The 54429-nt window shown below is 65.6% G+C and carries 54 protein-coding genes, 1 tRNA gene, 2 pseudogenes and 1 riboswitch (1 of these 58 only partly in view); of the genes and pseudogenes, 28 read left to right on the forward strand and 29 right to left on the reverse strand.

The window, feature by feature from the left end; all coding sequences use genetic code 11:
- On the forward strand, window positions 1-1154 hold a 1154-nt coding region (locus NA2_RS00005; protein WP_008592791.1), incomplete at its 5' end, for a S8 family serine peptidase.
- Window positions 1155-1207: 53 nt separating this feature from the next.
- Here NA2_RS00005 and NA2_RS00010 read toward each other — a convergent pair.
- From NA2_RS00010 to NA2_RS00025, 4 genes are all read right to left on the reverse strand, one after another.
- Window positions 1208-1993, reverse strand: coding sequence for an ABC transporter ATP-binding protein (locus tag NA2_RS00010; protein WP_008592792.1), 786 nt, complete (start codon window positions 1991-1993; stop codon window positions 1208-1210).
- Window positions 1993-2982 carry a FecCD family ABC transporter permease gene (locus NA2_RS00015; protein ID WP_008592793.1) on the reverse strand — a complete coding sequence of 330 codons (990 nt, stop codon included), beginning with the start codon at window positions 2980-2982 and terminating at the stop codon, window positions 1993-1995. Before NA2_RS00015 ends, NA2_RS00010 begins: the two co-directional genes overlap by 1 nt.
- A complete protein-coding gene (locus NA2_RS00020) occupies window positions 2979-3752 on the reverse strand; it encodes an ABC transporter substrate-binding protein (RefSeq protein WP_244423557.1) in 774 nt (257 codons plus the stop codon). The genes NA2_RS00015 and NA2_RS00020 overlap by 4 nt, the downstream gene beginning before the upstream one ends.
- 101 nt (window positions 3753-3853) lie before the next feature.
- Complete coding sequence (locus NA2_RS00025) at window positions 3854-5728, reverse strand: TonB-dependent receptor plug domain-containing protein (protein ID WP_051011476.1); 1875 nt, start codon at window positions 5726-5728, stop codon at window positions 3854-3856.
- Window positions 5729-5862: 134 nt separating this feature from the next.
- Window positions 5863-6070, reverse strand: a riboswitch (cobalamin riboswitch).
- Between the two features lie 278 nt (window positions 6071-6348).
- Here NA2_RS00025 and NA2_RS00030 point away from each other — a divergent pair.
- The 7 genes from NA2_RS00030 (at window position 6349) to preA (ending at window position 16850) form a co-directional block, all read left to right on the forward strand.
- Window positions 6349-8001, forward strand: a complete 1653-nt coding sequence (locus NA2_RS00030) for an ABC transporter substrate-binding protein (protein ID WP_008592799.1) — start codon at window positions 6349-6351, stop codon at window positions 7999-8001.
- 82 nt (window positions 8002-8083) lie between these two features.
- Window positions 8084-9121, forward strand: coding sequence for an ABC transporter permease (locus tag NA2_RS00035; RefSeq protein WP_192814144.1), 1038 nt, complete (start codon window positions 8084-8086; stop codon window positions 9119-9121).
- A gap of 10 nt (window positions 9122-9131) precedes the next feature.
- On the forward strand, window positions 9132-10289 hold the full coding sequence (locus NA2_RS00040; RefSeq protein ID WP_008592803.1) for an ABC transporter permease: 1158 nt from the start codon (window positions 9132-9134) through the stop codon (window positions 10287-10289).
- Window positions 10290-10340: 51 nt separating this feature from the next.
- Window positions 10341-12869 carry a dipeptide ABC transporter ATP-binding protein gene (locus NA2_RS00045; RefSeq protein ID WP_008592805.1) on the forward strand — a complete coding sequence of 843 codons (2529 nt, stop codon included), beginning with the start codon at window positions 10341-10343 and terminating at the stop codon, window positions 12867-12869.
- A 118-nt stretch (window positions 12870-12987) separates the two neighbouring features.
- Window positions 12988-13983, forward strand: a complete 996-nt coding sequence (locus tag NA2_RS21210) for a peptidase inhibitor family I36 protein (RefSeq protein WP_008592807.1) — start codon at window positions 12988-12990, stop codon at window positions 13981-13983.
- A gap of 191 nt (window positions 13984-14174) precedes the next feature.
- Window positions 14175-15527, forward strand: a complete 1353-nt coding sequence (locus tag NA2_RS00055) for an NAD(P)-dependent oxidoreductase (protein ID WP_008592809.1) — start codon at window positions 14175-14177, stop codon at window positions 15525-15527.
- 12 nt (window positions 15528-15539) lie between these two features.
- The gene (gene preA / locus NA2_RS00060; RefSeq protein WP_008592811.1) at window positions 15540-16850 is read left to right on the forward strand and encodes an NAD-dependent dihydropyrimidine dehydrogenase subunit PreA; all 1311 of its coding nucleotides are present in this window, start codon (window positions 15540-15542) and stop codon (window positions 16848-16850) included.
- Window positions 16851-16982: 132 nt separating this feature from the next.
- Here the strand turns inward: preA and NA2_RS00065 are convergent, their stop codons facing one another.
- Window positions 16983-17651 (reverse strand): glutathione S-transferase family protein, encoded by a 669-nt coding sequence (locus tag NA2_RS00065; RefSeq protein ID WP_008592813.1) that lies wholly within the window; start codon window positions 17649-17651, stop codon window positions 16983-16985.
- A gap of 112 nt (window positions 17652-17763) precedes the next feature.
- Here NA2_RS00065 and NA2_RS00070 point away from each other — a divergent pair, with 112 nt between their 5' ends.
- The 4 genes from NA2_RS00070 (at window position 17764) to NA2_RS00085 (ending at window position 19724) form a co-directional block, all read left to right on the forward strand.
- Complete coding sequence (locus NA2_RS00070) at window positions 17764-18198, forward strand: MarR family winged helix-turn-helix transcriptional regulator (protein WP_008592815.1); 435 nt, start codon at window positions 17764-17766, stop codon at window positions 18196-18198.
- A 99-nt stretch (window positions 18199-18297) separates the two neighbouring features.
- Window positions 18298-18795: an RrF2 family transcriptional regulator gene (locus NA2_RS00075; protein ID WP_008592817.1), complete on the forward strand. Its 498-nt coding sequence runs from the start codon at window positions 18298-18300 to the stop codon at window positions 18793-18795.
- A gap of 31 nt (window positions 18796-18826) precedes the next feature.
- On the forward strand, window positions 18827-19291 hold the full coding sequence (locus tag NA2_RS00080) for a carboxymuconolactone decarboxylase family protein (protein ID WP_008592819.1): 465 nt from the start codon (window positions 18827-18829) through the stop codon (window positions 19289-19291).
- Between the two features lie 64 nt (window positions 19292-19355).
- On the forward strand, window positions 19356-19724 hold the full coding sequence (locus NA2_RS00085) for a DoxX family protein (protein WP_244423558.1): 369 nt from the start codon (window positions 19356-19358) through the stop codon (window positions 19722-19724).
- Window positions 19725-19759: 35 nt separating this feature from the next.
- Here the strand turns inward: NA2_RS00085 and NA2_RS00090 are convergent, their stop codons facing one another.
- From NA2_RS00090 to paaI, 4 genes are all read right to left on the reverse strand, one after another.
- Window positions 19760-20641, reverse strand: coding sequence for a PaaX family transcriptional regulator (locus tag NA2_RS00090; RefSeq protein ID WP_008592823.1), 882 nt, complete (start codon window positions 20639-20641; stop codon window positions 19760-19762).
- A 41-nt stretch (window positions 20642-20682) separates the two neighbouring features.
- The gene (locus NA2_RS00095; RefSeq protein WP_008592825.1) at window positions 20683-21279 is read right to left on the reverse strand and encodes a TetR/AcrR family transcriptional regulator; all 597 of its coding nucleotides are present in this window, start codon (window positions 21277-21279) and stop codon (window positions 20683-20685) included.
- A 211-nt stretch (window positions 21280-21490) separates the two neighbouring features.
- Entirely contained in the window at window positions 21491-22801 is a 1311-nt protein-coding gene (paaK, locus tag NA2_RS00100) for a phenylacetate--CoA ligase PaaK (protein ID WP_008592826.1), read from the reverse strand.
- Between the two features lie 27 nt (window positions 22802-22828).
- On the reverse strand, window positions 22829-23266 hold the full coding sequence (paaI, locus tag NA2_RS00105; RefSeq protein ID WP_008592829.1) for a hydroxyphenylacetyl-CoA thioesterase PaaI: 438 nt from the start codon (window positions 23264-23266) through the stop codon (window positions 22829-22831).
- A 123-nt stretch (window positions 23267-23389) separates the two neighbouring features.
- On the opposite strand from paaI, the gene NA2_RS00110 reads away from it, so the two are divergent.
- From NA2_RS00110 to NA2_RS00120, 3 genes are all read left to right on the forward strand, one after another.
- Window positions 23390-24628 carry a cytochrome P450 gene (locus NA2_RS00110; protein ID WP_008592831.1) on the forward strand — a complete coding sequence of 413 codons (1239 nt, stop codon included), beginning with the start codon at window positions 23390-23392 and terminating at the stop codon, window positions 24626-24628.
- Window positions 24629-24644: 16 nt separating this feature from the next.
- A complete protein-coding gene (gene paaZ / locus NA2_RS00115) occupies window positions 24645-26675 on the forward strand; it encodes a phenylacetic acid degradation bifunctional protein PaaZ (RefSeq protein ID WP_008592832.1) in 2031 nt (676 codons plus the stop codon).
- A gap of 139 nt (window positions 26676-26814) precedes the next feature.
- Complete coding sequence (locus NA2_RS00120) at window positions 26815-27081, forward strand: hypothetical protein (protein WP_008592834.1); 267 nt, start codon at window positions 26815-26817, stop codon at window positions 27079-27081.
- Between the two features lie 122 nt (window positions 27082-27203).
- On the opposite strand, the gene NA2_RS00125 is transcribed toward NA2_RS00120, so the two are convergent.
- The 5 genes from NA2_RS00125 to pobA form a co-directional block, all read right to left on the reverse strand.
- Window positions 27204-28268: a 3-carboxy-cis,cis-muconate cycloisomerase gene (locus tag NA2_RS00125; RefSeq protein WP_008592836.1), complete on the reverse strand. Its 1065-nt coding sequence runs from the start codon at window positions 28266-28268 to the stop codon at window positions 27204-27206.
- A gap of 90 nt (window positions 28269-28358) precedes the next feature.
- A complete protein-coding gene (gene pcaG, locus NA2_RS00130) occupies window positions 28359-28973 on the reverse strand; it encodes a protocatechuate 3,4-dioxygenase subunit alpha (protein WP_008592838.1) in 615 nt (204 codons plus the stop codon).
- Window positions 28973-29713: a protocatechuate 3,4-dioxygenase subunit beta gene (gene pcaH, locus NA2_RS00135; protein WP_008592840.1), complete on the reverse strand. Its 741-nt coding sequence runs from the start codon at window positions 29711-29713 to the stop codon at window positions 28973-28975. The genes pcaG and pcaH overlap by 1 nt, the downstream gene beginning before the upstream one ends.
- On the reverse strand, window positions 29710-30114 hold the full coding sequence (pcaC, locus tag NA2_RS00140) for a 4-carboxymuconolactone decarboxylase (protein ID WP_008592842.1): 405 nt from the start codon (window positions 30112-30114) through the stop codon (window positions 29710-29712). Before pcaC ends, pcaH begins: the two co-directional genes overlap by 4 nt.
- Before the next feature lie 10 nt (window positions 30115-30124).
- Window positions 30125-31297, reverse strand: a complete 1173-nt coding sequence (pobA, locus tag NA2_RS00145) for a 4-hydroxybenzoate 3-monooxygenase (RefSeq protein ID WP_008592844.1) — start codon at window positions 31295-31297, stop codon at window positions 30125-30127.
- Window positions 31298-31409: 112 nt separating this feature from the next.
- On the opposite strand from pobA, the gene NA2_RS00150 reads away from it, so the two are divergent.
- A complete protein-coding gene (locus NA2_RS00150; RefSeq protein WP_008592846.1) occupies window positions 31410-32306 on the forward strand; it encodes a helix-turn-helix domain-containing protein in 897 nt (298 codons plus the stop codon).
- Between the two features lie 280 nt (window positions 32307-32586).
- On the opposite strand, the gene NA2_RS00155 is transcribed toward NA2_RS00150, so the two are convergent.
- The 8 genes from NA2_RS00155 to aptA all read right to left on the reverse strand — a co-directional run bounded on the left by NA2_RS00155 (window position 32587) and on the right by aptA (window position 41623).
- On the reverse strand, window positions 32587-33570 hold the full coding sequence (locus NA2_RS00155) for an ABC transporter substrate-binding protein (RefSeq protein ID WP_008592848.1): 984 nt from the start codon (window positions 33568-33570) through the stop codon (window positions 32587-32589).
- 45 nt (window positions 33571-33615) lie between these two features.
- Window positions 33616-34476 (reverse strand): ABC transporter permease, encoded by an 861-nt coding sequence (locus tag NA2_RS00160; RefSeq protein ID WP_008592850.1) that lies wholly within the window; start codon window positions 34474-34476, stop codon window positions 33616-33618.
- On the reverse strand, window positions 34473-35393 hold the full coding sequence (locus tag NA2_RS00165; RefSeq protein WP_008592851.1) for an ABC transporter permease: 921 nt from the start codon (window positions 35391-35393) through the stop codon (window positions 34473-34475). The genes NA2_RS00160 and NA2_RS00165 overlap by 4 nt, the downstream gene beginning before the upstream one ends.
- A gap of 210 nt (window positions 35394-35603) precedes the next feature.
- Window positions 35604-36398, reverse strand: a complete 795-nt coding sequence (locus tag NA2_RS00170; RefSeq protein ID WP_008592854.1) for an ABC transporter ATP-binding protein — start codon at window positions 36396-36398, stop codon at window positions 35604-35606.
- Between the two features lie 46 nt (window positions 36399-36444).
- The gene (gene hydA, locus NA2_RS00175) at window positions 36445-37896 is read right to left on the reverse strand and encodes a dihydropyrimidinase (RefSeq protein ID WP_008592856.1); all 1452 of its coding nucleotides are present in this window, start codon (window positions 37894-37896) and stop codon (window positions 36445-36447) included.
- Window positions 37820-38917, reverse strand: a complete 1098-nt coding sequence (locus NA2_RS00180) for a hypothetical protein (protein WP_008592857.1) — start codon at window positions 38915-38917, stop codon at window positions 37820-37822. The genes hydA and NA2_RS00180 overlap by 77 nt, the downstream gene beginning before the upstream one ends.
- A gap of 50 nt (window positions 38918-38967) precedes the next feature.
- Window positions 38968-40218: a Zn-dependent hydrolase gene (locus tag NA2_RS00185; RefSeq protein ID WP_008592860.1), complete on the reverse strand. Its 1251-nt coding sequence runs from the start codon at window positions 40216-40218 to the stop codon at window positions 38968-38970.
- Window positions 40219-40294: 76 nt separating this feature from the next.
- Entirely contained in the window at window positions 40295-41623 is a 1329-nt protein-coding gene (gene aptA / locus NA2_RS00190; protein WP_008592862.1) for an omega-aminotransferase AptA, read from the reverse strand.
- A gap of 252 nt (window positions 41624-41875) precedes the next feature.
- On the opposite strand from aptA, the gene NA2_RS00195 reads away from it, so the two are divergent.
- The gene (locus NA2_RS00195) at window positions 41876-42490 is read left to right on the forward strand and encodes a TetR family transcriptional regulator C-terminal domain-containing protein (RefSeq protein ID WP_008592863.1); all 615 of its coding nucleotides are present in this window, start codon (window positions 41876-41878) and stop codon (window positions 42488-42490) included.
- 12 nt (window positions 42491-42502) lie between these two features.
- Here NA2_RS00195 and NA2_RS00200 read toward each other — a convergent pair whose 3' ends face one another.
- Window positions 42503-43381 carry a LysR family transcriptional regulator gene (locus NA2_RS00200; RefSeq protein WP_008592865.1) on the reverse strand — a complete coding sequence of 293 codons (879 nt, stop codon included), beginning with the start codon at window positions 43379-43381 and terminating at the stop codon, window positions 42503-42505.
- 87 nt (window positions 43382-43468) lie between these two features.
- Between NA2_RS00200 and NA2_RS00205 the strand changes: the two genes are divergently transcribed.
- From NA2_RS00205 to NA2_RS00220, 4 genes and pseudogenes are all read left to right on the forward strand, one after another.
- Window positions 43469-44116, forward strand: a complete 648-nt coding sequence (locus NA2_RS00205) for a class I SAM-dependent methyltransferase (RefSeq protein WP_040676371.1) — start codon at window positions 43469-43471, stop codon at window positions 44114-44116.
- Window positions 44095-44355: pseudogene (locus NA2_RS00210) on the forward strand (TetR family transcriptional regulator C-terminal domain-containing protein); the annotation flags it as partial. The gene NA2_RS00205 and the pseudogene NA2_RS00210, both read left to right, overlap by 22 nt.
- A gap of 169 nt (window positions 44356-44524) precedes the next feature.
- Window positions 44525-44956, forward strand: coding sequence for a nuclear transport factor 2 family protein (locus NA2_RS00215; protein WP_157188087.1), 432 nt, complete (start codon window positions 44525-44527; stop codon window positions 44954-44956).
- Between the two features lie 174 nt (window positions 44957-45130).
- Window positions 45131-45583: a CreA family protein gene (locus NA2_RS00220; protein WP_244423559.1), complete on the forward strand. Its 453-nt coding sequence runs from the start codon at window positions 45131-45133 to the stop codon at window positions 45581-45583.
- Between the two features lie 25 nt (window positions 45584-45608).
- Here NA2_RS00220 and NA2_RS00225 read toward each other — a convergent pair whose 3' ends face one another.
- The 3 genes from NA2_RS00225 to NA2_RS00235 all read right to left on the reverse strand — a co-directional run bounded on the left by NA2_RS00225 (window position 45609) and on the right by NA2_RS00235 (window position 47397).
- The gene (locus NA2_RS00225) at window positions 45609-46010 is read right to left on the reverse strand and encodes a DUF2019 domain-containing protein (protein WP_008592874.1); all 402 of its coding nucleotides are present in this window, start codon (window positions 46008-46010) and stop codon (window positions 45609-45611) included.
- Window positions 46007-46756, reverse strand: coding sequence for a hypothetical protein (locus tag NA2_RS21820; protein WP_157188088.1), 750 nt, complete (start codon window positions 46754-46756; stop codon window positions 46007-46009). The genes NA2_RS00225 and NA2_RS21820 overlap by 4 nt, the downstream gene beginning before the upstream one ends.
- A 206-nt stretch (window positions 46757-46962) precedes the next feature.
- Window positions 46963-47397: a PaaI family thioesterase gene (locus NA2_RS00235; RefSeq protein WP_008592876.1), complete on the reverse strand. Its 435-nt coding sequence runs from the start codon at window positions 47395-47397 to the stop codon at window positions 46963-46965.
- A gap of 111 nt (window positions 47398-47508) precedes the next feature.
- Between NA2_RS00235 and paaA the strand changes: the two genes are divergently transcribed.
- From paaA to NA2_RS22440, 4 genes and pseudogenes are all read left to right on the forward strand, one after another.
- Window positions 47509-48504: a 1,2-phenylacetyl-CoA epoxidase subunit PaaA gene (gene paaA, locus NA2_RS00240; RefSeq protein ID WP_008592878.1), complete on the forward strand. Its 996-nt coding sequence runs from the start codon at window positions 47509-47511 to the stop codon at window positions 48502-48504.
- A gap of 5 nt (window positions 48505-48509) precedes the next feature.
- Complete coding sequence (gene paaB / locus NA2_RS00245; protein ID WP_008592880.1) at window positions 48510-48797, forward strand: 1,2-phenylacetyl-CoA epoxidase subunit PaaB; 288 nt, start codon at window positions 48510-48512, stop codon at window positions 48795-48797.
- Window positions 48797-49570, forward strand: coding sequence for a 1,2-phenylacetyl-CoA epoxidase subunit PaaC (paaC, locus tag NA2_RS00250; RefSeq protein WP_008592882.1), 774 nt, complete (start codon window positions 48797-48799; stop codon window positions 49568-49570). The genes paaB and paaC overlap by 1 nt, the downstream gene beginning before the upstream one ends.
- Window positions 49571-49590: 20 nt before the next feature.
- A pseudogene (locus NA2_RS22440) lies at window positions 49591-49884 on the forward strand (iron-sulfur cluster assembly protein); the annotation flags it as partial.
- On the opposite strand, the gene NA2_RS21830 reads toward NA2_RS22440, so the two are convergent.
- Window positions 49877-49987 (reverse strand) — tRNA-OTHER (locus tag NA2_RS21830). The pseudogene NA2_RS22440 and the gene NA2_RS21830 sit on opposite strands and share 8 nt — an antisense overlap.
- Before the next feature lie 50 nt (window positions 49988-50037).
- Between NA2_RS21830 and NA2_RS22445 the strand changes: the two genes are divergently transcribed.
- The 3 genes from NA2_RS22445 (at window position 50038) to NA2_RS22215 (ending at window position 51672) form a co-directional block, all read left to right on the forward strand.
- On the forward strand, window positions 50038-50163 hold the full coding sequence (locus NA2_RS22445; RefSeq protein WP_420798683.1) for a PaaD-like zinc ribbon domain-containing protein: 126 nt from the start codon (window positions 50038-50040) through the stop codon (window positions 50161-50163).
- Between the two features lie 7 nt (window positions 50164-50170).
- Complete coding sequence (paaE, locus tag NA2_RS00260; protein ID WP_008592886.1) at window positions 50171-51250, forward strand: 1,2-phenylacetyl-CoA epoxidase subunit PaaE; 1080 nt, start codon at window positions 50171-50173, stop codon at window positions 51248-51250.
- A gap of 281 nt (window positions 51251-51531) precedes the next feature.
- Window positions 51532-51672 carry a hypothetical protein gene (locus tag NA2_RS22215; protein ID WP_008592887.1) on the forward strand — a complete coding sequence of 47 codons (141 nt, stop codon included), beginning with the start codon at window positions 51532-51534 and terminating at the stop codon, window positions 51670-51672.
- 3 nt (window positions 51673-51675) lie between these two features.
- Here NA2_RS22215 and NA2_RS00265 read toward each other — a convergent pair whose 3' ends face one another.
- Together NA2_RS00265 and NA2_RS00270 are read right to left on the reverse strand one after the other, a co-directional pair.
- A complete protein-coding gene (locus tag NA2_RS00265; RefSeq protein WP_008592891.1) occupies window positions 51676-53322 on the reverse strand; it encodes a thiamine pyrophosphate-binding protein in 1647 nt (548 codons plus the stop codon).
- Window positions 53319-54429, reverse strand: partial view of a CaiB/BaiF CoA transferase family protein gene (locus NA2_RS00270; RefSeq protein ID WP_008592893.1) — the 3' portion only. Its footprint extends 65 nt past the window's final position; only the last 1111 of its 1176 coding nucleotides appear in the window; its start codon lies beyond the right edge, outside the window; the stop codon is at window positions 53319-53321. The genes NA2_RS00265 and NA2_RS00270 overlap by 4 nt, the downstream gene beginning before the upstream one ends.

Below are 54429 nucleotides of genomic sequence, written 5' to 3' on the forward strand. Positions count from 1 at the left end.
CCCCCGCCGGTGGACAGCCCGCAACCGGCGGACCGGGCAGCGGCGCGCCTCAGTCCGCGCCGTCGGCCGTTCCGCCGCGACCCGCGACGGCGCCACGCGCGATCTCCGGCGCCTTCGTTCCCGACGAGGTGCTGGTGACGCTCGACGGCGGGGACGGCGTGGCAGCTGCGGTCGCTCAGCAGTTCGGCCTCGAGGTCCGCTCGGCGCGCGTCTCCAATCTTCTCGGCCGCACGGTGGTGCGCTTCGGCATTCCCGACGGCCGGCCGGTCGGCTTCGTGCTGGCGCAGCTTGCCGGCGACGGACGGCTCGCGGCGCGCGTGCCGAACCATGTTTTCCAGCTCCAGCAGGCGTCCGGCGTGGTCGGCTACGCCTTCGAGCGCATCGCGCTCGACGCGGCGGAGGCGAGCGGCGCGAATGTCAGCGTCGCCGTCATCGACACCGCGCTCGATCCGGAGCATCCGGCACTCGCCGGCGCGGTGGCGGCGGAACTCGACGCGCTGCCCGACATGGCGGTGAAGGATCGCGCGCACGGCACCTCCATCTCCGGCCTGATCGTCGGGCACGGGCCTTTCCGGGGGATGGCGCCCGGGGCGCGGCTCCTGCACGCACGGGCCTTCGAAGGCGGGGTTTCCAGCACGGACGTGCTTCTTTCGGCGCTCGACTGGGCGGCGGAGCAAGGCGCCGACATCGTCAATATGAGCTTCGTCGGCCCGGAGAACCCGCTGTTTTCCGCCGCATGCCGCAACGCCATGGAGCGCGGCATCGTGCTGGTGGCGGCTGTCGGCAACAACGGGCCGGGCGCGCCGTTCGGCTATCCAGCCGCCTATGACGGGGTGATCGCGGTCACGGCGACCGATGTCCATGACGCGCTGATGGGCGAGGCCAATCGCGGCCGCTACGTTGATCTGGCGGCACCCGGCGTGAACGTGATGGCGCCCATCCCCGGCGGCATGGATGCCGTCACGGGCACGTCCTTCGCGGCGGCCATCGTTTCGGGAGCCATCGCCAACCTGATGCGCAGCGGCGTCGAGACAGATCCGCTGGCGCTCGCGGCGCTGCTCGCCGAGACCTCGGTCGATCTCGGTCCGCCGGGACGGGACGATGATTTCGGAGACGGGCTGATCAATGCGAAAGCGGCGATGGCGCGCCGCTGAAACGGGGCATCCGGTCGGATGCTCACTCCGCAGCCGGGATCATCCTTCGTACGTCATGGACGCCCATCCCGGCCGACAAGGTCGACCGGGGCGAGGATGAGGCCGCCCGCGTCGTGCGCGCGGTGTGCGGTCACGCCGTAGACGTCCGCGAGCCGCGCATCCGTCAGGATCGTCTCCGGTGGACCGGCCGCCGCGAGAGCACCGTCCATCAACATTGCGATCTCGTCGCACCAGCGCGCTGCCAGGGTCAGGTCGTGCAGGGAGACGAGCACGGTACGGCCTTCATCGGCCAGGCGGCGCAGCGCCTGCATCATGGTGATCTGGTGGGCGGGGTCGAGGCCCGAGGCGGGTTCGTCGGCGACGAGCACCGGCGTCTCCTGGGCGACGGCCCGGGCTGCCAGGACACGGGCCTGCTCGCCGCCCGAAAGTTCCGTCGCGATCCGTTCGGCCAGAGCCGTCACATCCATCATCGCCATCGCGCGGTCGATCGCTGCGCGATCTCCGGCGGAGGCGGGACGGCCGAACGGGCGCCAGGGAAGGCGGCCGAGCGCGACGAGGTCACGCACCTTCAGGCGCCAGCCGATGGTGCGGGTCTGCGGCAGATAGGCGATCAGCCGGGCCCGCTCGGCGGTGCCGACAGTCGCCAGATCCTGCGGGCCGAGCGCCATCCTGCCGATGAACGGCAACTGGCCGGCGAGTGCGCGCATGAGGGTCGACTTGCCGGCGCCGTTCGGGCCGAGAAGGCCGACGACGCGGCCGGGCTCGATGGCGAGCGAGACGCCGCTGACGACCGGCCGCCCGCCGAGCACCACGCCGATGTCGTCGATCGCGAGCCGCATCACAGCATCTCCCGGCGCGCGCGCATGACAAGCCAGAGGAAGAAGGGTGCGCCGATCAGGGCCGTCAGGACGCCGACATTCAGTTCGCCCGCCGGCAGGATCAGGCGTGCGGCGCTGTCGGCTGCGAGAAGCAGGGCCGCGCCGCCGAGACCCGCGGGCAGGAGGAGGCTGCTCGGCAGGCGGTCGGTCAGCGGACGCAGGAGATGCGGGACGACGAGGCCGATGAACCCGATTGTGCCGGCCACCGCCGTTGCCGCGCCGACGGACAGCGCCACGCCCGCGACGATGAGAAACCGGGTCCGCCCCATATGGATGCCGAGGCTTTGCGCCGCGTCCTCACCGAGGGAAAGCGCGTCGATGGCGCGTCCCGACAGGGCGATCAGCAGCCAGCCGAGCGCCATCAGCGGCACGGCGAGCGCGACGTGCTCCATTGAGCGGTCCTTCAGCGAACCGAGCAGCCAGAAGATGATCTCGTAGGCGGCGAAGGGATTGGGCGACAGGTTGAGCACCAGCGAGGTGAGGGCGCCCGACAGGCTGGAGAGCGCCACCCCGGCGAGGATCAGGGTCAGGGTGGAGCCCTGGCGGGACGCGATGGCGAGCAGGATGAGCACGGCCGCAAACGCGCCGGCCAACGCGCCGGCCGGCAGCGTATAGAGCGAAGTGCCGGCAAGGCCGGAGTAGAAGATGGCGACGGCGCCGAGGGCGGCGGTGGCCGAAACGCCGATAATGCCCGGCTCGGCAAGCGGATTGCGCAGGAAGCCCTGCAGCACCGCACCCGCGAGGCCGAGGGAGAAGCCAATGGCGAGGCCGAGGAGGGCGCGCGGCAGGCGGATCTCCCGCATGATGATGCCCGCCGCTTCGCTGCCGCCGGCCAGAAGGCCGGAAACGCTCTCGCCGAGCCGAAGATCGGCCGGACCCACCAGCAGCGACAGGACGAACAGGGACAGGGCGAGCACGCCGAGGGCGCCGTTCAGCGCGAGGGGCCTCATCGGGGCGCTCCGGGTTCGGGACAGGGGGCGATCTCCTCGCGCAGGCGGACGAGCGCCCGCACCGCCTCCATCACCGCGGGGGCGCCGCAGGACCAGGAACCTTCCGGCACGAAAGCGCCGACGCGGGTGTCGGGGAGGGCGGAGATCGCCGGGTGACGGGGGATTTCCGCGCCGAGGGTCGGGGCGCCGGCGGGATCGCGCGTGATGATGACATCGGGCCTGCGCGCGACGATCTGCTCGACCGGGAAGGGCGACATCCCGACGACGCCGAGATCGGCGGCCAGATTGTCGAAGCCCGCAGCGGTGATGACGGAATCGGCAAGCGTTTCGCTGCCCAGCGCAACGCCGTTCTGCTCATAGGCGACGGCGGTCGGGCGCCGGTCGCATTGCCGGCGCTCGATGTCGGCGAGTTCCTTCGCGAAACCGTCGGCAATAGCGCGGGCCTTGTCTTCCTGCCCCAGCAGCGCGCCCATGCGGCGGACCTCGTCCGGTATGGTGTCGAGCGTCTGGACGAAGGAGAATTCCTCGACCGCGAAGCTGAGGCGCCGCAGCAGAGCGGTGGTGTTGTGCAGCGAGTAGGTGCCCGTGACGACAAGGTCCGGCTTCTGAAGGAAGACCTCCTCCGCGAGGCCGCGATTGGCGCCGTAGTTCTTCGCCTCTTCATGCAGCATCGAAAGGCCGGGTTCGCGGGCGAGGAACGAGACGGAGACGAGCTGGCCGGGCGCGGCGAGCGTCATGGCGAGCTGGTCGGTGCAGACGTTGAGCGACATGACGCGGGCCGGCGGGGAGGCGGACGCCGGCCCACAGAGAAGCGCGCCGGCAAGCAAGATGAGGCCGGGCCAGGATCGTCCATGTCTCCGGCCCGTTCCGCTCATGGCCTGAACTTCGCCTTGAAGCCGGCGAACACCGAGAAGCCCGGCGTGTTGAAGCCGCGCGCCGTCTGATAGTCCTGGTCGAGGATGTTTTCAGCGCGCACGTACAGTTCGGTGTCCTCCGTCGGTTTGTAGGCGAGCTTGGCGTTGACGAGGAGGTAGTCGTCAAGCTCGAAATCATTGCCGTCGAGCGTATCGATGTTGGCTTTGGCACTTGCCGATAGCAGCCACTTTTCGGCTGGGCGCGCGCTGGCCCGCAGCGCTATGGTGTGGCGCGGAATGCGGGTCAGGCGGTCGCCATTCTGGTCCAAGGAGCTTGTGTAGGTGTATGCGCCGCCGACTTCCAGCCAATCGTTCACGGCATAGGTGATTGATGTCTCGACACCGCGCTGGCGCGTGGTGCCCGGAAGCTGGGTGTAGCCGCCCGAATAGGTGATCAGATCATCGATCTTCATCTGGAAATAGGTAACATCAGCCACGAGGCGTCCGGCTAGGAGGCGTTGTTCGATCCCGGCGTCGAAGCCGAAGCTGGTTTCGGGCGTCAGGTTTGGATCCGCTCCGAACGGGCCGAACAGTTCGTTGAGGCTTGGCGCTCGGAATCCAGTGCCGAGCGAGGCGTGGAACCGCGTGTGGGTATCGACGAAGAGATAGGAACCGGTCGCGCGATAGGTGGTGTGGCCACCGAACTCGCTGTGTTCATCGTGGCGAATGCCGGCGGTTAGCGTCAGGTTTTCGACCGGGGTTGCAATGGCTTCGCCCCAGAAACCGGCGATATTGAAGTCGGCGTTGATCTCGGGGTTGAAGGCGCCCTCGGGGAACAGGGCCTTCTGCTTCTCGTAGTCGGCACCAGCCTGGATCGTCAACCAGTCGGCGGCATCGTAGGCGCCTTGGTAGTCAATCTTGTAGCGCCTGCCCTGATAGGTTCCATCAAAGATCGTTCCGGCAATCGAACGCGTCAGATCGAAAGTCTGCACTGAAAACGTATTCCGGAAGCGTCCGTCGAGCAGCGCGAGGTTGAAGCCGGCCCGTCCGGCCAGTTGCTTGCTGAGATTGGTGGCCGTCAGATTGTCGGTTGGTGGATTGAAAACCCCGACCGGGAAGAAGTAGCTGTCGTTGTCGAACTCCGCTTCCGCGTCGATGTAGAGCGCCGAGCCGAAGACGGAGAAGACATCCGAGAAGGCGTGCTCGCCATTGATGTCGAAGGTGACGTTCTCGTAGCCGTCCCGCTCGCTCCCCGAGGCGGCGGCCGAAATGCCGTCGGTGCGGAAACCGCTCAGGTTGAGCGCCAGCTTCGATCGCTCGCTCGCCGCCCTGAGGCCGTAGCCACCGCCGAACGTGCCGAAGGATCCGCCTTCGCCATGGACGATGTGGGTGACGCCGGGGTCGATGTCGCCCAGCGTCGACAGGCTGATGACGCCGGCGATGGCGTCGGAACCGTAGAGCGTGCTCTGCGAGCCCTTCAGCAGTTCGATGCTCTCGATCCCGCCGGTCAGCAGATACTGATAGGAGGTCTGCACCTGCGTGTTGGTCGGGTCCGCAATGTCGATGCCGTTGTAGAGCGTCTTGACGTAGCGGCGCGGCGCGCCGCGCACCGACAGGCTGCCCTCGGCGCCAACGCCGCCGGGCGACGATATCGAGACGCCGGGAAGCAGATCGAGATATTCGACAATGAGGGGAAGCGCCTGCGCTTCGATCCCTTGGCGCTCGACAAGCGTAACGCTGGACCCGACCTTGCTGCTTTCGGTCGGCGTTCGATTGGGGGTGACGACGATGGTGTCGAGCACCGTGCTTTGCGCCAGAACGGGCAGGATGCCGGCATTCAGCGCAACGGCGGCGCCGATGAAGGTGGGCAACAAGGGTGTTCGAGAATGCATTCGTGCTCCTCCAGGAAGCGAGAAAGGTTCAACTGCTGCTGGAGGGGCAAAGCGCTCGCGCCCGGTCGCCTTCCGCCAGCGATGACGGCACGTCACCGCTGCGAGAAGCACAGCTCCGGAAGCGTCCCGCATCCGGAAGGTGACGGCTCGAGGCAGGTTTCCTGGCTGACGCTTCAACGGTTTCCCCGCCTTCCCAGGCCTGCGGCCCAGTGGCAATCGGGGAACCTCAGCGCTCACAGTTGCGGGGGCAGCTGCGGCTCGGGCGTTCTGTCGGCGCCGTTCCGCATTCCCTTTTCTCCCGGTGCGATGCACGGCACCGATGGAGCACCTCAAGCGTGATCCCGGCTTAGCAAGGCGGTCCCGGAGCGTCAATCGGCGATGACGTGGCATCGGAGAAGGCCTCCCGGAGTCATCAACTGTCAGGAGGGACGGCATCCGGCTGTTGCAGAATCGGCTTCCGGTATCATTTTTGCGTCAGTCCTGTCGCAAATCCGTCATCGGATGGCGCCAGAACGGAGCAAACTCTTACAGTTCCGGGTGTTCCTGCGTTTTTTTGACAATGGGGTCCGGATGCGAAATGCTAAAAAAGAACCGTTAACGGGAACAATGGGAGTGCGTCGATGACGTTTTTCAAGAGCAATGGCGACAAGGTGCCGGGCCGTATCGAGGCGCTGGCGACCGAGGCGCGGGCCGGAAGGATGGACCGCCGCGAATTTCTCGCCCTGGCGAGCGCCTTCGGCGCTTCCACCGCAGCAGCATACGGCATGCTTGGCCTCGCCGCGCCGACGCCCGCCCTGGCGCAGGAGCCCAAGAAGGGCGGCGTGATCAAGATCGCCATGTTCGTCAAGGACAACAAGGACCCGCGCACCGCCGACTGGTCGGAGATCGCCAACGCGATGCGCCAGACGCTGGAGCCTCTGGTCAAGTACACGCGCGAGTTTACCTTCGAGGGCCGGCTGCTCGAAGGCTGGGAGGTCAATGAAGACGCGACCGAATATGTGCTGAAGGTGCGCCAGGGCGTCACCTGGAACAATGGCGACCCGTTCGGCGCCGACGACGTGATCTACAACATCAACCGCTGGTGCGACCAGACGGCGGAAGGCAATTCGATGCCGAGCCGCCTGGCGTCGATCGTCGACGCCGAGACCAAGAAGGTGCGCGAGGGCGCGGTGGAGCGGGTCGATGACTATACGATCAAGCTGAAGCTGAGCAGCCCCGACATCTCCATCATTCCGGGCCTGGCCGATTACCCGGCCCTGATCGTGCACCCGACCTTCGACGAGACGGGCCGCGACTTCGTCTCCAACCCGATCGGCACCGGGCCGTTCGAGCTGGTGTCCTACGCGGTCGGCGACCGGGTGGTCCTGAAGAAGCGCGAGGACGGCAAGTGGTGGGGCGGCGAGGCCTATCTCGACGGCATCGAGTTCATCGACTACGGCACCGATCCCTCGGCCACCGTCAGCGCCTTCGAGTCGGGCGAGATTCACGCCAATTACGAGACGACGGCCGACTTCATCGACATTCTCGACAGCCTCGACCTGGTCAAGTCCGAGGTGACCACGGCGACGACCATCGTCGCGCGCACCAACGTCAACAACAAGCCGTATGACGACCAGAAGGTGCGCCAGGCGATGCAGCTTGCCGTCGACAACGCGACGGTGCTGGCGCTCGGCTACGACAATGCCGGCGACGTGGCGGAAAACCACCATGTCTGCCCGATCCATCCCGAATATGCCGAGCTGCCGAAGATCGCCCGCGACACGGAGAAGGCCAAGGCGATGATGGAGGAGGCCGGCCAGCTGGACTTCGAGCACGAGCTGATCTCGGTCGACGAGGACTGGCACAAGAACACGGGCGACGCCATCGCCGCGCAGATGCGCGAGGCGGGGCTGAAGGTGAAGCGCACCGTGCTGCCGGGCTCGACCTTCTGGAACGACTGGACGAAGTATCCCTTCTCGATGACGAACTGGAACATGCGGCCGCTCGGCATCCAGGTGGTGGCGCTCGCCTACCGGACGGGCGAGGCGTGGAACGAATCCGCCTATTCCAACCCCGACCTCGACGCCAAGATCGAACAGGCCCTGGCGATCCCGGATCCGGACGAGCGCCGCGGCGTGATGAAGGACATCGAGCAGCACATCCAGGACGCGGGCATCATCATCCAGCCATACTGGCGCAAGCTCTACAATCATTCGGTTCCGGCCGTGAAGAACCACGGCATGCACCAGACCTTCGAGATCGATCTCGATAAGGTCTGGCTGGACGAAGCCTGATCCGAACATAAGAAGGGGCCCTCCGGGCCCCTTTTGCGCAGGCAGCCAATAACAACCTCCGACACAGGAGGAAGGGGAAACCGTGTTAAGCTTCGTTTCAAGGCGTCTCGGCGTCATGGCGCTGACCATGCTGTGTCTGACGCTGGTCGTCTTCTTCCTGGTCAATCTGGAGCCGAACCTGAAGAAGCTGGCCATCAGCCAGCTCGACATGCGCTCCTCCCAGGAGGATCTCGAAAGCTGGCTGCAGAAGAACGGCTACCGGCAGAACTTCTTCGTTCGCTACGGCCAGTGGCTGGGCGTCGTGCAGAAACAGCCGAACATCGATCCGCAGACGGGCGCGTCCGTGCCGCGTTTCGCCTATTGCGACGAACCTGCGGAAGCGCGCTATTCGGGCATCCTCCAGGGCGATTTCGGCTGCTCGACCAAGTTCAAGGTGCCCGTGGCGAAGAAACTGTTCCCGGCGCTGGGGGCGACGGGCATCCTGATGTTCTGGGTGATGGTGGTGATGGTGCCGGTGTCGCTCCTGATTGGCGTGCTGGCAGGCATGCGCGAGGGGAGCCGAACCGACCGCACCCTGTCGGTGGCCTCGATCGCCACCACGGCGACGCCGGAATATGTCTCCGGCGTCATTTTCGCGGTGATCTTCGCCTCCTGGCTCGGCTGGCTGAACGGCTCGGCGGCGACGGCGACGCGCGAGGGCATCAGCTTCTACAATTTCACCCTGCCGGTGATGACCATGGCCGTGTACGGGATCGGCTACATCGCCCGCATGACGCGCGCCTCGATGGTCGAGGTGATGACGCAGCAGTATATCCGCACGGCGCGGCTGAAGGGCCTCGGCTTCGGCGCGGTGGTGGTCAAGCACGCGCTGCGCAACGCGCTGATCGCGCCGTTCACGGTCATCATGCTGCAGTTTCCCTGGCTTCTGACCGGTGTCGTCATCGTCGAGGTGATGTTCCGCTATCAGGGCTTCGGCTTCACGCTGGTGGAGGCGGCGAGCAACAACGACATCGACCTCCTGCTCGGCTGTTCGCTCGTATCGGTGTTCGTGGTGCTGTCGACGCAGCTCATATCGGACGTCGGCTATGCCTATCTCAATCCGCGCATTCGCGTGCAGTAGGGGACAGGCGATGGACATCGAGTATATCGGCGCTTTCGGCATCATCCTCGGCGCACTGGCGCGGTTCTGGCCGGTCTGGACCGCCCTGGCGATCATTCTGGTGCTCAGCCTCCGGTTCAAGAAGAGTCTCGGCCTGTACGGGCAGCTGTTCGACACGGGCGTCGGCGTCGCCGGCGTGATGATCTGCCTGTTCTGGCTGTTCACGGCGATCTTCGCCGGCACCGTCGCGCCCTTCGATCCGCTGGCGCAGTTCCCGGTGATGAAGAGCATTCTGCCCGGCGCCATCGAACCCGGCAGCGGCCAGGCGTTCCTGTTCGGCGGCGACCGGCTGGCGCGCGACGTCTTCTCGCGCATGGTCTATGGCAGCCAGATCGTGCTGATCATCGCGCCGGCGGCGACGCTGTTCGCGCTGATGGTCGGAACGACGCTGGGCCTGCCGGCCGGCTATTACGGCGGGCGGGTGGACAGCATCCTGTCGTTCCTCGCCAATCTGGTGCTGGCCTTCCCGGTAATCCTGCTGTTCTACCTCCTGGTGACGCCGGGCATTCGCGAGACGCCGATCCCGCAATGGATGGCCGGGTTCTTCTTCATCTTTCCGATCGTCTTCTTCTCGCTGCTGTTCTACACGCGCTTCCGCGGCCGGCCGGAGCTTCTGGCCATACAGCTCGCGCTGACGCTGGTCATCGGCGGCTGGGTCTATGCGGGGCTGGTGTTCGACGCCGACCCGCTCGGCATTATCTCGATCAGCTCGAACCAGCTCAACATCTTCGTGGCGGTGGTGTTCGCTTCGAGCCCGGGCGTGTTCCGCATCGTGCGCGGGCTGGTGATGGACATCAAGACGCGCGACTATGTGGCGGCGGCGCAGACGCGCGGCGAGAACCCCTGGTACATCATGCTGTGGGAAGTGCTGCCGAACGCGCGCGGGCCGCTGATCGTCGATGTGTGTCTACGCATCGGCTACACGACCATCCTGCTCGGCACGCTCGGCTATTTCGGCCTCGGGCTGGCGCCGGAGAGCCCCGACTGGGGAACCGGCATCAAGGAATCGAGCCGGCTGCTCAGAGCCAGCGTCCATCCGGCGCTGCCGCCGGTCTTTGCGCTGATGTCGTTCGTGCTGGGGCTGAACCTCCTGGCGGACGCACTGCGCGAGCAATCGTTGAAGGATTAGGGCAGGGCCGCCGTGCCGCGCCACCGAAGGGAATAAACTGAGAGCGACGCCATGAACGAAGCCATCAGCATCACGCGCAGCCAGAAGGCCGGCGCGCCCATTCTCGAGATCGAGAACCTGTCCATCTCCTTCTTCACGCGGGCGGGCGAAATTCCGGCCGTGATGGACTTTTCCTGTCAGGTCATGCCCGGCGAGGCGATGGGCATTGTCGGCGAATCGGGCTGTGGCAAGTCGACGGTCTCGCTCGGCATCATGCGCGACCTGTCGAATGTCGGCCAGATCGTCGGCGGCCGGATCAAGTTCAAGGGTCGCGACATGGCCGAGATGAGCGAGGAAGAGCTCAGGCGCATCCGCGGCAACGAGATCGCGATGATCTACCAGGAGCCGATGGCGAGCCTGAACCCGGCGATGAAGATCGGCCGGCAGCTCATGGAAGTGCCGCTGATCCACGACAAGGTGTCGAAGGAGGAAGCCTGGAAGCGGGCGGTGGAGATGGTCGGCGCGGTGCGGCTGCCCGATCCCGAGCGGATCATGCGCTCCTTCCCGCACCAGCTTTCCGGCGGCCAGCAGCAGCGCATCGTCATCGCCATGGCGCTCCTGTCCAAGCCGGCACTGCTGCTGCTCGACGAGCCGACCACGGCGCTCGACGTGACGGTCGAGGCGGGCATCGTCGAACTGGTCAAGGGGCTCGGCAAGGAGTTCGGCACGTCGATGATCTTCGTGTCGCACAATCTCGGCCTGATCCTGGAGACCTGCGACCGCATCACGGTGATGTATTCGGGCGAAGCGGTGGAGACGGGCCGTATCGAAGACGTGTTCGACCGCATGCGGCATCCCTATACGCAAGGGCTGTTCCGCTCCATCCCGCTGCCCGGTGCCGACAAGAACGCGCGCCCGCTGATCGCCATTCCCGGGCAGCTGCCCCTGCCGCACGAGCGGCCGGAAGGCTGCAATTTCGGCCCGCGCTGTCAGCATTTCAAGGCGGGCGTCTGCGACGTGGCGGAGATCCCGATGCTCGAGGTGTCGGGGCATCAGCGGCATTTCTCGCGCTGCGTGCGCTTCGACGAGATCGACTGGCAGGCGCTGCCGGAAGGCGCGCTCGATGAACGCGAGCCGGTCAAGCCGGGCGGGCCGATGCTGCGCATCGACAATCTGAAGAAATACTACGAGGTGGCCGCGGGCTCGGTGTTCGGCGGCGGCGACGTGCGGACGGTCAAGGCCAACGAGGATGTCAGCTTCGAGGCGCGCGAATCCGAGACGGTGGCGATCGTCGGTGAATCGGGCTGCGGAAAGTCGACGCTGGCGAAGGTGCTGCTCGGGCTCGAGACGGCGACCGAGGGCGAGGTGACCCTCGCCAACGAGCACATCGAGGCGACGCCGGTGGAGGAGCGGGCGACCGATACCGTCGCGGGTATCCAGATGGTGTTCCAGAACCCGTTCGACACGCTCAATCCAAGCCATTCGGTGGGCTCGCAGATCATCCGCACGCTGGAGAAGTTCAAGGTCGGCCGGACGCTTGCCGAGCGCAAGGACCGCATGCTGGAACTGCTCGACCTGGTGAAGCTGCCGCGCGCCTTCGCAAACCGCATGCCGCGCCAGCTTTCGGGCGGGCAGAAGCAGCGCATCGGCGTGGCGCGCGCGTTCGCCGGCAACGCCAAGGTGGTGGTGGCGGACGAGCCGGTGTCGGCGCTTGACGTCTCCGTGCAGGCGGCCGTCACCGAACTCCTGATGGACATCCAGCGCAAGAACAAGACGACGATGCTGTTCATCAGCCACGATCTGTCGGTGGTGCGCTACCTGGCCGACCGGGTGGTGGTGATGTATCTCGGCCATATCGTCGAGCAGGGAACGACGGACCAGATTTTTGCGCCGCCCTATCACCCCTATACGGAGGCGCTTCTCTCGGCGATCCCGATCGCCGACACCTCGGTGCGCAAGAAGCACATCGTTCTGGAGGGCGACATCCCCTCGGCGATGAACCCGCCGTCCGGCTGTCCGTTCCAGACCCGCTGCGGCTACAAGGACCGGGTGCCCGGCGGCAAGTGCGAGCGCGAGGTGCCGCCGCTCAAGGATCTGGGCGAGGGGCACTACAGCCTGTGCTGGCTGGACGATGCGGCGCTGGCGGCGATGGAGCCCGTCATCAGCTTCGACGCGCGGAAGAAGCCCGGCAAGGCGGATGCAGCGAAGGCAAGGACCGGCGGCAAGCGCGCCGGCACGGCAGGACGGGGCGCGGTGAAGCGCGGTTCGGCGGCTGCAAGCCTGGTCTCGGCGCCCACCGCCGGAAAGGCGGCGAAGGCGGGCGAGGCCGGCCGGCCCGCTGGCATGCGCAAACCGAAGACGCCCGACGATCTCAAGCTCATCTCCGGCGTTGGCCCGAAGCTGGAGACGACGCTGAACGGGCTCGGCATCTACACCTATGCGCAGATCGCCGGCTGGAAGAAGGCAGAGCGTGCCTGGGTCGACGCGCATCTGAACTTCAAGGGCCGGATCGAGCGCGAGGACTGGGTGCGCCAGGCCAAGGCGCTGGCGAAGGGCGGTGTGGCCGAATACGTCAAGGTTTTCGGCAGGAAGCCGCGCTGAACGGTGCGGGCCGGCCCCATGCGGCCCGTCCAAACGTCGGTCGTCGGCCTTTTAATGGAGCATTGGTCATTTTTGCGCCATCTTGGCTTTGCCAATCTGCGCAAAACAGGAGAACCAAATGCGCTCGAATTCCGTAAGGCTGTCGCTTCTGGTGTTTCTGGCGATCGGCATGACAGGCCTGTTGGGCCTGCCGGCCAAGGCCAGGGAAGTACAGGCTGTCGCGACGACCGACCTCAACATGCGGCAGGGGCCGGGAACCCGGTACCGGCCGGTGCTGCTGGTTCCGCGGGGGGCGCGGGTTTCCGTTCTGCGCTGCACGAACGGTTATGAATGGTGCGAGATCAACTACGCCGCACGGGCGGGTTGGGTGGCAGCGCGCTATCTGCGCGACACGCGGCCGAACTACGATGACCGGCCTATCTCCGACATGGGCGCGATCCTCGGCCTGGAACTGTTCAATTTCGTGCTGAACGAACTGGCCGAGCGCGACCGGGATCGTGGGCGAGACCGTCCCGGTTATGACGGGGGACGCGATGATTACGATGGCGGGCGGCGCGGACCGGGGTCGCGCGAGGTCTGTTTCTACGAACACGCGAACTTCCGCGGAGAAAGCTTCTGCGCCGGGATCGGCGACGGCACCCGGCTGGTGAGCCAGTTCTGGAACGATCGCATCTCGTCGATCCGTGTCGGACGCCGCGCCTCCGTGCAGGTCTGCGAGCACGAGAATTTCGGCGGCTGGTGCGAAACGCTGCGCGACGACGTGCGTGAGTTCCGCGGCCGGCGCAACGACGCCATCTCGTCCTACCGGGTGCTGAGCGCCGGCAGCGGCGGTGGCGGTGGGGATTGGGGTGGCGGCGAGAGCTTCAGCCGCGCCTGCTTCTACGAGCATGCCGATTTCCAGGGCGCCAGAATCTGCTTCGATCGGGGGGAGGGCACCGCCCGACTGCCGCAGCAGTGGAACGACCGTATCTCGTCGATCCGCCTCGAGGGCGGCGCCCAGGCACGGGTCTGCGAACACGAGAATTTCGGCGGCTGGTGCCAGACCGTGCGGCGCGACATTCGACGGTTCCCCCAGCATTACAACGATCAGATCACCGCGATCGAAGTTTACTGAGACGCGGAGCGCGCAATCCGTGGCAACGCCGGGCCTTTCAGGGCCCGGCGTTTGCATTCTGCGTGGGATTCAAAATACATGAGTTCTAACATCATGTTATTGTTTCAAGATTTCGTTCGGAAAAAATTTGACCGATTGATAAAAAAATAATTCTGCGCTAGCCTTCCCCGCAATAACAAGGGGAATACGGAATGGCTGATGGTCTCTATGCGGACGGCATCGCCGCCGGCCGCCTCCCTGGCGAGGATTACGAGAAGAACTTTGCAGACCTGCATCCGCCGCTCGATGGCCATGAGGCCCGGGTGGAAGCGGATCGTTGCTATTTCTGCTACGACGCGCCGTGCATGACGGCCTGTCCGACATCGATCGACATCCCGATGTTCATCCGGCAGATCGCGACGGGGAATGCGCTGGGTTCGGCCAAGACGATCTTCGACCAGAACATCCTGGGCGGCATGTGCGCCCGGGTCTGCCCGACGGAAACGCTCTGCGAAGAGGCGTGCGTGCGCGAGGAAGCGGAGGGAAAGCCGGTGCAGATCGGCCGGCTGCAGCGTTTCGCTACCGATGCCGCGATGCAGGCGCAGCGGCAGTTCTACCAGCGCGGCGCGGCGAGCGGAAAGACGGTGGCGATCGTCGGTGCAGGGCCGGCCGGCCTTGCCTGCGCGCACAGGCTCGCGATGCATGGCCACGCCGTAACCATCTACGAGGCGCGTGAGAAATCCGGCGGGCTGAACGAGTTCGGCATCGCCGCCTACAAGACACCCGACGGTTTCGCCCAGGCCGAGGTCTACTATGTGACCGCCATCGGCGGCATCACCATCGAGCGCGGCAAGGCGCTCGGCCGCGACATCGCGCTCGCGGAACTGGCGCGGGCGCATGACGCCGTCTTCCTCGGCATGGGGCTGGCGGGGGTCAACGCCCTCAGGGCCGAAGGCGAGGATGTCGACGGGGTCGAGAATGCGGTCGACTACATCGCCATGCTGCGGCAGGCGGACGATCTCGGACGCCTGCCCATCGGGCGCCGCGTGGTGGTGATCGGCGGGGGCATGACGGCCATCGACGCCGCCGTGCAGGCGAGACTGCTCGGAGCGGAGGAGGTGACCATCTGCTACCGCCGCGGACAGGAGCAGATGAACGCCTCGCAATTCGAGCAGGATCTCGCGGCATCGAAGGGCGTCGCCATCCGCCACTGGCTGCAGCCGAAGCGGGTCATCGCCGAGAACGGCAGGGTGACCGGTATCGAGCTTGAATACACGGTGCTGTCGAACGGCCGTCTGGCGGGCACCGGTGAGACGCTGACGCTGAAGGCGGATCAGGTGTTCAAGGCCATCGGGCAGAGTTTTGATGCGGCTGGGCTGAACGGCAGCGGCGCTGCGGTCGCTCTGACCGGCGGCCGCATCCAGGTGGATGGCGAGGGGCGCACGTCGATGCCCAAGGTGTGGGCAGGTGGCGACTGTATCGCGGGCGGCGATGACCTTACGGTTTCGGCCGTCGCGCAGGGGCGGGACGGCGCCGAGAGCATTCACCGCGCGCTGGCGGGCTGAGGAGCAGGACCCATGGCAGATATCCGCAGTGTTTTCGCCGGCATCAAGTCACCCAATCCCTTCTGGCTCGCCTCGGCGCCGCCGACCGACAAGGCCTATAATGTCGAGCGCGCCTACAAGGCCGGCTGGGGCGGCGTGGTCTGGAAGACGCTCGGCGAGGACGGCCCGCCGGTGGTCAATGTCAACGGGCCGCGCTACGGGGCGATCTGGGGCGCCGACCGGCGACTGCTCGGCCTCAACAACATCGAACTGATCACCGACCGCGACTTGCATCTCAACCTGCGCGAGATCAAGCAGGTGAAGAAGAACTGGCCCGACCGGGCGCTGGTCGTGTCGCTGATGGTGCCCTGCGAGGAGCAGGCATGGAAGGCGATCCTGCCGCTGGTCGAGGAGACAGGCGCCGACGGGGTCGAGCTCAATTTCGGTTGTCCGCACGGTATGAGCGAGCGCGGCATGGGATCGGCGGTCGGCCAGGTGCCGGACTATGTCGAGATGGTGGTGCGCTGGTGCAAGCAGACGACGCGCATGCCCGTCATCACCAAGCTGACGCCGAACATCACCGACATCCGCCAACCGGCGCGCGCGGCGCACCGGGCCGGCAGCGATGCGGTGTCGCTGATCAACACGATCAACTCGATCACCGGCGTCAATCTGGACACGTTCGCGCCGGAGCCGACCATTGACGGCAAGGGGTCGCATGGCGGGTTCTGCGGGCCGGCGGTGAAGCCCATCGCGCTGCACATGGTGTCCGAGATCGCCCGCGACCCGGAGACGGCGGGCCTGCCGATTTCAGGCATCGGCGGCATCACCACATGGCGCGATGCGGCCGAGTTCCTGGCGCTCGGCGCCGGCAATCTGCAGGTCTGCACGGCGGCCATGACCTACGGGTTCAAGGTGGTGCAGGAGATGATCGAGGGATTGCAGAACTGGATGGACGCGAAGGGCCATGCGTCGCTCGACGACGTGATCGGCCGCGCGGCACCGAATCTCAGGGAATGGCAGCATCTCAATCTGAACTATGTGGCCAAGGCGCGCATCGACCAGGACATGTGCATCAAATGCGGGCGCTGCCACATCGCCTGCGAGGACACCTCGCATCAAGCGATCACCGCGATGGTCGACGGCAAGCGGCATTTCGAGGTGATGGAAGAGGAATGCGTGGGCTGCAACCTCTGCGTCAATGTCTGCCCGGTCGATGGCTGCATCGACATGGTGCCGCTGGCTGCGGGAACGCTGGACAAGCGCACCGGCGCGACCGTCTCCGCGGACTACGCCAACTGGACGACGCATCCGAACAACCCGATGGCGGCGGCAGCAAAGTAGCGGCGGCGGTCCGTTCGGCGCGCAGAACGGTCCTGGGCTTGGACCGGCGGGTCAGGGCAGCTTGTCGCTCGGTTGAAGCGGTCACCTGTCCTGACCTGATGCGCCGAAGCGAGGGATCGGCGCGCTTCCGCCTCAGGCGGCCTTGCGCCAGTCGAGGATGACGCCGCCCTGCTTCTCGAGGAAACGGCGCAGACGATCCTCATAGTCGAAGATGACGGCCTCGCGGACGGAGGGGCGCTCCGCAAGGGCCTCGCGCCATTTGACGACCTTCGGCAGGCCATCGAAGACACCGAAGTCGGCGATGGTGTCGAAGACGTCGAAATAGCGGAACGCCGGGGCGAAGACGGCATCGACCACGGTGAAGTCCGTCCCGGCGAAGTATGGGCCGTCGCCCAGTTCCGCTTCGACGCGCTTCAGCTTTGTGCCGATCGCGGTGAGGGCGTTGCCGAAGACGGTGCGGTCATGCGTCGTCTCCATCGTCCAGATATCCGAGAGGATCGACGAGCCGACCTCCATCCAGGCGCGATGGCGCGCGCGGGTCAGCGGATCCGCGGGGTGCAGGCGGGGCGCCTCGGTCTCGTCCAGATACTCGACGATGGCGGCGCTTTCGAAAAGGGCTTCCCCGCCGACCTGCAGGACCGGCACCTTGCCGAGCGGCGAAATCTTCAGGAACCAGTCCGGCTTGTTGGAGAGGTCGACGTCGATGCGCTCGAAGGCGACGTTCTTCTCGGCGAGCACGATTGCCGCGCGCTGGACATAGGGGCACAGGTCGAATGAGATGAGGATCGGTTTCTCGGCCATGGATGTCTCCGGGGAGCTGCGGATTGATATTGATGCAACTGCATCTATATTGGGGATGTCGCCGCGCATGTCAATATCAATGCAATTGCATTAAAAAAGGAGCTCTCCATCCATGACCCGGAAGCCTGACAGCGCCGCCGTCGCCGCCTGGATTTCCCTGGCCCGCGCACACCGCGTGGCGATGTGCGACGTCGAGGCCCGGCTGAAGGCGGCGGACCTGCCGCCGCTCGCCTGGTACGATGTGCTCTGGGAGCTGGAAAAGGCGGGCGAATGCGGCCTGCGGCCGTTCGCGCTGGAGAAGGCGCTGCTCTTCGAGCAGTATAATCTTTCGCGTCTCATCGATCGCATGCACAAGGCGGGTCTGGTGGAGCGCTGCTCCTGTCCCGACGATCGCCGGGGGCAGACGCTGCACGTCAACGATCAGGGCCGCGCCCTGCGGCAACGGATGTGGGACGTCTATGGCCTTGCCATTGCCGAGATCGTCGGCGACCGCCTCGACGCGGCCGAGGCCGAACGGCTCGCCACGCTGCTGGCGAAGCTGGGCTGAGCTGCATCGGAAGTGTCGGTATCTGTCAGCAGAAACGTGGTGGCATATTGAAGATAAAATTTATCCAGGATACAAAACATCCATGAATGAGGAGCTGACATGAAACTGAGCGAAGGCGTCGAGGCGGCCATTCATTGCGCAACACTTCTGGCGCAGCTGGAGGAGGGCAGGACGATGCCCGCCAGCGCGCTGGCGGAGTATCACGGCGTCTCGCCGAGCTATCTTCTGAAGCATCTCAAGGCCATGGCGTCGGCCGGCATCCTCGAATCGGTTTCCGGTCCGCATGGGGGCTATCGCCTGGCCCGCCGGCCGGAGGCGATCACGCTGCTCGACGTGCTGTTTGCGATCGAGGGACGGCAGCCGGCCTTCCGCTGCGCCGAGATCCGGCAGCGCGGTCCCGGAGCGCTGGAGCCGGAAACCTATGTGAAGCCCTGCGGCATCAATGTCGCGATGCTGAAGGCCGAACAGGCCTATCGCGCGGTGCTGCGCGAGACGACGCTCGTGTCGATTATCAGCGGCTACCAGGCGGAAGCGGATCCGCGCGCGATCGCCTTCGGCTGCGCCTTCGTCGAGCGCCACCAGCGCCCGCAGACCTGAATTCTTCAACCGCAACATGCAAGGAAAGACCATGGAACAGCGTCTCGATTTCTGGAAAGCCGAACCTCAGCTCATGACCGCCATCCTGGCGCTCAACGATGCCGCGGTCTCCTCGGGCCTCGAACACAGCCTCGTCCATCTCGTGAAGCTGCGGGCATCGCAGATCAACGCCTGCGCCTATTGCGTCGACATGCATTCGCGCGAGGCGCGCAAGGACGGCGAAAGCGAGCAGCGCGTCCATCTGCTGGCGGTCTGGCATGAATCGCCGCTCTACACGGAGCGCGAGCGGGCGGCCTTCGCATGGACGGAGAAGCTGACGAGGCTTGCCGACGGACCCGTCGACGATGCGCTCTACGCGCATGCGCTTGAGCATTTTTCCGAGCAGGAACTGGTCAAGCTGTCGGTCCTGGTGGCCGCCATCAATGTCTGGAACCGGCTGTGTGTCCCGTTCCGCGCCGTGCATCCGGTCAGCGAGACGTACACTGCCGCGGCCTGAGCCGGCGTCAACAACCCTCTGCGACGCGCAATAAAAGGAGAGTGGAATGCCAGCAGCGTTCGATATGCCCTTGCTTCTACTCGCCGGGCGTCTCCTGCTCGGCGGCGCCTTTCTCGTCGCCGGGTTGCGCAACCTCGGCAACATCCCATTCCTGACCGGCGTGATTGCCGGACGGGGAATGCCGCTGCCGCGGGCCGCCCTCCTTGCAGGCATTGTCATGCAGACCGTTGCCGGCGCACTCTTGATCGCCGGCTTCTGGACCGATATCGCGCTGGTCGGGCTTGTTGCCTTCCTTTTCGCGGCGACGCTGCTGTTCCACAATTTCTGGGACCATCAGGGCATCGACCGCGTCAACAGGATCAACGGCGTGATATCCAACGCCGCACTGACCGGCGGGATATTCATCATCCTGGCGGCTGGTTCGGGCGGTTAGATCGCCGTGCGTCCTTTCGGACGCCAAAGGACGATCTAGCCCAGCCCGCCGAAGCGGGCGCTGAACGCAACGGGTTCGACGGGGGCGGGCAGGCCGGTCTCGTCGAGCCATTTTTCGCTGACAGGGGCGAGCTGCCGGTAGATGTCGCGCACCATTCGGCCCGCATTCTCGCCCGGCCAGTCCTGCGGCAACAGCGCCTTGGGCAGGCCGGGGTCGCGCAGGACGATCCGGCGCCAGTCGTGAATGAGCAGGGTGCGCGCGGCCATCGCGTCGAGCGGCAGGTTCAGCGGCGCGCGGGAAAGCGCCCGGGCGAAGGGCGCATAGGTCGTCAGCAGGTTGGCGTAGGCATCGGCGATCTCGTTCGACGGCCACAGCGTGCGCAGCATTTCGGGGTGTTCGGCGCTGGCGCCGTGAATGATCAGCAGGTCGTCGAAGGTGGCGTCTCCATCGACCCCGAGCGTCCGGGGCAGGAGATGGATGCCGGCAGCGATCTTGAGGAAGCCACGTTCGTGAAGGGCCTCGTCGCGCGCTCCCGGATTCCACGGCGGTGCGATCGCCACGGTCCAGGAACCGTCCCAGGCAGGCGGGCCCGCCGCATAGATCCGCCGGGTGGCGAGATCGAAGGCATGCCGGCCATGCTCGTCCAGCGAGAAGAAGGAGTTGCGGCCGCGGCGTTCGCGCACCACCCAGCCGTCGCCCGCCAGGCGCGACATGGCGGTGCGCAGCGCGCCCGCCTCGACGCCGAGCCGCGCCATCACCTCCTGCAGGCCGGACAGCGGCGCCTCGCCGCCGCGCGGCACGACGGCATCGCCGAAGACGGTGATGACCAGCGACCAGACGCGCAGGCGGCCGCGCCGGTGCAGTCCGTCGATCAGGCCGGCAAGGGCGTTTTCGGCAGTGTCGTTGGGCGCATCCATGGGTTTCACATGCCACGGGATGCCGGGCGCGGGCAAGCGGCTTACGCCAGCCCTTTCACGCCGCTCACGAGAAGATGGGTGGCGAGGCGCGCATAGTCGGCGCGGCTGATGCCGCGATCCTCGCGGAACCACATGTAGAACCAGTTGAGCATGCCGAACAGGCTCATCGTCACCGGCTTCAGAAGGGGTTTTGCATCGAACGCCGCCGGGTTCATCTGGCGCACGGCTTCGGCGAAGACGGCGACCAGCCGGCGCTCCAGCGCCTTCAGCTCCTCCTGCTGGGCTTCGGGCAGAAGGCGCAGGCCGGAGAGCTGGACGCGGTGCTCGTTGTCGGCGTCGCGATAGGCTTCAAGGAGCGCTGCCACCAGGCCCTCGAGGCGCGCCGTGGGAGCCGCATCGGGATCATCGGCGCCCTCGACCGCCTCGACGAGTTCCTGCAGATGGGTGGCGATGATGTCGTAGAGCAGCGCTTCCTTGGAGGCGTAGTAGTGGTAGAGCAGCGCCTTCGAGACGCCCAACTCGCCGGCGAGCTGCGCCATGGAGGCGCGGTCATAGCCGTCGCGCGCGAAGATCGCCGCCGCGCCATGCAGCATGGCGTCGCGCTTGTCGTCATAGTCCTTGGCGCGGGTGCGGGCCATCAGGAGGGCAGCCTGGGGGCGGATGAAGGCATACCCCCCTCTGGCCTGCCGGCCATCTCCCCCTCAGGGGGGGAGATCGTCTCGTGATCAACGTCGGCTCGGCGCCCATCAGGGTCAGGGCCGGTCATCAAGACTGCCGATCTCCCCCCTTGAGGGGGAGATGGCCGGCAGGCCAGAGGGGGGCAATGCATGCTCGGCATGGCGGGCTCTCTCACCCCTTCTGTCGGTGGTCGACGATGCGCACGGCCTTGCCCTGGCTGCGGGCGACGCCGCCGGGCGCGGTGGCGTTGACGCGCACGGTGACGCCGACCACGTCCTTGATGCGGTCGCAGAGCTGGCGGCTGGCATTCGTCCGCAGATCGTCGCCGAGATCCGCCGACAGCATCTCCACATGGATCGTCATCGCGTCCATGCGGCCCTCCTGCGTCAGCTCGATCTGGAAATGCGGGGCGAGGCCCTCGACCGCCAGGATCTGCTCCTCGATCTGCGTCGGGAAGACGTTGACGCCGCGCAGGATCATCATGTCGTCGGAACGGCCGGTGATCTTCTCCATGCGCCGCATGGAGCGCGCCGTGCCGGGAAGAAGCCGCGTCAGGTCGCGCGTGCGGTAGCGGACGATGGGGAAGGCCTCCTTGGAGAGCGAGGTGAAGACCAGTTCGCCCTTCTCGCCGTCCGGCAGGACAGCGCCGGTCTCGGGATCGATGATCTCGGGATAGAAATGATCCTCCCAGATGTGCAGCCCGTCCTTGGTCTCGACGCATTCATTGGCGACGCCCGGGCCCATCACCTCCGACAGGCCGTAGATGTCGACGGCATGCATGTCGAATGCGTCCTCGATCTCGGCGCGCATGGCGTTGGTCCATGGCTCGGCGCCAAAAATGCCGACCTGCAACGGGCTCTTGCGCGGGTCGAGGCCCTGCGCGCGGTACTCGTCGAGGATCGACAGCATGTAAGATGGCGTGACCATGATCGTGTGGGCGCCGAAATCCTCGATCAGGGTGACCTGGCGGGCCGTCATGCCGCCGGACGCCGGCACCACGGTGGCGCCCAGCCGCTCTGCGCCGTAATGGGCGCCGAGACCGCCGGTGAAGAGGCCGTAGCCATAGGCGACATGCACCACGTCGCCGGGCCGCGTGCCGGAAGCGCGGATCGAGCGCGCCATCACTTCGGCCCAGATGGAGATGTCGTTGTGGGTGTAGCCGACGACGGTCGGCTTGCCGGTCGTGCCGGAGGAGGCGTGGATGCGGGCGACTTTCTCCCGGGGCACGGCGAACATGCCGAAGGGATAGTTCTCGCGCAGGTCGGACTTCACGGTGAAGGGAAATTTCGAGAGGTCCGAAAGCTGCTTCAAATCGTCGGGATGAACGCCGGCGGCGTCAAAACTCTTCCGGTAGTGCGGCACGTTCTCGTAGGCGTGCTTCAGCGACCATTTCAGCCGCGTGAGCTGGAGGGCGGCGATCTCGTCGCGCGAGGCGATCTCGATCGGGTCCAGATCTTCCTTCCTGGGGGTCAGGTCCTTCATGCTCTTCTCCCGAAATCCTGCCTGCGCTCAGGCCTCGTCGTTGAAATGCCTGCCTTCGATGGTGCGCGAATTGCCGCGGAACTCGGCGATCAGGCGGTTGTTCTGGTCGGTCACCCGCACGTCGTAGATGCCCGACCGGCCGAACCGCGCGACCTCGCGGGCCTCGGCTTTCAGGCGGTCGCCGAGCCTGCCCGGCGCGATGAAGGTGATGGAATTGTGCTGCGCCACGGCAAGCTGGTTGTAGGCGTTGCAGGCGAAGGCGAAGGCGGAATCGGCCAACGTGAAGATGAACCCGCCATGGCAGATATCATGCCCGTTGGTGTGATGCTTCTCCACAATCATCGACAGGGTGGCGGTGCCCGGGCCGACCGCATCGAGGGCGCAACCCAGCCATTTCGAGGCGTCGTCGCGCGCCCACATCGCCTCGGCGCTGCGCTCGGCGATCTGCTGTGGAGACAGTTGCATCTGTGACATTTAGGCTCCTCCCGAGGCCGGTCGATGAAAACAGAGTTGCATAAACCGACCGGTCGGTCAATAATACTGTTGTTGAGGATCGCCGCCGGCAGAGGCGGCTTCCGGGAGGCGAGAATGAAGCATGCGGATGGTCGATCAGCCGAGGAGGAGGGGGCGCTGGCGGAAGGGTTCGAGCTGACGGCATTGCCGCCGGGCTTCGTGGACGACCCGTTTCCGATCTACCATGCGCTGCTCGAATACGCGCCGCTGAAGCGTTTCGCCGACGGCTCGGTGATGCTGTCGCGCCATGCCGATCTCGACCGCATCTATCGCGACACGAAAACCTTCTCTTCCGACAAGAAGGCGGAGTTTTTGCCGAAGTTCGGCGACACGCCGCTCTACGAGCACCACACGACAAGCCTGGTGTTCAACGATCCGCCGCTCCACACGCGCGTGCGCAAGATCATGATGGGCGCGCTGACCCCGCGTGCCCTGGCGGCGCTCGAGCCGGGACTGATCGCGCTGGTCGACGGGCTGATCGACCGCATGGAGGAGAAGGGCGATGTCGACCTGATCGAGGACTTCGCCGCCGCGATCCCCATCGAGGTGATCGGCAATCTGTTCGACATCCCGCATGAGGAGCGCGAGCCGCTGCGCGACTGGTCGCTGGCAATCCTTGGCGCGCTGGAGCCGGTCCTGAGCGACGATCAGCACAGGCGCGGCAACACCTCCGTTTCCGATTTCAAGGCCTTCCTGAAGGACATCGCCGACGACCGGCGGCGCCATCCGGGCGACCCGGCGACCGATGTCCTGACGCGGCTGATCAACGGCAATGAGGGGGAGGAGCTTTCCGAGGTGGAGCTTTTGCAGAACTGCATCTTCATCCTCAATGCCGGGCATGAGACGACGACCAACCTCATCGGCAACGCGCTCCATGAACTGCACAACTGGCCCGAGGAGAAGGCGCGGCTCCTGGCCGACCCGGAACTGATCGGCACGGCGGTGGACGAGTTCCTCCGCTTCCAGAGCCCGAACCAGCTCGGCAACCGGATGGCGGTGGAGCCGGTGGAGTTCCATGGCGAGACGGTCGAGCCGGGCACGCCGATCCATCTGTGCATCGGCGCTGCCAACCGCGATCCGCGCCAGTTCGACGACCCCGACCGGCTCGACGTGTCGCGCAAGCCGAACAGGCACCTGGCCTTCGCCGGCGGCCCGCATCTGTGCGCCGGTTTCTCGCTGGCGCGGATGGAAGGCCGCGTCGGCATCTCGCATTTTCTCAAACGGTTTCCCGACTACCGGCTGACGGGCGAGGGCGAGCGCACCGGACGTGTGCGCTTCCGCGGCTTTGCCCGACTGCCGGGGCGGGTGCGCTGAACGACAGGAGTTTCGAATGAGCGTGTTGCGGCTTGAAAGCTTTGCGAAAGGGCGGTGGATCGGTCCCACGGATGGGGTGAAGCCATTGAAAAGCGCGGTGACGGGCGAGGTGGTCGCCGAACTGGGCTCGGCTGCGCTCGACTTTGCAGGTATGGCTGATTTCGCGCGCAGCGTCGGCGGGCCGGGCCTGCGCGCCATGACCTTCCACGACCGGGCATTCGCCTTGAAGGCGCTGGCGCAGTATCTGAACGACCGGCGCGAGGCGCTCTACGAACTGTCCTACGAGACGGGGGCGACCAAGCCCGATTCGATGATCGACATCGATGGCGGCATCGGCACGCTGTTCGTCTATTCGTCCAAGGCGAGGCGCGAACTGCCGGACGACCAGGTCTTCGTCGATGGCGCGCTGGAGCAGCTGTCGCGCGGCGGTAGTTTCGTCGGCCAGCATGTGGCAACACCCTTGCGCGGCGTGGCCGTTCACATCAACGCCTTCAACTTCCCCGTCTGGGGCATGCTGGAGAAGCTGGCACCGACGCTGATCGCCGGCGTGCCGGCTATCGTCAAGCCGGCCTCGGCGACGGCCTGGGTGGCAGAGGCGTGCTTCCGCATGATCATCGAATCCGGACTGCTGCCGGAAGGCGCCGTGCAGTTCGTCGCCGGCTCGACGGGCGACCTGCTCGACCGGCTGACCGGGCAGGATGTGGTGTCGTTCACCGGTTCGGCCTCGACGGCATCCATGCTGCGGGCCAACCCGAAGATCATCGGCAATTCGGTGCGCTTCATCGCCGAGCAGGATTCGCTGAACGCCTCCATCCTCGGTCCCGACGCGGCGCCCGGAACGCCGGAATTCGATGCCTTCATCAAGGAGGTGCATCGCGAGATGACGGCGAAGGCCGGGCAGAAATGCACGGCGATCCGCCGCATCATCGTGCCGGGCGAAAGCCGCGACGCGGTGATCGAGGCGCTGTCCGCCCGGCTCGAAAAGACGGTCATCGGCAACCCGCGCGATGAGAAGGTGCGGATGGGTGCGCTGGCGAGCCTGGCGCAGAAAGCCGACGTGCTGGAGAAGGCCGCCATTCTGGAAACGGAGGCGCGGCGCGTCTTCGGCGATCCCGCGTCCTTCCGGGTGGAAGGGGCCGATGCCGAACGGGGCGCGTTCGTGCCGCCCATGCTCTATTCCTGCGACGACCCGGACGGCGCGGAGAAGCTTCACGCGGTGGAGGCCTTCGGGCCGGTCTCGACCGTGATGCCCTATCGCGATCTCGGCCATGCGCTGGCGCTCGCCAATCGCGGCGAGGGATCGCTGGTCGCCTCCGTCTTCACGCATGACCCCGGAGTGGCGCGGCAGGCGGTGCTGGAGGCAGGCGCCTTCCATGGGCGGCTCTATTTCGCCAACCGGGACACGGGCAAGGAGGCGACAGGCCACGGCTCGCCGCTGCCGCACATGGTGCATGGCGGCCCCGGCAGGGCTGGCGGCGGCGAGGAGATGGGCGGCATGCGCGGCGTGATGCACTACATGCAGCGCACGGCAATCCAGGGCAGCCCGGACATCATCGCCGGCATCACCAACCGCTACGTGGCGGGCGGCTCGACCGTCGAGAAGGAGCCGCATCCATTCCGCCTGACCTTCGGCGAGTTGACGCCCGGGCGAACGCTGTGGGCCGGGCCGCGCACGGTGACGCTTGAGGATATCGAGCATTTCGCCGAGTTCACCGGCGACACGTTCTATGCCCATATGGACGAGGAAGCGGCGGCGGCCAATCCGTTCTTTCCCGGCCGGGTGGCGCATGGCTATCTGATCCTGTCCTTCGCCGCCGGCATGTTCGTCGAACCGGCGCCGGGACCCGTGCTTGCCAATTACGGCCTCGACAATCTGCGCTTCATGAAGCCGGTCTCGCCGGGCGACAGCCTGAAGGTGCGTCTGACGGTGAAGCAGAAGACGCGCCGCAAGGACGAGTATGGCGAGGTGCGCTGGGATGTCGGCGTCTACAACCAGGAGGGCGAGCAGGTGGCCGCCTATGAGCTCCTGACGATGAACGCCATGTAGCCGGTGACGATGACCGGGGCGGCATCGACGTCCCGGTTGCCTGTGGCCGTCCGCTCCGAACTTTTTTCTTTTTCCTTTGAACCTTTCCTCCGTCCATCGCGACGGAGGGCCATAGGGACTGATTCAGAGGAAAAATGACATGAAACATCTTCACACCGGCCTTTTCACCGCTCTCGTCATCGTCGGCGGTCTCGCCCTGCCTGGCAGCGCGAGCGCCAACGGCACGCTGCCCGACGGGCATGGCGGCGCGGTCTGCAAGGGCGCCGGCCCCTGTCTGGTGCTCGAACTCGACTGTAAGGGCACCTATACGGACGCGACGGACAGCAACGGCACCGTCTACGGCAAGTGCTCGCAGGTCGCCAAGATCGCCCCGAAGAACGTGCGGAAGACGCTCAAGCTGCGCTGAGCGTTTCAGCTTGTTCGCCCCATATTCCTGTTCTCACCCTTTCCCCCGAGCGGGGAGAGGGTGAGCTGACCTGCGGGTGGAGAATTCAGGAGTGCAGCCTGTTCGGAGAGACGTGCGACGCCTTAACGCGCCAGTGGTTGAAACGTCACGGCGCCGGTTAGCTCGGCCGCGCGCAACAATGCCGTGCCCGTCGCCACGACCATTTGCGGCAGGAGCATCCATTCGAGCGTCCAGGCGGCGCCCGAGCGCTCGTTCTCGTGCACCAGCCCATGATGCATGCCGGAAAGCAGGGTGGCGTTGAAGCGGGCGAGCGCAACAAGCGTCTCGGCGGCGACCGGGTTCTTCTTGTGCGGCATCGCCGACGAACCGCCGCCGTCGGAAAGCGCGATCTCGCCCATCTCGCTTTGCGCGGCAAGCGCGATGTCCTGACCCATCTTGCCGAGGCTGCCCGTAATCAGCGACAGGAGGGAGGCTAAGTCGGCAATGCCGTCGCGCTCGGAGTGGCGGGCATGATCGACGGGGAACAGGCCGAGCGATACCGCGATGCGGCGCGCGACGGCAGGCCCCTTGGCCCCGAGCTTGTCGAGCGTGCCGGCCGCGCCGCCGAAATGCAGGATCTCGATCTCCCTGCGCACCCGGTCCAGCCGTTCGCTGTGGCGTTCCAGCGGCTCGCGCCAGACGCGGATCTTGCGCGCGGCGGTGACGGGAACCGCCGCCTGCATGCGCGTGTGCCCCATGACCCGCTTCGCGCCGTCGCGCGCCTCCAGCGCGGCGAGGCCGTGTGCCAGGGAGGCGAGGCGTTCGGAAAGGATGTCGCACACATGCTTCAAGCGCAGGGCACGGCCCGTGTCGATGGCATCCTGGCTCGTGGCGCCGAAATGGAGATGCGCCCGATGGGCTTGCGGCAGTTTTGTGCGCAGTTCCACGACCAGCGCCGGCACCAGAACGCCGTCGCGCGCGGTTCCGGCCTTCAGTGCATTGATGTCCGGGCTGAAACCCGAGATGCGCGCCGCGATCGCTTCCGCCGCCGCCTGCGGGATGACGCCTTCCTGCGCCTCGGCTTCGGCCAGCGCCCGTTCGAAGCGCAGAACGGCATCGATCTCCGCCCGGGCCGTGAATTGCGCGGCCAGCGCCTCGTCGCCCAGCAGGCCGGACAGGATCGGGTGGTCGAAGGGCGAGATGGTCATTGCGAATGCTGCCTTGCGTTCAATGAGCGGCGCCGGCCCACCCGGCTTTTCCGCCGCGGGACCGGAACCGCAGATCGACACTATGCCCGATCAGATGTCGAAAAACACCGTTTCGCGATCTCCCTGCAGGTGAATGTCGAAAGTGTAAGTGTTGCCGTTGCGTCCGGCGATCAGTGTCGGCACGCGGTTCTGGTGCTCGATCCGCGTCAGGACCGGGTCCTTTGCGTTGGCTTCCTCCTCGTCGGCGAAATACATGCGGGTGGCGAGGCCGAGATTGAGGCCGCGCGCGACGATCCAGAGGCTGATATGCGGCGCCATCATGCGGCCGTCGGGGAAGGGGACGCGGCCCGGCTTGATCGTCTCGAAGGTGAGGACGCCCGTTTCCATGTCCGAGGCGACGCGTCCCCAGCCGGCGAAATGCGGGTCGGCCGCGCCGCGCGCCTCGGACGGCGAATTGTAAAGCCCGTCAGCATCGGCCTGCCAGAGTTCGATCAGCGTGTCCTTCACCGGCGTGCCGGTGCCGTCGAAGACGCGCATCTCGACCCGGATCCGCTCGCCGCGGGCCTTTTCGCCGGCCAGACGCGTGCCGAGGTCTTCGGGATAGACGCCCGTGATGCCGGAGAGATTGGGCGTCAGGCCGATATGCACATAGGGGCCGGCGGTCTGCGAGGCGCTTTCCTTCAGCCGCGTCAGCTTCTGGGCCATCAGTTCCCCTCCATGCGGTTCTCGAACAGGGTCGAGCGCCGGCCGCGCAGGACGATGTCGAACTTGTAGGCGCGGGCGTCCATCGGCACGGTGGCCTGCATGTCGAGCGCGGCGATCAGGCCCTCGACGGCGGCCCGGTCCGGTATGGTGTTGACGATGGGGCACAGCCAGATCATCGGGTCGCCCTCGAAATACATCTGTGTAACCAGGCGCTGGACGAAGCCATGGCCGAACACGGAGAAGTGGATATGCGCCGGCCGCCAGTCGTTCTGCCCGTTCGGCCAGGGATAGGGGCCGGGCATGACCGTCAGGAAGGAATAGTTTCCCTCCTCGTCGGTGATGGTGCGGCCGCAGCCGCCGAAATTCGGGTCGAGCGGGGCGAGATATCCATCCTTCTTGTGCCGGTAGCGGCCGCCGGCATTGGCCTGCCAGAATTCGACCAGCACGTTGGAGAGGCCGATGCCGCGCTCGTCCAGCACACGGCCGTAGACGATGATGCGTGGGCCGATGGCGCTTTCGCCGGGCCGGGCGAAGTTTTGGGTCAGGTCGTTGTCGTGCTCGCCGAGCATGGCATGGCCGAAGGCGGGGCCGGTGATCTCGGACAGTGTTCCGGGAAAGGAGATCGGCGCGCGCTGCGGCGCGCGGCTGACGGAAGTCTTGTAGCCGGGCGTCAGCATGGGCGGATGCCAGGCGCGGTCGCGCTGGAAGAAAGCGCCGGTTTCCGGCTTCTCGTTTTTCATGGTTCGCCTCCTTCCATGGCGGAAAGCGTCTTCCGGACAATTTTGATGGCATGGTTCGCCGCCGGCACGCCGGCATAGATCGCCACATGCAGCATCGCTTCGCGCAGGTCCTCGGCGCTGGCGCCGGTGTTGGCCGTGGCGCGCACATGCAGGGCCAGCTCGTCGTCCTGGCCGAGCGCCGCGAGAAGGGCGATGGTGACGATGGACCGCTCCCGCTTCGTCCAGTCGGGGCGCGACCAGACATGGCCCCATGCGGCCTCGGTGATGAGGTCCTGGAACGGCGTGTCGAAATCGGTCTTGCGTGCTTCCGCGGCGTTCACCCAGTCGTCGCCCAGAACGGCGCGGCGGGTGGCCATGCCGGTCCGGTGGCGTTCGCTTTTCCTGTCTTCCGGCATGTTCATCTCCCGCCGCTCAAAAGGGCAGCCCAACATAGTTTTCCGCCAGCATGGTCAAGGCGGCGCGCGATTGAAAGAGGTAGTCAAGCTCGGCGTGCTGGATTTTCTGCCCGAAGGCGCCCTGGTCAGGGAAGCGGTGCATCGTGTTGGTCATCCACCAGGAAAAACGCTCAGCCTTCCACACCCGCGCCAGGGCTTTCTGCGAGTAGGCGTCGAGGCCGGCGGCGGATTTCTCGATGTAGAATTCGCGAAATCCATCAAACAGATAGCGGACGTCGCTCGCAGCCAGATTCAAGCCCTTGGCGCCGGTTGGCGGCACGATGTGGGCGGCGTCGCCCGCCAGGAAAAGCCGGCCGAAGCGCATCGGCTCGGCGACGAAGGAGCGGATCGGGGCGACGGATTTCTCCACGGAAGGGCCGGTCGCCATGGATTGCGCCGTCTCGTCCGGCAGGCGGCGGCGGACCTCGTCCCAGAAGCGCGCGTCCGGCCAGTCCTCGACGCGCTCCTCGGCGGTAATCTGCACATAGTAGCGACTGCGCGTGGTGGAGCGCATCGAGCATAGGGCGAAGCCGCGCGGGTGGTTGGCATAGATTAGTTCGTGGCCGACCGGCGGAACGTCGGCGATGATCCCCAGCCAGCCGAAGGGATAGACGCGCTCGAACGTTTCGATGGCGGCCTGCGGCACCGACCGGCGGGCGATGCCGTGATAGCCGTCGCAGCCGGCGATGAAGTCGCAATCGACGCGGTGGGTCACGCCGTCCTTCTCATAGGTGAGGAAGGGGTGGTCCGTATCGAAGCCGTGGGGACGGACATCCGCCGCCTCGTAGACGGAAACGGCGCCGAGCGCTTCGCGGCCGTCCATCAGGTCATGCGTCACCTCGGTCTGCCCGTAGACCATGACACGCTTGCCGCCGGTCAGGCCGTGCAGATCGACGCGGTGGCGGCGATTGTCGAAGGTCAGGTCGAAACCGTCATGCGGCAGGCCTTCGCGGTGCATGCGGGCGCCGACACCCGCCTCGTCGAGCATGGCGGCCGTGCCTTCCTCCAGGACGCCGGCGCGGATGCGCGAGAGGACATGCGCCTTGGAGGAGCGCTCGAGGATGATGTTGTCTATGCCGGCATTGGTCAGAAGCTGACCGAGCAGAAGCCCGGCGGGGCCCGAACCGATGATGGCGACCTGTGTACGCACGTTCGCGAAGTCCTCCCTGACGTGCCGCTAGAGTGAAAACTCCAGCGTCGCGCGGCAATGGACATTTTTAGCAAAGGATTGCACATTTCGCTCATATCCGGAACGGCGTATCATGAAGAGAGCGATACCGAACTATCGTCTTTATCAAGAAAAATCAGAAGAATCCGAGGATTTCTGGCTTCATTGTGAAACGCTGTCGGTGCGAAGCGGGCTGCACAATTGGGAAATCGCCGTGCACCGGCACTCGGCACTTTTCCAGATCTTCTGGGTAACGGAAGGCAGGGGAACGCTGGTTTCTGGCGGTGGCGCGGACAGAGATTTCGCCGCGCCCTGCGTGCTGTTCATTCCGTCCGGGGCGGCGCACGGGTTTCGCTTCGCGGAAGGCTCGGAAGGGCTGGTGACGACCGTGCTCGCGGACCGGCTCTCGCTGCCGGCCGCCGCCGACAGGACGCTTTCCGCTTTCGTTGCCGAAACGCGGATCATCCCGCTGGGAGACGCCGCCGCGGAGGAGGGCGCGCGGCTCGACGACCTGTTCTGGCGCATCCACGCGGAGAATGCGCGCCGGGATGTCGGGCGCGACCTCCTGCTCGACGCCCTGGTGGTGGAGGCGATCGTCTGGCTGGCGCGCGCCAGCCGGCGCCTGATGCCGGGTGGGCGGGGGGCTGCAACGCGCGACGGCGCGCGGATGCAGGCGCTGGAAACCCTGATCGCGGCGCATTTTCGCGAACATCGCCCGGTCGGCTTCTATGCGGGGCGTGTCGGCGTGTCGGTTGCGCAATTGAACCGGCTTGCGCGGCGCGAGGCGGGGGCGAGCGTCTCGCAACTGGTTTCGCGCCGGTTGCTGGAGGCGGCGCGGCGCGACCTGATCTTCACGCCGACGCCGGTGCAGGCGATCGCCTACTCGCTGGGTTTTCAGGACCCGGCCTACTTCAACCGCTTCTTCCGCCGCCAGACGGGCATGACGCCTGGCGGTTACCGCGAGGCGGAGCGGCGCAGGCTGGCTGCGTGAGCGCCGGCGCTCCTTCGGTTTTCCTCAGGCCTGCCGGATATGAGCTTCCTCTTCGAGGGGTGGTATTGCATGTGGTTTCTGCAGCCGGCTACGCCTGCGACCCCCATCCTCGATCCCTCCCCTCAAGGGGGAGGGAAGAAAGGTGCTGCGCTCGATCATCCCCCTCCCCCTTGAGGGGAGGGGTAAGGGGTGGGGGTACCGCGCCGCCTTATGCGATGGCCCCCATTCGCCAAGCTCAGGGGTCGGAGGGAGGCGAAGGAACCCGCCTGTTCCCGCCTCCCTACATCGCCTTGTCGGTAATGGCATGCGTGAAGGCGCCTTCGGGGGCCGATGTGATCACCGGATCGGAGCCGCCCTGAAGCAGCGTGTCGACCGTCTGCTGGTAGGCGGCCTCGTCGAGCTTCGCCGTGTCGCCCAGCAGCTTGGCGATCTCGCCCATCATGCGCTTCTGGTGCTTTTCCGTCTGGGCGCCGGTGGCGTCGTTGTCGAGCACGATCATCGCCGCCTCGTCGGAGTTCTCCTTCGCCCATTGCCAGCCCTTCATCGAGGCCCTGACGAAGCGCACCATCTTGTCGGCGAAGGCCGGGTCGGCGAGCTTTTCCTCCAACACGTAGAGGCCGTCCTCCAGCGTGGCGACGCCCTCATCCGTGTAGGAGAAGACCACCAGATCGTCAGGCGTCAGGCCGGCATCGATGACCTGCCAGTACTCGTTGTAGGTCATGGCGGTGATGCAGTCGGCCTGCTTCTGCAGGAGGGGGTCGACGTTGAAGCCGATCTTCTGGATGGTCACGCCCTCGGGCGAGCCGTCGCGCGGCAGGTTGAGCTTCGACAGCCAGTTGTAGAGCGGATATTCGTTGCCGAAGAACCAGGTGCCGAGCGTCTTGCCCTTGAAATCCTCGGGCTTCTCGATGCCGGTCTCCTTGCGGCAGACCATGTTCAGGCCGGAACGGGCGAAGGGCTGCGCGATGTTGACCACCGGAACGCCCTTCTCGCGTGCGGCCAGCGCCGAGGGCAGCCAGTCGACCATGACGTCGGCGCCGCCGCCGGCCAGCATCTGCACGGGGGCCGCGTCGGGACCGCCCGGCACGATTTCGACATTCAGGTTCTCTTCCTCGTAGAAACCCTGGTCGAGCGCCACGTAATAGCCGGCGAACTGGGCCTGCGTGACCCATTTGAGCTGCAGGGTCACGTCGTCGGCGGCCAGCGCCTGTGCGGCGGTGAGCATGATTGCGCCGGAGAGTATGCCAGTCATTGCTTGTTTCATCTTACGCTTCCCTCTGTGATTGGGCCGCTCTGTCGACGGCCTTGGTTAGCCATTGCGTATGGACGGATGCCAGAAGGTGACGGCGCGCTCGAGAAGCGCGACGGCACCATAGAACAGCGAACCGGCGAGCGCGGCAATGGCGATCTCGGCCCAGACCATGTCGATGTTCATGCGTCCGACCTCGGTGGAAATGCGGAAGCCCATGCCGACGATGGGCGTGCCGAAGAACTCCGCCACGATGGCGCCGATCAGCGCCAGGGTGGAGTTGATCTTCAGCGCGTTGAAGATGAAGGGCGCCGCCGCCGGCAGGCGCAGCTTGAACAGGGCCTGCCAGTAGGACGCGGCATAGGTGCGCATCAGGTCGCGGTCGATGGCGCTGGAGGCCGACAGGCCCTGCACGGTGTTCACCAGCATGGGGAAGAAGGTCATGATGATGACCACGGCGGCCTTGGACGGCCAGTCGAAGCCGTACCACATGACCATGATCGGGGCGACGCCGACGATCGGCAGCGCCGAGACGAAGTTGCCGAGCGGCAGCAGGCCGCGCTGCAGGAAGGGCGAGCGGTCGATGGCGATGGCGGTCAGGAAGCCGGCGCCGCAGCCGATCGCATAGCCGATCAGCACCGCCTTCATGAAGGTCTGCTGGAAATCAGCCCACAGAATGGGAATGGAGCTGATCAGCCGGGTCCAGATCGCCGAGGGTGGCGTGAGCAGCACTGGCGATATCTCAAAGCCGCGCACGACGCCTTCCCAGACCACCAGGAGGGTGATGCCGAAGATGGCCGGCACGACAATGCCGAGCGCGCGCTTGCCGGCGGTCGAGCGGGGCGTGAGGCGCGATAGCCATTCGTTGAGCGCCCAGGCGCAGGCCCAGAAGAGGAAAGCTCCCGTCAGCGCCCAGTTCATGGTTTTTCTCCCATGCGGGCCATCACCAGGCGCTGGCCGATCCCGATCACGCCGACCAGCAGCGCGGCAAGTGCTGCGGCCATGAACAGGGCCGACCAGATCTGCACCGTCTGGCCGTAATAGGAGCCGGCGAGCAGCCGCGCGCCGAGGCCGGCAACCGCGCCCGTCGGCAATTCGCCAACGATGGCGCCGACCAGGCTGATGGCGACCGCCACCTTCATCGAGGTGAAGAGATAGGGAAGCGCCGACGGCCAGCGCAGCTTCCAGAAGGTCTGCGGGCCGCTGGCATTGTAGGTGCGCATCAGGTCGAGCTGGTTGACCTCGGGGCTGCGAAAACCCTTCACCATGCCGACGACGACCGGGAAGAAGGACAGATAGGTGGAGATCAGCGCCTTCGGCAGGAGGCCGGACAGGCCGATGGCGTTGAGCACGACGATGATCATCGGCGCGATGGCGAGGATGGGAATGGTCTGGCTCGCGATGACCCAGGGCATCACCGACTTGTCCATCGCCCGGTTGTGGACGATGCCGACGGCGAGCAGAACGCCGAGCACGGTGCCGATGAGAAAGCCGAGCAGGGTCGAGGAGAGCGTCACCCACGCGTGATGGAACAGGCTGCGCTTGGAGGTGATGCGCGTGCCGGCCGTCGTCTTCCAGATTTCCGCCGCCACCTGATGGGGCGCCGGCATCACCGGGCGCTCCTGGGCCATGGTGTCGCGGACGAGGTCGGCCGTGGTCCATGTCGTGCCGGCGCGCTCGTAGGCGTCGACCTGCCAGGGGGCGTTCAGATAGACGGTGAACGCGTACCAGAGCGCAAGGAGCGCGGCGAGGACGATCAGGACCGGCAGCGTCTTGCCGGCGGCGAGGCGGTGGAGGAGGGACGGTGCGGCGGGGGCGGTGGTGAGGGCGAGGCTCATTGCGCCGGCCTTTCGGGATGGCGTCTCTCCATGCCTCCGTCTGGCCTGCCGGCCATCTCCCCCTCAAGGGGGGAGATCGGGCTGCTTCTACCTCCTGCATTTCCTTCAACGATTGGCGAGACCGTTGCTGCCACCGATCGCCCCCCTTGTGGGGGAGATGCCCGGCAAGGCAGAGGGGGGCGCGAAGGAGCGCCTGCGGCCGTCATTCGCTCACTCATCGGAATGCCCCGCGCGCAGGCCCTCGCGGACGCGGTGGGCGATCTCGAGAAATTCTGGCGTTTCGCGGATGTCGAGTGGGCGCTCCCTCGGCAGGGGCGATTCGATGACATCGGTGACGCGGCCGGGGCGTGGCGACATGACGACGATGCGGGTCGACAGATAGACGGCCTCGGGGATGGAATGCGTGACGAAGCAGATGGTCTTCTGCGTCCGCGCCCAGAGGTCCAGAAGCTGCTCGTTCAGATGGTCGCGGACGATCTCGTCGAGCGCCCCGAACGGCTCGTCCATCAGGAGCAGGTCGGCGTCGAAGGCGAGCGCGCGGGCGATGGAGGCGCGCTGCTGCATGCCGCCGGAGAGCTGCCAGGGGAATTTCTTCTCGAAGCCGGCGAGGTTGACGAGATCGAGGGTGCGGTGGACGCGCTCCCTCTGCTCCGCCCTCGAATAGCCCATGATCTCGAGCGGCAGGGCGACATTGTCCTCGATGGTGCGCCACGGAAACAGGCCGGCCGCCTGGAAGACATAGCCATAGGCGCGGCTGCGGCGGGCTTCCGCCGGCGTCATGCCGTTGACGCGGATATCGCCCTCGGTCTGCTGTTCCAGGTCGGCGATGACGCGCAGGAAGGTGGTCTTGCCGCAGCCGGAGGGGCCGATGAAGGAGACGAACTCGCCCTTGCCGACGGTGAGGTCGACATTCGACAGGGCGCGGACCGACCCGTCATTCGTCTCGAAGGTCAGGCCGAGGCCGCGCGCCTCGACGACGTTGCTGGTGGGGTTGGGAGTGACCATTTCCTGGCTTATGGCTGGGTTGGCGTTCACTGGGGCCTCGCTCCGCTCATACGCCGCTCGCCGGGATGCCCGTGCGCTCCACCTTGCGCGGCGCGGTGATCTCCTTCCATTGCGAGAGCGCCTTGTTGACGGCCATATGCGGCTTGCGGGCGACGAACTGGCCATGGCCGGGCTTTGGTTTGACAACACCGTCCTCGACGACGATCTCGCCGCGCGACAGCACCGTCCTCGGCAGGCCGGTCAGGGCGATGCCCTCGAAGACGTTGTAGTCGATGGCGGACTGCTGCGTCTTGGCGGAGATGGTCTTCTCCGCCTTCGGGTCCCAGACGACGATGTCGGCATCCGCGCCTTCGACTATGGCGCCCTTCTGCGGGTACATGTTGAGGATCTTGGCGATGTTGGTGGAGGTGACGGCGACGAACTCGTTCATCGTCAGGCGGCCGGTGTTGACGCCGTAGGTCCACAGCACCGGCATGCGGTCCTCGAGACCGCCGGTGCCGTTGGGAATCTTTGTGAAGTCGCCGACGCCGGTGCGTTTCTGCTCGGTCGTGAAGGCGCAATGGTCGGTCGCCACCACCTGCAGCGAGCCGGCCTGGAGACCGGCCCACAGCGAATCCTGGTGCAGCTTGTTGCGGAAGGGCGGGCTCATGACGCGGCGGGCCGCATGATCCCAGTCGGCATGGGCATATTCGCTCTCGTCGAGCACCAGATGCTGGATCAGCGGCTCGCCATAGACCCGCATGCCCTTCTGGCGGGCGCGGCGGATGGCCTCGTGCGCCTGCTCGCAGGAGGTGTGCACCACATAGAGCGGGGTGCCGGCCATGTCGGCGATCATGATGGCGCGGTTGGTGGCCTCGCCTTCCACCTCGGACGGGCGCGAATAGGCGTGCGCCTCCGGCCCGTCATTGCCTTCCGCCAGGAGCCTCGCCTGAAGCTGCGCCACCACGTCGCCGTTCTCGGCGTGGACGAGGGGCAGGGCGCCCAGCTCGGCGCAGCGCTGGAACGACGAATACATCTCGTCGTCGTCGACCATCAGCGCGCCCTTGTAGGCCATGAAGTGCTTGAAGGAGGTGATGCCCTTCTCGACCACTAGCGGCATCTCGTTGAAGACCTCCTTGCCCCACCAGGTGATGGCCATGTGGAAGGAATAGTCGCAGGTGGCGCGCGTCGACTTGTTGTCCCACATCTGGATGGCCTCCAGCAGCGACTGGCCGGGCGAGGGGAGGCAGAAATCGACGACCATGGTGGTGCCGCCGGAAATCGCGGCGCGCGTGCCGCTTTCGAAATCGTCGCTCGAATAGGTGCCCATGAAGGGCATTTCGAGATGGGTGTGCGGGTCGATCCCGCCCGGCATCACGTAGCAGCCGGTGGCGTCGATCTCGTGGTCGGCATGCAGATCGTGGCCGATGCCGACGATCTTGTCATGCTTGATCAGAACGTCCGCCCGCCAGGTCCGGTCGGCGGTGACGATGGTTCCGTTTCTTATGGCTTTTGACATTCGTTTCCCCTGTCGGTGCGACTTCGTCGTCTCTTTGTTCGGTCAGGATAGCGGCAAGCGGTGCCTGGCTCAAAGCGGCACCCTGGGCCGCGTTCTGGGCAGCATTCTGGATTGCGGCCTGGGCCACACGGGCGGCCACGGCGGCGCGCCGGCGGCTCAGCCTGCCGCGCCAGCGGCGCACGTCGCCCAAGAGTTCGTCAAGCGTGCCGTAGACGGGCACCACGATGGCGAAACGGGCGGGCTTCAGGTCGCGCGAGGGTGCGCATGCGGCCTCGACGCGCTGCTGGTGGCCCGCCGGCGCCCAGATGCGGGCGAATTCGAGGAACTGGCCGATGACCTCCTGCCGCAGCAGCGCGGTGCGCTCGTAATTGGCGCGGAAGATGGCGAAGGCAGTATAGAGCGCCGTCAGCACCGAAAGGCCGAGGATCGCCAGCAGGATGTTCATGTCGCCGGTGTAGCGGCCGGACGCGAGGGCGTAGAGCCAGGCGCCGAGCGCGAAGAGGATGAAGGTCTTGGAAATGCGGAAGGCGGCCGAAACGCCCTCGATCTCGTTGTGGTATTTCGCCTCGGTGGCCTGCTCGATCTCGCGCAGCTTCTTCTTGAACTCGTAGAGGCGCTGGTTCTCCTCGTCCGTGTGCTCCTCGCCGCGCGCCTCGCGCAGGATGTCGAAGGCCGAAAGGGTGACATCGTCGACCGCCTCCCAGCCGGACAGCGGGATGATGGCCGGCGGCAGGTATTCTCCGATGCGGTTGAAGGCCACGTAGAGCAGGTGGATCGTCGTCAGGAAGAGGAAGAAGATCAGGAGAAGGGCGAAGTCGGACACGCCGAGGACATCGAAGATGGTCTGGTAGTTCTGCACGACCTGGTTCAGGAGGTCGGCGTCCGGCAGAAAACCCTCGGTGGTGCTGCCGATGTCGGTGAAGCCGGAGGCGACGTAGAAGACGACGCCGGAGACGACGAGCCTCGACGTCATGAAGTTCGAGAAGCGGATCACGCTTTGCAGAAGGCCCTCGACGTCCATCCCTGCCTCACCTGGCCATCATCGGCGCGCCTCGCGCGCGGGCGCATGCCTCATTCGACGATCTCCGCCGTCTCGACCACGGCGTGGAACAGAACGTCCGCGCCGGCCTGCGCCCACTCCCTGGAGATTTCCTCCGCCTCGTTGTGCGACAGCCCGTCGACGCAGGGGCACATGACCATGGCCGTCGGCGCCACACGGTTGATCCAGCAGGCGTCGTGGCCGGCGCCGGAAACGATGTTGCGGTGCGAGTAGCCGAGGCGTTCGGCGGCGCCGCGCACCGCCCTGACGCAGCCCTCGTCGAAGGTGACGGGATCGAAATGGCCGACGGGCTCCACCTCGAAGGCAATGTCGAGCGCGTCGCAGATCGTCGCGATGCCGGCCTCGATGCGGGCGCGCATCTCGTTCAGCACCTTTTCGCTGGGCGAGCGGATGTCGATGGTAAAGACGGCCTTGCCGGGGATGACGTTGCGCGAATTGGGATGGACCTCCACATGGCCGATCGCGCCGACGGCGTCCGGCTGGTAGTCCATCGCCACCTCGTGCACCAGCTCGGTGACGCGGGCCATGCCGAGGCCGGCATTGCGGCGCTTGGGCATGGGGGTAGAGCCGGTGTGGCTGTCGCGCCCGGTCAGCGTCACCTGCAGCCACCACAGGCCCTGGCCATGGGTGACGACGCCGATGTCGATCGCCTCGTCTTCGAGAATCGGGCCCTGCTCGATGTGCAGCTCGAAGAACGCCTTCATCCTGCGCTGGCCGACTTCCTCGTCGCCCTTCCAGCCGATGCGCTCCAGTTCGTCGCCGAAACGCTTGCCCGAGGCGTCGGTGCGGTCATAGGCCCATTCGAGGTCATGCTGACCGGCGAAGACGCCGGACGCCAGCATGGCGGGGGCGAAGCGGGTGCCCTCCTCGTTGGTCCAGTTGGTGACGACGATGGGATGCTTCGTCCTGATGCCGAGATCGTTCAGCGAGCGGATCACCTCCAGCCCACCGAGCACGCCGAGCACGCCGTCATACTTGCCGCCGGTGGGCTGGGTGTCGAGATGGCTGCCGACATAGACGGGCAGGGCGTCCGGATCGGTTCCCTCGCGGCGCGCGAACATGGTGCCCATGGCGTCGAGGCCCATTTCGAGGCCGGCCTCCTCGCACCACTTCTTGAACAGGGCGCGGCCTTCGCCATCCGCGTCGGTCAGGGTCTGGCGGTTGTTGCCGCCGGCGACGCCCGGGCCGATCCTCGCCATCTCCATCAATGAATCCCAGAGACGGTCGGCGTTGATCCTCAAGTTTTCGCCCGGTGCGGCCATCGGCAGATTTCCCCCTTCGATCCTCGTTCGGTGTGGATGCCGGCGGCGGGCGCCGGCACCGGAAAGCCCGCGGGCCTCAGTCGATCATGCGCAGCACTTCGCGGACATGATCGATCAGTTCGTCGATCTGGCCCTTCGTGATGATCAGCGGCGGCGACAGGGCGATGATGTCACCGGTGGTGCGGATCAGCAGGCCGCGCTCGAACGCCTTGATGAAGGCCGAGAAGGCGCGCTTGGTCGGCTCGCCGGCAATGCCCTCCAGTTCGATCGCGCCGACGAGGCCGATGTTGCGGATGTCGATCACATGCGGTTCGCCCTTCAGCGAGTGCAGCCCGTCGGCCCAGTGGTCGGCCAGTTCCGAGGCACGCGTGAGCAGCCCTTCCTCCTGATAGGTGTCGAGCGTGGCGAGGCCGGCCGCGCAGGCGATCGGATTGCCCGAATAGGTGTAGCCGTGGAAGAACTCGATCAGGTGTTCCGGGCCGTTCATGAAGGCGTCGTGGATCTCCTTCCTGACGAAGACCGCGCCCATCGGGATGACGCCGTTGGTGACGCCCTTGGCGGTGGTCATGATGTCGGGGACGACACCGAAATAGTCGGCCGCGAAGGGCGCGCCGAGGCGACCGAAGCCGGTGATGACCTCGTCGAAGATCAGGAGGATGCCGTGCTTGTCGCAAATCTCGCGCAGGCGCTTCAGATAGCCCTTCGGCGGGATCAGCACGCCGGTGGAACCGGCGACCGGCTCGACGATGACGGCTGCGACGGTCGAGGCATCATGCAGGGTGACGATGCGCTCCAGCTCGTCGGCCAGGTCGCCGCCATGCTCCGGCTCGCCGCGGGTGAAGGCGTTCTTGCCCGGCAGGTGGGTGTGCTGCAGATGATCGACGCCGGTCAGAAGCGTGCCGAACATCTTGCGGTTGGTGACGATGCCACCGACCGAGATGCCGCCGAAATTGACGCCGTGATAGCCGCGCTCGCGGCCGATCAGGCGGAAGCGGGATCCGTTGCCCTTCACCCGGTGATAGGCGAGCGCGATCTTCAGTGCGGTGTCGACCGATTCGGAACCGGAATTGGTGAAGAAGACATGGTCCATGCCCTCCGGCGCCATCGCCGCGAGCCGGTTGGCGAATTCGAAGACGATGGGGTGTCCCATCTGGAAGGCGGGCGCATAGTCCAGTTCGGCTGCCTGTTGCTGGATCGCCTCGGTGATCTTCGGCCGGCAATGGCCGGCATTGACGCACCACAGGCCGGACGTGCCGTCCATGATCTTGCGGCCGTCCTCGGCGGTGTAGTGCATGTCCTTCGCGGCCACCAGCATGCGCGGCGCCTGCTTGAACTGGCGGTTGGCGGTGAACGGCATCCAGAACGCGGATAAGTCGTTCGGCCTCTTGTTGAGCCTGTCGAGCATGACCAAGCTTCCCCTGATTTTTTGTTTCGCTCGGCTTGTCCCGGTCAATGCTTGGTACTTCGCGTATAGTTATGCTACGCAATTTTTGACCGTTTGGACAAACGTTAACACCGCCATGGGGGCGGTCAAGGGGATAGTAGGGGAAATGTCTCGCGCGGCGCGCATTCCACGGTGGACTAATCAGGTGGGCCAGAGCGGGCACGCGGACGGATGCCGCGCGCATGCCCTTTTCCATCCCGGAGCCGCCGCCTGATGGACAAGCAGGTTCCCCGCAAGCGCACCCGCATCCAGCGCGAGAAGCGCGAATTGATCCGCGAGGCGGCGCTGGAGGTTTTCGCGCAGCACGGGTTCCGCGGCTCGACCATCGACCAGATCGCCGAGGCGGCCGGCATGTCGAAGCCCAATCTGCTCTATTATTTCAAGAACAAGGAGGCGATCTTTGCCACCTTGATTCAACGGCTGCTGGAGAACTGGCTGGCGCCGCTCCGCGAGATGGACGAGGCCGGCGATCCGCGAACGGAAATCCGCTCCTATATCCGCCGCAAGATGGAGATGGCCCGCGACTTTCCGCGCGAGAGCAGGCTGTTCGCCAACGAGATGCTGCAGGGCGCGCCGCGCATCCTGCCGACGCTCGAGGGCGAGTTGAAGGAGCTGGTCGACGAGAAGGCGGCGGTAATCGCCCACTGGATGCGCGACGGCAGGCTGAAGAAGGCCGATCCCTATCACTTCATCTTCGCCATCTGGGCGACCACGCAGCACTATGCCGATTTCGACGTGCAGGTGCGCGCCGTGCTGGGCGAGAAACGCGGCGGCGAGGGGCGCTTCGAGGACGCGGCGCGGTTTCTTGAAGGGCTGTTCCTGGAGTAGGCGACAAGGGGCCTACAGTCTCGCCAGCTCTTCCGCGAGAATATCGTGGACGAGCCGGATGCGGGGGCTGGACTGCAGCTCTCGGTGGGTCACCAGCCAGACGGGCACGGGGATCGGCGGCATGTCCGGCAGAAGCTTGATGAGGTCCGGTGTCCGCTGGGCGATCTCGCGGAGCATCGCCGCCACGCCGATGCCGCTCTTCACCATCTCCCAGACGGCGACCGAGGAATCGGCCATGAGCCGGAAATCCTCCGCGCGCATGGGGATGCCGATGGCGCGCAGATGGGCCGAGAAGCGCTCCGTGTCGCCGAAGCCGATCAGCGCGGCCGTGGCGAGGTCGGCGACCGTCCGCGGCGGGGCGTTGCGGCCGGTCCAGTCGCGCGACGCATAGAAGCGTGCCTCGGTGTCGCGCACATGCCTGCCGACAAGGCCGGGCTGATCGGGGCGCACATGGCGGATCGCGATGTCGGCCTCCCTGCGGTGCAGGTTGCTCAGCTCGTTGGCGGCGACGAGCGCGACCGAGACGTTCGGCGCTTCGGCCCTGATGCGCGCGACGATGGGCGGCAGGATATAGGCGCAATAGGTGTCGGTGGCAGAGATTAGGACCCGCCCGCCGACCTCTTCCACCCGGCCGCTTGCCGCCAGGGCCACGGCATCGGCCGCGTCGTTCATCACGCGGATGTGGTCGAGCAGGTCCGACCCGGTCTCAGTCAGCGTCAGCCGGCGGCCGACACGCTCGAACAGCGGCACGCCTAGCTCCGCTTCGAGCGCCTGGATCTGCCGCGAAAGGGTGGGCTGCGTCAGACGGAGACGCCGCGCCGCGGCCGACAGGGAGCCGGCGGATGCGGTTTCATGAAAGGCGCGGAGGTGGTTCCAGTCCATCGTCTTCATGCATTTATGTATATAGATGCTGCAATTTTCGGCAATTTTCTTTTCTCACGCATATGTTAATCCGTGCCGGGAACGGAGCTTTTCATGATGAATGCAATGAGCGACGCCCGGTTCTGGGACCGGACTTCACGGCGGTATGCGCGTTCGGCGATTGCCGACCGGGCAGGCTACGAGCGGACGCTGGAGCGGGCGGCGGCCCTGCTCGGCGCAGACCACCGCGTTCTGGAACTCGGCTGCGGGACGGGGACGACGGCGCTCCGGCTGGCCGGGGGCGTACAATCCTATCTGGCGACGGACATCTCCCCCGGCATGATCGGCATCGCCGAGGAGCGGCGCGCCGAGGCGGGAGCCGCCCCGGCTCTTTCCTTTCGTGCGGCAACTGCGGAGGAAATCGCCGCCGAGGCCGGGCGCTTCGACGTGGTTCTGGGCTTCAACTATCTCCATCTGGTGCGGGACCTGCCGGGCACGCTGCGCAGCGTTCAGGCGCTGCTTGCGGAGGACGGCATCTTCATTTCAAAGACGCCGTGTCTCGGCGACATGAACCCGTTGCTGCGCTGGGTGCTCCTGCCGGCGATGCGGGCGCTGGGCCTTGCGCCGCACGTCACCTCGTTCCGGCTGGAGGAACTGGAGGCGCAGATGGAGGCGGCCCGATTGGAGATCCGCGCCGTCGAATGGCACGCGACGAAAGGCGGGGACGACCGCCCCTTCATCGTGGCGCGGCGCGTATCCCGCTGACGCTGGAGGGCGAGTTTAAGGCGCTGGTCGACGAAAAGGCGGCGGTCATCGCCCACTGGATGCGCGCCGGCAAATTGAAGCCGTCGGACCCGTACCACTTCATCTTCGCCATATGGGCGACGACGCAGCACTATGCCGATTTCGACGTGCAGGAGCGCGCCGTGCTGGGCGACAGGCGCGGCGGCGAGGGGCGCTTCGAGGACGCGGCGCGGTTTCTGGAAGGGCTGTGTCTGGGGTGAGGGTGGATAGCCTACCGGGACGAATTCCGGACTTATAGCGTTGTGTCTCGAGTGGCCGACCAAGCCGTCCTTCTCCCCGACATTCGGGTTGACGGCATGAAACGGGTGGCAGTGCCATCTTGGCGCAAAATATACACCCGCCTCGTCATGATCAAACGCCGAGGAAAAAATGCAGCCCATACCAGAAGACAGCCTTTCACCGATGCAGATTCTTAAAAGAATGTTCGAAGCAGAAACGTCTTTCATGGCATCGGAGAAGAAGGACATGGCAATACTGGCGAGAGCCTTTCATCCGGAGGTTGTCGTTCATGAGCCAACATCGGTCCCGTACCCCGGCGATTGGAAAGGATTGGACGGCGTTGCCGGCTTGATGCAACAAATGAGCAAAGCATACAGCAAGATGGGGGTCGAAGACCTGAATTGCTGTGGCTCTCTGAACAAACTTTACGTGTCCTGCACACTGCATCTCACGCTACGGGCAACAGGTGTGTCGATAACCCAGCCATTCACCGAGGTGCTGAGATTTGAGAACGGGCTGCTGATTGAGGCAACGCCCTTCTATTTCGATACGGCGGAGATTCAGGCCGGTCTTCTGGTCTAGCTGTGAGCTTTCAGGAGGCTGTTCGTTCGAACCGGAGTGAAATCCGGCTCAGGATTACTTCTTCCGCAAACCATTCCAATCGCGGAAGGCGGCCCCATATTAAGACGGCCTTGTTTTGCAGTTTTGCAACCAGAAGAGTCTTCAATGCGCCGCAGCTTTCTCCCGCCAGCCCTCATGCTTGCCGCTGTCCTCGCCACCCCCGCCTTCGCCGAGCAAGTCGGCGAGGTTGGCGTCGATTGGTTGGGCAACGACATCATCGTCGAGGCGATCCATGATCCGCAGGTGGAGGGTGTCACCTGCCATGTCACCTATTTCGACCGGGGCGTGATCGACCGGCTGCAGAAGGGCAATTGGTTCGAGGACCCGTCGAACTCCTCCATCTCCTGCCGCCAGACCGGGCCGATCGTCATCGGCGATATCGAGCTCGGCGAGGACGGCGAGGAGGTGTTCAAGCAGCGCCAGTCGCTTATCTGGAAGTCGGTCGTCGTCAAGCGCATCTATGACGAAAAGAACGACACGCTGATCTATCTCTCCCATGCCCGCCAGGTGCAGGACGGCTCGGCCAAGATGGCAATCTCGACCGTGCCGCTGTACGGGCAGGATGTGAACTGGACGGGCAGGGAGTAGCTGGAGACCAGCTGTTGAGGCCGGATCATCGCTGTGGCTTCGGCGGAAGATGCCCATCCAGCTTGTAGGTGCCGTCATCCATGGCGACGAGTGCCATCCCTGCATCGCCGGCCTGGGGATAGTGCTTCGATGTTGTTATGGCTTCGAGGAGCGCACGCGCCTTCTTCATGTCGATGGCGCGTGTCGCCTTGGCGGCATTCAGGCGAACCTGCATGTTGGGATGGTCGTAGAGCGCCATGAGTTGACGGCGTTGGTCTCCGGGGCGGTCACGCAGTTCGGTTTCTATGGCGACCTTCTTTCGATAGAGACGGTTGAATTTTGCGATCTCGTTGTCGAGAAGCGCTTCGTCCTGCGCAATGCCGATTGCAGCGAAGCGGTCGACCAGTTCTTCTGTGGTCAGTTTTGCGGTTGGTTGAGAATTGCTCATGGCTTGAGCACTCCATGTTTCTCAAGTGCATGCAATCCAATTTTTACTCGCTCGCCCCACGGGGCCTTTCGAAGAAACTCCCTAGGGGAAAGTCCGCCATATTCTTCGTTAGAAGTGCCGTACCACCCAGTGATCTCCCAATGCTTATAGCGTGGAATGAGCACGCGATTGTCATCTCCGTTGATCTGTTCACGAGAGAAGCCGTCCTTGTATGCCGGGGTTTGTTCGACGATGTGATGAACGTCGTAGCCAGGCAATGGAGCTTTCGCGCGCTCCTTAAGTTCGCCCAATGTCCTTGGTTTGTCGAGGTAGGAGTATATGGTTGAACCAGCTTCATTCGCCAACCAGCCCGCATTGAGGAGTATGGCGACGATCTGCGCTTGCGACAGATTGTCGATGTATCTCCCGATGTAGCGCGCAATCCGTCGGGCAACCCGGTTGCGGTCACGCGCTCTCTCTGGGCGGCGTTGTGGAATGTGGGGTCTGTCGGGCTCATGACTGGCAAGAATGATCTCTGCGCCGTCTATTGCGGTACTCCAAGTTCCTCCAGGTCGTGTCCACCGGCCTCCGAAACGATGCCCTCTTGGCACACGCGGTTGGCTGGGGTTGAAGTTGTATTTGTCCGTAAGAAGTAGTCGCAGGCGAAGGGCCTGCAATCGAAACGTGGTTTCGGCGAGTTGTGCCTTCAGCTCTGTGTGCCAACTTACCGACGTCCGCCAATTCTTCGTCAGTGATCCGTTCGTCATCGTCCCAGCCTCGTGGCATCCTCCAGTAGGATGAAGGCTGATGCCGCGAGGGGGACAAACAACGTGCCGGAATTTTCCAGATCATACGCGCGGTGATCAGAAATGACGTGGATTCAATCGATTGCCTTGGTTTCGCAGTCGGTGGGGGAGAGATGTTGTTCGGATTTATCCACGCTTATGCAGCCAATCACACATGCTCGCGCCATTCATCCGTCCAGATACGCATAGGCGCCCGTTGCCGTGAAGGCGATGCGTGTGTCGCCTTCGGCGCGCATCTCGACGCGCAGATAGGCCATGCGGCGGCCGTTCGACAGGAGATCGACGCGGATCGAGACAGGCCCCGGCTTCAGCGGCCGGATGAAATGCGTCGTCATGTCGACCGTCGTGCAGGGGCGGAAGCGGCCGTTGGCGGCGGCGATGGCCGCCACGGCGCAGGTGTCGGCGGCCGATGCCGTCGCCTGGCCGCAGATGACGCCGCCCGCATGAGCGAGATCGCGGTTCTCCGGCAGGCGGAAGTCGCCGCCCTCGGCCGTCGCCGCCAGCGCTTCGAGGCGAAGCGCGTTGATCCATGGCGCGAATACGCTCCCCAGCGTATCGCGCGCGGCGTTCAGGGCCGCAGCCGGCGTGATGGTCTCCGTCATGTCCTCTCCGATGTGTTGAATAATGTGTTACGAAATATTGCTATCTTCTGATATTTTTGTTACATATTGAGCCGGCAAGCCATAGCCATCAGCGAGCATGGAGGAGAAGCGATGTACAGCCAAGGGCTTATCGGCGCGAAGACCGAGACGACCGAGGACGAGGCCTTCCTCGCCGCCTTTCAGGCGCGCATCGACGCCGAGGAGAAGATCGAGCCGAACGATCCGATGCCGGAAGGCTATCGCCGCACGCTGATTCGCCAGATCGGCCAGCACGCGCATTCGGAGATCGTCGGCATGCTGCCGGAGGGCAACTGGATCACGCGTGCGCCGTCGCTCAGACGCAAGGCGGCGCTGCTCGCCAAGGTGCAGGACGAGGGCGGCCACGGGCTCTATCTCTATTCCGCCGCAGAGACGCTGGGCGTCTCGCGCGAAGAGATGACCGAGGAACTGCTCTCGGGCAAGGCGAAATACTCCTCCATCTTCAACTATCCGACCCTGACCTGGGCCGATATCGGCGCCATCGGCTGGCTGGTGGATGGTGCTGCGATCATGAACCAGATCCCGCTCTGTCGGTGTTCCTACGGCCCTTATGCGCGCGCCATGATCCGCGTGTGCAAGGAAGAGAGTTTTCACCAGCGCCAGGGCTACGAGATCATGATGACGCTGGCGCGCGGCACGCCCGAGCAGAAGGAGATGGCGCAGGATGCGCTGAACCGCTGGTGGTGGCCCTCGCTGATGATGTTCGGCCCGCACGATGCCGACAGCCAGCATGGCGACCAATCCATGAAGTGGAAGATCAAGCGCTTCACCAATGACGAGCTGCGCCAGAAATTCGTCGATGCGACCGTGCCGCAGGGCGAATTCATCGGCCTGACCTTTCCCGATCCCGACCTGAAGTGGAACGAGGAGAAGGGCGGCTACGATTTCGGCGCCATCGACTGGGACGAGTTCTGGCGCGTGGTGAAGGGGCATGGCCCGATGAACCGCGAGCGCATCGCGGCCCGGCAGAAGGCCTGGGACGACGGCGCCTGGGTGCGCGAGGCGGCACTTGCCCATGCGGAGAAACGGAAAGCCCGCCGTGCGGCGGCGAAGATGGCGGCGGAGTGAGCGACATGACGAAAAACCAGATCCCCCTTTGGGAAGTTTTCATCCGCCCGCGCAACGGGCTGGCGCACAAGCACTGCGGCTCGGTGCATGCCGCCGACGAGGTGATGGCGCTGCAGGCGGCGCGCGACGTCTACACGCGGCGCGGCGAGGGCACGTCCATCTGGGTCGTGCCCTCCGCCGCGATCACCGCGTCCGACCCCGAGAACAAGGACGAGAATTTCGAGCCGGCGCTGACGAAGGTCTACCGGCATCCGACCTTCTACGAGATCCCCGACGAAGTGGGGCATATGTGATGGCCGCTGCTGCTGCCGTTTCCGGCGAGGCGCTGACGGCCTTCCTGCTCAGGCTCGCCGACGATCACCTCATCATCGGCCACCGGCTCTCGGAATGGTGCGGCCATGCGCCGATGCTTGAGGAAGACCTCGCCATGCCGAACATGGCGCTCGACCTGATCGGCCAGGCGCGTACGCTCTATCAGTATGCCGGCGAGGTGGAAGGCAAGGGGCGCGACGAGGACCAGATCGCCTATGTCAGGCGCGAGCGTGACTATGTGAACTGCCTGATGGCGGAGCGCGAGAACGGCGATTTCGCCCATACGATGCTGCGCCAGCTCCATTTCGCGGCCTTCATGCAGCCCCTGTGGCAGGGCATGCTCTCGTCGCGCGACGAACGGCTGGCGGGCATCGCCGCCAAGGCGGAGAAGGAAGTCGCCTATCACATCCGCCACGCGGGCGAATGGGTGGTGCGGCTCGGCGACGGAACCGAGGAAAGCACGCGGCGGATGAAGGCGGCCGTCGAGGCGCTGGCGCCCTATGTGGACGAGCTGTTCGAGAGCGACGCGGTGACAAAAGCTATGGCCGAGGCCGGCATCGCGCCCGATCCCGCCACGCTGCGCCCGGCCTTCGATGCGATCGTCGGGCCGATCTTCGCCGAGGCGGGGCTGGCCTGGGTGGAGACGCAGCATGGCCAGACCGGCGGCCGGCAGGGCCGGCACGGCGAGGCGCTGGGTTTCCTGCTGGCGGAGCTGCAGCACATGCAGCGCACCTATCCGGGGATGATTTGGTGAGCGGGCGCGTGGAGAAGGTGGTGCCCCTTCGCACCCCCCTCTGGCCTGCCGGCCATCTCCCCCTCAAGGGGGGAGAGCGGCTGTCCGGCAGGTCAGAGGGGGGTATCAGCGCAAATCTCCGCCGGCAGCGCGCCTACCGGGCCGCCGCTTCCGTGGTCGATCCGGAAATCCCGGCCGTCACCATCGAGGATCTGGGCATCCTGCGCGGCGTCGAGATGGAGGGCGATGTCGCCGTCGCCCGCGTCACGCCGACCTATACGGGCTGCCCGGCGGTGCTTGCCATCGAGCTGGCGGTGGAAGCGGCGCTGCGCGAGGCGGGGTTCGAACCGCGCGTCGAACGCGTGATCGCGCCGGCCTGGACCACCGACTGGATCAGCGAGGAGGGGCGCGAGAAGCTGCGCGCCTACGGCATCGCGCCGCCGGCCAAGGCGTCGAACTCCATCCGCGCGCTGTTCGGCGAGACGGAGGTGACCTGCCCGCGCTGCGGTTCACCGGAGACCGCGCGCGTTTCCGAGTTCGGCTCGACGGCCTGCAAGGCGCTCTATCGCTGCGAAAGCTGCCACGAGCCTTTCGACTATTTCAAATGCATCTGAGGTGACCATGGCCCCGCGTTTCCACGATCTGAAGGTTGTCGGCATCGAGCGGCAGACGCCGGATGCGGTGGCGATCGCCTTCGAGGTGCCGGCCGATCATACCGACACCTTCGCCTTCACGCCCGGTCAGTATCTGACGCTGGCGACGGATATCGACGGTGAGGAGGCGCGGCGCTCTTACTCGATCTGTTCGGCTCCCGGGGACGCCGTCCTGCGCGTCGGGGTGAAGAAGGTCGCAGACGGCCGGTTCTCCACTTTCGTCAACGATGTGCTCTCGGTCGGTGACACGATCCGCGTGATGCCGCCGCAGGGCCGCTTCACGGCGCTGAAGGGCGAGCGGCACGACTATCTTCTGTTCGCCGCCGGGTCCGGCATCACGCCGATGCTGTCCATCGCCCGCACCGTCCTGGCGCATGAGAAGGACAGCACCATCACGCTGGTCTACGGCAACCGCTCGACCGAGACGATCATGTTCCTGGAGGAACTGAACGACCTCAAGGACCGCTATATGGGCCGTTTCACGCTGATCCACCTGCTGTCGCGGGAAGCGCAGGACGTGGACATCTTCAACGGCCGCATCGATGCCGGGCGGGTGGCTGAGCTTGCCGGCGGCGGGCTGATCGCGCCGCTGGAGGCCGACGGCGTCTTCCTGTGCGGACCGGGCGAAATGATCGACGCGGTGTCGGCATCGCTGGAGGCGATGGGCGTCGCGCGAGACCGCATCCGCTTCGAGCGCTTCACGCCGTCGGGCGAGGCTCCGGCGCCGCGCAAGGCCTCGAAGGCCGCGCGGGAGGCCGTCGAGGAAGGTGCTGCGATCGAGGTGGTGCTGGATGGCGTGCGGCGCAGCTTCGCCATGAACGATGCCGATGGCACGGTGCTCGACGCCGCGCATCGGGCCGGCATCGAGCTGCCCTATTCCTGCGCTGGCGGCATGTGCTGCACCTGCCGCTGCCGCGTGGTGGAAGGGCAGTCGGAGATGGCGGTGAATTTCTCGCTGGAGCCGTGGGAAGTGGAGGCCGGCTTCACGCTCGCCTGCCAGACCCGGCCGACGGCGCAGAAGCTGGTGCTCGATTTCGACGCTGCCTGATCAACGCAATCCAATCATGCGCCGCCCTCGATGACGCGCTCCTTCTCCCCGCAAGCGGGGAGAAGGTCCCGGTAGGGGGATGAGGGGCCTGCGCCTCGGATATCGGAAACGCGCAAACGACCAGCCGCTTCTCCAACGTTTCCTTCAGCCTCACCATCCGTCGCCCTTCGGCGAATTTGGTAGGCTCAGAACGAGGAGCGTGTGGACGAGAAGGCACATCTCAGTTCGTGCCGGTTAAAATAGGCGGCAAGCCTTCCTACGTGAAGGGAAAGGAGACCCTTATGGCACTATGGATGGCTGTCGGCATAGGCATGGGTGCAGCGATCGGCACGGCGCTTGACGATGTCGCGATGGGTATCGGCATTGGCGTGGCTGTCGGCGCCGGGATCGGCGCCGTTGCTTCGTCACGGCGCAAGGACTGAACCTCAACGCTTCTCGCGGATATCCGTCAGCGTCTTCGCAGGGGTGATGGCTTCGGGGTCGAGCTTGATCTCGATGATCGCCGGTTTGCCGCTCGCCCGGGCGCGTTCGAAGGCGCCGGCGAAATCGTCCGTCTTCTCCACCGTCTCGCCATGGCCGCCATAGGCGCGGGCCAGTTCCGCGAAATCAGGATTGCGGATCGCCGTGCCGGAAACGCGGCCGGGATATTCACGCTCCTGATGCATGCGGATCGTGCCGTAGATGCCGTTGTTCACCACCACCACAACGATCGGCAGATCGTACTGCACGGCGGTGGCGAATTCCTGGCCGTTCATCATGAAGCAGCCGTCGCCGGCGAAGGCGATCACCTCGCGCTCGGGGAAGAGCGCCTTGGCGGCCACGGCCGCCGGTGTGCCGTAGCCCATCGAACCGGAGGTCGGCGCGCCCTGCGTGGCGAAACGCCGGAAGCGGCGGAAGCGATGCACCCAGGTGGCGTAATTGCCGGCGCCATTGGTGAAGATCGCATCGTCCGGCAGGACGCTTTCCAGATGCTCCATGATCGGTCCCATCTGCACTGTCCCCGGGCCTGTCTTCGGCGGGGTAGACCAGGCGAGATAGGACTGGTGCAGCCGTTCGGTCTCCGCCGCCCAGGGGGTATCGCCTGGCGCGAGCGCGGCAAAGGCCTCGGCGAAGGCTGCCGACGATGCGTTGATGGCCAGCGTCGGGCTGTAGACACGGCCGAGCTCATTGGCGTCGGCATGCACATGCACGAGCTTCTGGTCGGGATAGGGGCTCTTGATGAGCGTGTAGTCGGAAGACGGCATCTCGCCGAAGCGGCCGCCAACGAGCAGGACGAGGTCGGCTTCCCTCACCGCTGCCGCGAGTTTCGGATTGGGGCCGATGCCCACATCGCCGGCATAGCAGGGATGCAGGTGATCGAACAGCATCTGTCGGCGGAAGGAGCAGCCTACGGGCAGGGACCAGGCTTTCGCCGCCTTCTGGAAGTCGGCGACGGCTTTCTCGTTCCATCGCGAGCCGCCGAGAATGACGAAGGGCCGTTCGGCGTCCTTCAGGAGGGCGGCGAGCGCCTCCATCTCCGCGTTGCCCGGCCGCGTCTCGACCGGTGTGAAGGGTCTGGGCGCCGGCGCATCGACGATGCTGGTGAGCATGTCCTCGGGAAGCGAGATCACCACCGGGCCGGGGCGGCCGGAGGTCGCGACCGCAAAGGCGCGCGTCAGGATCTCGGGGATCCGCGCTGCGTCGTCGATCTCGGTCGCCCATTTGGCGATCGGACCGAAGAAGGCGCGGTAATCCACCTCCTGGAACGCTTCCCGCTCGCGCGCGTGGCTCGCCACCTGGCCGATGAACAGGATCATCGGCGTCGAATCCTGCATGGCGATGTGGACGCCGGGCGAGGCGTTGGTGGCGCCGGGGCCGCGCGTCACGAAGCAGATGCCGGGCTGGCCGGTCAGCCGCCCGTGGCAGTCCGCCATCATCGCCGCGCCGCCTTCCTGGCGGCACACGATGTTGCGGATCTTCGAATCATGAAGCGCGTCGAGCACGGCCAGATAGCTTTCGCCCGGCACGCTGAAAATGCGGTCCACGCCATTGGCTTCGAGGCTGTCGACGATGAGCTGGCCGCCGGTCTTCATTCGCTGTCGTCTCCGATTTCACGCAGGATTTCTGCCGTGTGCTCGCCAAGGCGGGGGCTTGGCCGTTCATGGGAAAGCGGGGTTTCGGAAAGGGCGATGGGGGAGCGCACCGAAGGCAGCGCCGTGCCGTGCCCGTCATCCAGCGAAAGCCGCATGCTGCGCGCCTTCACCTGCGGATCGTCGAACATCTCCTCGATCGTGTTGATCGGGCTGGCCGGAACCGCGTTGGCGTCGCATTTCTCGAGGAATTCCGTCTTCTCCCGGCCGGCCAGTGCCGCAACAACGCGCTCGCGGAGCGCTGCACGGTTGGCGACACGCGCGGGGTTGGTGGCAAAGCGTTCGTCTCCGGGCAGGTCGTCGAGGCCGGCGATGTTGCAGAAGCGCTGGAACTGGCCGTCATTGCCCACGGCGAGAATGATGTGGCCGTCCTTCAGCGGCAGCACCTCGTAGGGCGCGATATTCATATGCGCATTGCCCATCTGCACAGGGCTGTTGCCGGAGATCAGATAGTTCATGTTCTGGTTCGCCAGCACCGCCACCTGGCTGTCGAGCAGCGCCATGTCGATGTGCTGGCCCTCTCCGGTCGCTTCCGCATGGCGCAGGGCCGCCTGAATGGCGATCACCGAATAGAGGCCGGTGAAGATGTCGCTGACCGCAACGCCGACCTTCTGCGGCTCGCCGCCCGGCGCGCCGGTGATCGACATCAGCCCCGACATGCCCTGAATGATGAAGTCATAGCCCGCGCGCGGCGCATAGGGGCCGGTCTGGCCGAAGCCGGTGATGGAGCAGTAGACGAGGCGGGGATTGATCGCCTTCAGGCTCTCATAGTCGAGGCCGTATTTCGCAAGGCCGCCCAGCTTGAAATTCTCGATCAGCACGTCTGCCGTGGCGATCAGCTTCTTCAGCTTCTCCGCTTCTTCGGGCCGGGAGAAGTCGAGGGCGATCGAGCGCTTGCCCCTGTTGCAGGCGTGGTAATAGGCGGCGGAAAGGTTCTCGCCGTCGGCGCCCTCGACGAAGGGCGGGCCCCATTTGCGCGTGTCGTCGCCGCCGTCGGGGTTCTCGACCTTGATCACGTCGGCGCCGAGATCGGCCAGGACCTGGCCTGCC

Source organism: Nitratireductor pacificus pht-3B (genome assembly GCF_000300335.1).
Lineage (GTDB): Bacteria > Pseudomonadota > Alphaproteobacteria > Rhizobiales > Rhizobiaceae > Nitratireductor > Nitratireductor pacificus.

What these genes read in the sequence shown, in the direction of transcription:
- paaC (WP_008592882.1), top strand. Translation starts at nt 48,797, where the DNA reads ATGGCCGCTGCTGCTGCCGTTTCCGGCGAGGCGCTGACGGCCTTCCTG.
- NA2_RS00215 (WP_157188087.1), top strand. Translation starts at nt 44,525, where the DNA reads ATGCAGCCCATACCAGAAGACAGCCTTTCACCGATGCAGATTCTTAAA.
- NA2_RS00265 (WP_008592891.1), bottom strand. Translation starts at nt 53,322, where the DNA reads ATGAAGACCGGCGGCCAGCTCATCGTCGACAGCCTCGAAGCCAATGGC.
- NA2_RS00010 (WP_008592792.1), bottom strand. Translation starts at nt 1,993, where the DNA reads ATGCGGCTCGCGATCGACGACATCGGCGTGGTGCTCGGCGGGCGGCCG.
- aptA (WP_008592862.1), bottom strand. Translation starts at nt 41,623, where the DNA reads ATGCTCGACAGGCTCAACAAGAGGCCGAACGACTTATCCGCGTTCTGG.
- NA2_RS00195 (WP_008592863.1), top strand. Translation starts at nt 41,876, where the DNA reads ATGGACAAGCAGGTTCCCCGCAAGCGCACCCGCATCCAGCGCGAGAAG.
- NA2_RS00090 (WP_008592823.1), bottom strand. Translation starts at nt 20,641, where the DNA reads ATGGATGCGCCCAACGACACTGCCGAAAACGCCCTTGCCGGCCTGATC.
- NA2_RS00020 (WP_244423557.1), bottom strand. Translation starts at nt 3,752, where the DNA reads ATGTCGCTCAACGTCTGCACCGACCAGCTCGCCATGACGCTCGCCGCG.
- hydA (WP_008592856.1), bottom strand. Translation starts at nt 37,896, where the DNA reads ATGTCAAAAGCCATAAGAAACGGAACCATCGTCACCGCCGACCGGACC.
- pcaC (WP_008592842.1), bottom strand. Translation starts at nt 30,114, where the DNA reads ATGAACATGCCGGAAGACAGGAAAAGCGAACGCCACCGGACCGGCATG.
- NA2_RS00095 (WP_008592825.1), bottom strand. Translation starts at nt 21,279, where the DNA reads ATGGCCCGCACCCGCGCCAAGGACTATGACGACAAGCGCGACGCCATG.
- NA2_RS00125 (WP_008592836.1), bottom strand. Translation starts at nt 28,268, where the DNA reads ATGACCATCTCGCCCTTCGACCACCCGATCCTGTCCGGCCTGCTGGGC.
- NA2_RS00045 (WP_008592805.1), top strand. Translation starts at nt 10,341, where the DNA reads ATGAACGAAGCCATCAGCATCACGCGCAGCCAGAAGGCCGGCGCGCCC.
- NA2_RS00185 (WP_008592860.1), bottom strand. Translation starts at nt 40,218, where the DNA reads ATGGCCGCACCGGGCGAAAACTTGAGGATCAACGCCGACCGTCTCTGG.
- NA2_RS00170 (WP_008592854.1), bottom strand. Translation starts at nt 36,398, where the DNA reads ATGGTCACTCCCAACCCCACCAGCAACGTCGTCGAGGCGCGCGGCCTC.
- NA2_RS00055 (WP_008592809.1), top strand. Translation starts at nt 14,175, where the DNA reads ATGGCTGATGGTCTCTATGCGGACGGCATCGCCGCCGGCCGCCTCCCT.
- NA2_RS00180 (WP_008592857.1), bottom strand. Translation starts at nt 38,917, where the DNA reads ATGGACGTCGAGGGCCTTCTGCAAAGCGTGATCCGCTTCTCGAACTTC.
- NA2_RS00080 (WP_008592819.1), top strand. Translation starts at nt 18,827, where the DNA reads ATGGAACAGCGTCTCGATTTCTGGAAAGCCGAACCTCAGCTCATGACC.
- paaB (WP_008592880.1), top strand. Translation starts at nt 48,510, where the DNA reads ATGACGAAAAACCAGATCCCCCTTTGGGAAGTTTTCATCCGCCCGCGC.
- NA2_RS00030 (WP_008592799.1), top strand. Translation starts at nt 6,349, where the DNA reads ATGACGTTTTTCAAGAGCAATGGCGACAAGGTGCCGGGCCGTATCGAG.
- NA2_RS00225 (WP_008592874.1), bottom strand. Translation starts at nt 46,010, where the DNA reads ATGAGCAATTCTCAACCAACCGCAAAACTGACCACAGAAGAACTGGTC.
- NA2_RS00085 (WP_244423558.1), top strand. Translation starts at nt 19,356, where the DNA reads ATGCCCTTGCTTCTACTCGCCGGGCGTCTCCTGCTCGGCGGCGCCTTT.
- paaZ (WP_008592832.1), top strand. Translation starts at nt 24,645, where the DNA reads ATGAGCGTGTTGCGGCTTGAAAGCTTTGCGAAAGGGCGGTGGATCGGT.
- NA2_RS00040 (WP_008592803.1), top strand. Translation starts at nt 9,132, where the DNA reads ATGGACATCGAGTATATCGGCGCTTTCGGCATCATCCTCGGCGCACTG.
- pcaH (WP_008592840.1), bottom strand. Translation starts at nt 29,713, where the DNA reads ATGAAAAACGAGAAGCCGGAAACCGGCGCTTTCTTCCAGCGCGACCGC.
- NA2_RS00165 (WP_008592851.1), bottom strand. Translation starts at nt 35,393, where the DNA reads ATGAGCCTCGCCCTCACCACCGCCCCCGCCGCACCGTCCCTCCTCCAC.
- pcaG (WP_008592838.1), bottom strand. Translation starts at nt 28,973, where the DNA reads ATGGCCCAGAAGCTGACGCGGCTGAAGGAAAGCGCCTCGCAGACCGCC.
- NA2_RS00015 (WP_008592793.1), bottom strand. Translation starts at nt 2,982, where the DNA reads ATGAGGCCCCTCGCGCTGAACGGCGCCCTCGGCGTGCTCGCCCTGTCC.
- NA2_RS22215 (WP_008592887.1), top strand. Translation starts at nt 51,532, where the DNA reads ATGGCACTATGGATGGCTGTCGGCATAGGCATGGGTGCAGCGATCGGC.
- NA2_RS21210 (WP_008592807.1), top strand. Translation starts at nt 12,988, where the DNA reads ATGCGCTCGAATTCCGTAAGGCTGTCGCTTCTGGTGTTTCTGGCGATC.
- NA2_RS00160 (WP_008592850.1), bottom strand. Translation starts at nt 34,476, where the DNA reads ATGAACTGGGCGCTGACGGGAGCTTTCCTCTTCTGGGCCTGCGCCTGG.
- NA2_RS00205 (WP_040676371.1), top strand. Translation starts at nt 43,469, where the DNA reads ATGAATGCAATGAGCGACGCCCGGTTCTGGGACCGGACTTCACGGCGG.
- NA2_RS00155 (WP_008592848.1), bottom strand. Translation starts at nt 33,570, where the DNA reads ATGAAACAAGCAATGACTGGCATACTCTCCGGCGCAATCATGCTCACC.
- NA2_RS00110 (WP_008592831.1), top strand. Translation starts at nt 23,390, where the DNA reads ATGAAGCATGCGGATGGTCGATCAGCCGAGGAGGAGGGGGCGCTGGCG.
- NA2_RS21820 (WP_157188088.1), bottom strand. Translation starts at nt 46,756, where the DNA reads ATGACGAACGGATCACTGACGAAGAATTGGCGGACGTCGGTAAGTTGG.
- paaK (WP_008592826.1), bottom strand. Translation starts at nt 22,801, where the DNA reads ATGAAGGACCTGACCCCCAGGAAGGAAGATCTGGACCCGATCGAGATC.
- NA2_RS00200 (WP_008592865.1), bottom strand. Translation starts at nt 43,381, where the DNA reads ATGAAGACGATGGACTGGAACCACCTCCGCGCCTTTCATGAAACCGCA.
- NA2_RS00235 (WP_008592876.1), bottom strand. Translation starts at nt 47,397, where the DNA reads ATGACGGAGACCATCACGCCGGCTGCGGCCCTGAACGCCGCGCGCGAT.
- paaA (WP_008592878.1), top strand. Translation starts at nt 47,509, where the DNA reads ATGTACAGCCAAGGGCTTATCGGCGCGAAGACCGAGACGACCGAGGAC.
- preA (WP_008592811.1), top strand. Translation starts at nt 15,540, where the DNA reads ATGGCAGATATCCGCAGTGTTTTCGCCGGCATCAAGTCACCCAATCCC.
- NA2_RS00075 (WP_008592817.1), top strand. Translation starts at nt 18,298, where the DNA reads ATGAAACTGAGCGAAGGCGTCGAGGCGGCCATTCATTGCGCAACACTT.
- NA2_RS00220 (WP_244423559.1), top strand. Translation starts at nt 45,131, where the DNA reads ATGCTTGCCGCTGTCCTCGCCACCCCCGCCTTCGCCGAGCAAGTCGGC.
- NA2_RS00070 (WP_008592815.1), top strand. Translation starts at nt 17,764, where the DNA reads ATGACCCGGAAGCCTGACAGCGCCGCCGTCGCCGCCTGGATTTCCCTG.
- NA2_RS00150 (WP_008592846.1), top strand. Translation starts at nt 31,410, where the DNA reads ATGAAGAGAGCGATACCGAACTATCGTCTTTATCAAGAAAAATCAGAA.
- NA2_RS00065 (WP_008592813.1), bottom strand. Translation starts at nt 17,651, where the DNA reads ATGGCCGAGAAACCGATCCTCATCTCATTCGACCTGTGCCCCTATGTC.
- paaE (WP_008592886.1), top strand. Translation starts at nt 50,171, where the DNA reads ATGGCCCCGCGTTTCCACGATCTGAAGGTTGTCGGCATCGAGCGGCAG.
- paaI (WP_008592829.1), bottom strand. Translation starts at nt 23,266, where the DNA reads ATGCAACTGTCTCCACAGCAGATCGCCGAGCGCAGCGCCGAGGCGATG.
- NA2_RS00025 (WP_051011476.1), bottom strand. Translation starts at nt 5,728, where the DNA reads ATGCATTCTCGAACACCCTTGTTGCCCACCTTCATCGGCGCCGCCGTT.
- NA2_RS00120 (WP_008592834.1), top strand. Translation starts at nt 26,815, where the DNA reads ATGAAACATCTTCACACCGGCCTTTTCACCGCTCTCGTCATCGTCGGC.